Genomic DNA, 54,407 nt, shown 5'->3' with positions numbered 1-54,407 from the left:
GCGGCGACCCTGTTTTCTTTTCTACTCCGGAGTTTTCATGAAGCAACTGCATTTCCAGGAAAAATACCCCATCACCGTGGTGGACATCGCCAAGTCAGAGACAACCTACACCACCGTGGACGCCATCGCCGACTACTTCAAGGCCTGCATCGCCGCGACACCGCGCGTGAGCTACATCGCCACCTTCGATCACTTCGCGCACACGAAAGCCATCGGCGGTGACATCGCGCCCGCGATCCAGGCGGCGGTCAACGTGGTGTTCTGCTTCGGCCATGCGCTGCCCAACCCGCAGGTGCTGGCCGTGCGCCCGCGCTCCATCGGCATTGCCGACCTGGGCGACCATTTCGTGGTCAGCTTCATGGACGCACCCATGAAGCCCGCCAACGACGCCATGCAGGCCTGGACACTCGCGCTTCGTAACCATTGACCGGATACAGGAAACGAGATCATGTGGAAAGTCCTCAACTGGGCGCAGAAAAATCTGGTCTGGAGCATCCCGATCGCCATGCTCGCGGGTCTGCTGTTCGGGCAGGTGGCCGACCCGGCCTTCCTGCGCTGGGGCATCCTGCCGCTGACCTTCCTCATGGTCTATCCCATGATGGTCACGATGAACGTGCGCGACCTGCTCAAGCCCGGCGGCAACCGCCTGCAGGGCACCACGCTGGCCGTCAACTTCATCCTCATGCCTGCCATCGGCTACGGCATGGGCCTGCTGTTTTTTGCCGACCAGCCCATGGTGCGGCTGGCGCTGCTGCTGACCGCACTGCTGCCCACCTCGGGCATGACCATCTCCTGGACCGGCTTCGCCAAAGGCAATGTGCCGGCGGCGGTGAAGATGACCGTGGTCGGCCTGATCGCCGGTTCGCTGCTGGCGCCGGTCTACCTCAAGGCCCTGCTGGGCGCGGTGGTCGAGATCCCCGTGCTGCAGGTGTTCCTGCAGATCGCGCTGATCGTGTTCCTGCCGCTGGTGCTGGGCACGCTCACGCAGCGCTGGCTGGTAGACCGTCATGGTGAACCGCGCTTCAACGGCCACTACAAACCCAAGTTCCCACCGTTCTCCACCCTGGGCGTGCTGGGCATCGTCTTCGTGTCCATGGCGCTCAAGTCGCAGGACATCTTTGCGAAGCCCGCCCTGTTGCCCAGCCTGCTGCTGCCGTTGGTGCTGATCTATGCGCTGAACTTCGTTCTCAGCACCCTGATTGGCAAGTTCTTTTTCCAGCGCGGCGACGCCATCGCCCTGGTCTACGGCACCGTCATGCGCAACCTCTCGATCGCGCTGGCGATTGCCATGGGCGTGTTCGGCGAGCAGGGCGCAGATGCCGCCCTGCTGATCGCACTGGCCTACATCGTCCAGGTGCAGGCCGCTGCCTGGTACGTCAAGCTCACCGACCGGCTCTTTGGCGCACCGCCTGTGGCGCCACCCCCCGCGGCTTCCAAGGCCGCCTGAAATGGAACACCCCCGCCGCGCTTCGCGCGACCCCCTCAAGGGGGCGGCACTGGCCGTCCGGCAAAGCCGGCACGGCGGTGCCCTGGAAAACTGAAAGGAACCCCTATGCCCACAACCGCTAACCCTGTCACACCCTACGACGCCCTGGGCGGCGCCGAAGGCCTGCACCGCCTCGTCGACCGTTTCTACGAGCTGATGGACGAGCTGCCCGAGGCCTACGCCGCGCGCCGCATCCACCCCGAGAGCCTGGCCGGCGCCAATGAAGCTCTGTACGAATTTCTCTCGGGCTGGTTCGGCGGGCCGCCGCTCTACACCGAAAAGAAAGGCCACCCGCGCCTGCGCATGCGCCACGTGCCCTACGCCATCGGCCCGACCGAGCGTGACGAGTGGATGCTGTGCATGCGCACGGCGCTGACCGAGCAGGTGGCCGAGGAGAACCTGCGCGCCGGCCTGCTCAACGCCTTCACGCAGATGGCCGACCACATGGTCAACACCGGCGACCGCGCCGGTTGCGGCCACGGTCAGATGCAAGGCCAGTCGTGCGAGACCGCATGAAAAAGCAGCTCGTCGCCCTGGCGCTGGCCCTCGCGCTGCCCCTGTGCGCAGTCGCCGGCCCCATCGAACCCGGCCGGCCCCTGCCGGCGTTGCGCCTCAAGAACCAGCACGACCAGGACTGGCAGGTCCCGGCGGGCACGCGGCTGGTGGTGTTCGCCGCCGGTCGCAAGGCCTCGAACCTCGCGCTGACGGTGCTGGGCGCGCAGCACAAAGGCTTTCTGGAAAGCCGTCATGCGGTCTACCTGGCCGACATGAGCAAGATGCCCGGCCTCATCACCCGCACCTTTGCCTTGCCCGCGCTGCGTGAACAGCCTTTCGAGGTGGGTGTGTCGCTCGATGAAACCCTGTTGGCCGGCTGGCCGCGCCAGGACGACGCGGTGACCCTCATCGGCCTGGAGGCCGGCCGCGTGACCCACTTCCAGTACGCCAGCAGCGAGGCGCAGCTGCGCACCGCGCTCGGCCTGGCGCCCTGATCCCGTCACCACCACAACCAATACGCGAGGAGACACCCATGGACGCTATCGACGCCTTCCAGGACCACTACCCCGACAACGTGTCGCACTGCTACGGCTGCGGCAGCAAAAATCAACACGGTCACCAGATCAAGACCGTGTGGGACGGCGACGAAACCGTCACCCGTTTCACACCCGAGCCCTTCCACACCTCGGTGCCTGGCTACGCCTACGGCGGGCTGATCGCCTCGCTGATCGACTGCCACAGCACCGGCACCGCCGCGGCCGCCATGTACCGGCAGGCGGGGCGCGACATGGACTCGCTGCCCGCGTTCCGTTTCGTCACCGGATCGCTGCACGTGGACTTTCTGAAGCCCACGCCCCTGGCCGGCGAGCTGGTGATCCGCGGTCGCATCAAGGAAATCAAAGGCCGCAAGGTGGTGGTCGAGACCACGGTGTACGCGGGCGATGTGGCCACCGCGCGTGGCGAAGTCGTTGCCGTTCAGATGCCGGAAAGCTTTGGTGCCTGACAGGCAACACCCTCGCGGTGCATGGCGCGACTGAAATGAAAACGGCGCCCCGAGGTGAACTGACCCCAAGAAGTTGGACGGTTGGAAGCTAGGCACCCAAGGCCTGAGTTCGGTACTCCACCGGGCTCAGGCCTTTTAGTTTGAGCTTAATACGCTGGTGGTTGTAGTAGTGGATGTAGCGGCACAGTCCCTGTCGTAACTGCTGGACGTTGTCGAATTTGTTGAGACGGAAGAACTCCGATTTCAGCGTGCCGAAGAAGCTCTCCATCGCTGCGTTGTCCAGGCAGTTACCCCTGCGGGACATGCTTTGCGTCAGGCCTCGCTCGAGCAGCCGCTGTCGATAGGCCTCCATCTGGTACTGCCAGCCTTGGTCTGAGTGCATCATCGGAGCCTCCTGCGCAGTGAGCCGCGACAGAGCCTTCTTGAGCATGTTTCCCACCAGCGGGAAGAGCGGACGCTCGTTCATTTCATAAGCCACGATTTCTCCGTTGAACAGGTCCATCACGGGCGACAGGTACAGCTTCTCGCCGCGCACATTGAACTCGGTCACATCGGTCACCCATTTCTCGTTCGGACGCTCGGCCTCGAACCGACGATTGAGTAGGTTGGGCGTCGAGGCCATCTCGCCCCGATAGGAGCGATATCTCTTGGGTCGCACCAGCGACTTCAGGCCCAGGCTCTGCATCAGACGCTGCACCGTCTTGTGATTCACTATTTGGCCGCTGCGGCCGAGCTCGGCCGTGATGCGCCGGTAGCCATAACGCCCCTTGTGGCGTTCGTACACAGCTTGAATGCTGTCCTTCAATCCGGCGTATCGGTCGCCAGCCTGCAGCACCTTGGCTTGGTAGTAGAACGTGCTTCGCGACAGGCCTGCGGACTGCAGTAGTCGACGCAGCAGGAACTGTGGCCTCAGTTCGAGGACGGCTTGCGCTTTTTCAGCGCAGCTTGCCGATTGGCTCGAACCAAGGCCTCCAACTTTTTTAGGTAGGCCACCTCCGTACGTAGTTGCTCGTTCTCCTCGTGCAACTCTTGCAGCGAGCGCTTGTCGTCCGTCTGCGCGGGGGCGGCTGGCGCGGATTTGGGCTTGGGGGGCTTCATGGGAGGGCGGCCTCGGGGTTTGGGGTGGAGCGCTTGCAGGCCGCCCTCATCGTACTGGCGCCGCCACAAACCCACGATGCCTCCACCGCCACGCACATCAAAGAGCGTGGCCGCTTGCGTGTTCGACAACTCCCGAAGCTTGGCCTGGCGCAGTACGTTCAACTTGAACTCTGCGCTGTAGTAGCCCCCTGGCTTTCTGTGCAATCCTTTCAGACCATGGGCCATATAGCGGTCCACCCAGTTCGCGATGCTGTTTCGGCCTATCCCGTACTGCTTGGCCAAAGCCTTATGGCCCAGCGGCCCGGCCAGATACCTTTGAACAACTTCGAGCTTGAAGCTCTCACTGTGTTTCGTCATGAAAAACACCCCATCGATTGGATTGATGTCCAACCTTTGGGGTGCAGTTCAAGGGGCGCCGTTTCTTATGGGACGAAGCCGATCAGAAAGCCAGGCTGTTCACACCCGGCTTGAGCAGGTGGGCTGCCACGTCGGCTGGCTTGGCCGGAGTCACGCCGGGGATCAGGTCGGTGGGCTTGAGGCCGGTGTTGGGCAGGTACAGTGCACACACTTCCACCTTGGCACCGGCCTTGATCACGCCTTGCAGCATCTGCTGCGTGGTCACGTCGCGCGGCTTGAGCTTCGGGCCTTCCTTGCCCACGACGGCCATGTCGCCTGCAGCGTCGCACAGCAGCACGCGCACGCTGGCCTTCTGCTCCAGCGCCTGGCCGGCGAGCACCAGGCCCGCGCCCTGTGCCATGGCGCTGCCGCTGTGGATGTTGACGAACAGCTCTTCGGCGTGGACCGTGCCGGTGGCCAGCAGGGCGGCGGTGCCCAGGGCGATCAGGTGCTTCATGCAGGAACTCCTTGAAAATTCGGTTGGCATTCCACCGCGATTGCGGTGGTTGCCGCCATTCTTCCTATACTCATTGAGGTATCCATGAGAAAACGCAAGCTCCTGTGAATGCTGCGGATTCAAGAGCAACAAAATGAACGAACACCAAGCCGATCCCGATCAACTGCCGCTCGTGCGCGACGAACTCGATGTGCTGGACGACCTGGTGCCGCTGGCCGGACAGCGCATCATCGAGCTGGGCTGCGGCAATGCGCGGCTGGCGCGCGCGCTGCTGCTGCGCCATGCGGGCAGCCAGGTGGTGGGGCTGGAGGTGGACGCCGTGCAGCACACCAAGAACGTTTCGAGTCCGCAGGATCGGCTGCTGTTCGTGGCCGGCAGCGCCGAAGCCGTGCCGTTCCCCGATGCGGGCTTTGACGGCGCGATGATGCTCAAGAGCCTGCACCACGTGCCGCTCGACGGCATGGACGCGGCGCTCGCCGAGGTGGCGCGCGTGGTCAAACCCGGTGGCTGGTTCTACGTGAGCGAGCCGATATACGGCGGCGCGCTCAACGAGATCGTGCGCCTCTACAACGACGAGAACACCGTGCGTCGGGCCGCGCAGGCCGCACTGGACCGTGCGCTGACCATCGGTACCCAATGGGATGCAGCGGGCGAGCGGCGTTTTGCGCAGCCTGCGCACTTCAAGGACTGGGCTGAGTTCGAGCAGCGCATGCTCTACCCCAGCTTCGCCGACCACCACATCACGCCTGCGCTGGTTGCCCGAGTGCGCGACGCCTTCATGCCGCACATGGGTGCGGACGGTGCGCATTTCGTGCGGCCGATGCACGTGCGACTGCTGCGCCGCACGGGTTGAAGGGCCCGCCCTGTTCGGGCAGGTCCTTCAGCCGATCACAGCGACCTGGTCGAGTAGTACCAGTCGGTCGTCTTGTAGCCTTCGGCCAGACGCGCCTTGATGGCGTCGGGGCTCTTGGGCGGTGGCACGATCACGTCGCAGCCGGGCGTCCAGCCTTCGGGCGTGGCGACCTTGTTGGCGTCGCTGGTCTGCATGGCCTGCAGCAGGCGCACGAACTCGTCGATGCTGCGTCCGTTGCTCATCGGGTAATAGACCATGGCGCGCAGGATGCCGTCGGGATCGATGAAGAAGGTGGCGCGCACGGCCTGCGTGTCGGCGGCACCGGGGTGCACCATGCCGTAGGCCTTGGCGACATCCATCTTGATGTCTTCGATGATCGGGAAGCTGATCTCGACACCGAATTTTTCCTGGATGTTCTGCGTCCAGGCCAGGTGCGAATACAGGCTGTCGATGGACAGGCCGAGCAGCTCGCAGTTCATGCCTCGGAAGGTCTCGGCGTGTTTCTGGAAGCCGATGAACTCGGTGGTGCAGACGGGCGTGAAATCGGCCGGGTGCGAGAACAGGATCAGCCACTTGCCTTTGTAGTCGGCGAGCGTGCGGTCACCGTGGGTGGTCTTGGCGTTGAAGGCCGGGGCGGCTTCGTTGAGGCGGGGGAAGGTGGCAAGGTTTTCCATGAGGTACTCCATTCAGGTCGGGTTTCGGAAGAACCGGGAAAGCAGGATTGCTTGTCCGATGAATGAAGTCTATGGATGCGCACATGGCAATAGATTGCGTTTTGTCAAGCCGGCCATTGGCAGTTCCAACCGCGCCGATAGCCAGCCTTTTCCCCGTACCAAGCAAGGGCTTCGGCGGGTAGTCGCTCAGACGGGCGCGTTGGCCGCCTCGGTGTGGATCACACCGCCGCCCAGGCAGACCTCGCCGTCGTAGATCACGGCACTCTGGCCCGGCGTCACCGCCCATTGCGGTTCGGCAAAACGCAGGGTGATGCCGGTGGCGTCGGTCTGCAGGGTGCAGGGCGCGTCGGCCTGGCGGTAGCGCGTCTTGGCCGCGAGGTCGGTGACCTGCGGTGCCTCGCCCGCGACCCAGCTCAGGTCTTCGGCGCGCAGGCTGGGCGAGAGCAGCCAGGGGTGGTCATGGCCCTGCACCACCCAGAGGATGTTGTTGGCCATGTCCTTGCGCGCGACGAACCAGGGCTCGTGTTCGTTGCCGCCTTTCTGTGCGCCCTTTTCACGGATACCGCCGATGCCCAGGCCCTGGCGCTGGCCCAGCGTGTAGAAACTCAGGCCCACGTGGTTCCCGATGGTGCGGCCGTTCGGGTCCTTGATTGGTCCCGGCTCCTTGGCGATGTAGCGGTTGAGGAAATCGCGGAACGGCCGCTCGCCGATGAAGCAGATGCCGGTGCTGTCCTTCTTTTTCGCGTTGGGCAGGCCGATCTCGGCGGCGATGCGGCGCACCTCGGTCTTGGGCAGTTCGCCCACCGGGAACAGCGTCTTGCTCAGCTGCGCCTGGTTCAGGCGGTGCAGAAAGTAGCTCTGGTCCTTCAGCGGGTCCAGTCCCTTGAGCAGCTCGTGTTGGCCGGTCGCTTCGTTCAGGCGCACGCGGGCGTAGTGGCCGGTGGCGATCTTCTCGGCGCCCAGGCGCATCGCGTGGTCGAGGAAGGCCTTGAACTTGATCTCGGCGTTGCACAGGATGTCGGGGTTGGGCGTGCGCCCGGCCTGGTATTCACGCAGGAACTCGGCGAACACGCGGTCCTTGTACTCGGCCGCGAAGTTGACGTGTTCGATCTCGATGCCGATCACGTCGGCCACCGCGGCGGCGTCGACGAAGTCGATGTTGGACGAGCAGTACTCGCCGTTGTCATCGTCTTCCCAGTTCTTCATGAAGATGCCGATGACCTCGTAGCCCTGCTCCTTGAGCAGGTGCGCGCTCACCGCGGAGTCCACTCCACCGCTCAAACCGACCACCACACGCTGTTTCTTTGCCATGACGGGATTATCCCGCCGCCGGCGTGTCCTCCCGTTGCGTGGGGTTCAGCCGAGCATGGCCTTCCACATGCCGTTGCCCCAGCTGGTGGCGGCAGCGCCCGAGCGGGCGTTGTGTTCCGGGTCCACGGTGATTTTGAGTTTGGGGGCCTCGCCGGGCGCCACGCTCGACGCCACGTTGATGTTGATCGCGTCCTTGTGCGTCACGTTGGCCCAGCAGATGCCCAGCGGCAGGTCGACCGGACCTGCCGCTGGCGCAGGAGTCTTGCCGGCGATGCGGTCCGTGATGGCTTCGGCCACCTGCTGGCCACTGCCGAAGGCGATGTGACCGCTCTTGGGCAGGGGAGAGCCCTGCGAGTCGCCGATCACGTAGATGCGCTCGTCGGCCTGGCTCTGGAAGCTCGGCAGCTTCACCGCGGCCCAGCGCTCGCCCAGGCCAGCCTGGCGGATCAGCGCCGGTGCGCGCATCGGCAGGATCAGGTTGGCGTGCGCGAAAGGCACGTCGCCCGACGAGGTGGCGAGCTGGCGTTTGCCCATGTCCACTGAGGTGATGGCGGTGTCGGGCATGTATTCGATCTGGTTGGCGTACAGGCTCTTCATGCCGTTCAGGATGGGCTTGGCGATCGGCAAAGGCATCGGGTTGGGGTTGGCATCGATCAGGATGATCTTGCCCTTGGTGCCGCGCTGCTTCATCTGCTCGGCGATCAGGAAGGCGCGCTCGTAGGGCGCGGGCGGGCAGCGGTAGGGTGGCTTGGGCGCGCTGATGACGAAGTTGCCGCCCTTGGCGAGGAACTCGTCCACTTGCTGGCGCACCGCCATCTGCTCGAAGGCGCGAAAGCCCACCGGCAGCTGAGCGCGCGCTTCGGCGTAACCCTGGATGCCGTCCTCCATGTATTCGACGCCAGGCGACAGCACCAGGAAGTCGTAGGGCAGGCGCTGCGTGGCGGTCACCACCTCGCGCTTGGTGCGGTCGATCCCGGTCACACGTTCGCGCACGCGCCGCGCGCCCAGCTGGTCGATGCGCGCGTAGCTGCGCTGGAAATCGCTGGCGGGCTGGAAGCCGGCGATGAAGTGCGCGCTCAGCGGGCAGGACATGAAACCCTCGTTGGGCTCGACCAGGGTCACGTCGGCGCCACCCGCGGCCAGCAGGCCGCGCACCGCACCCAGCCCGCCCCAGCCGCCACCGACCACCACCACGCGTGGCTTGGCCCCCGTGCCGATGGCGGCACACCCGGTGGCGAGGGCCGCGACGCCGATGGCGGTGGCCTGAAGCATGTCGCGGCGACGGGGGGTGAATGGCATCGGCATAGGAGATCTCCAAGGTCAAATACTGAACGGGGTATGGTTAATGCTAGGAGGCTGGCAGCGGGGGAGACAGCGGACAAACCCGTAGATGCCCGGGGCATCGGTCAACCCGTTTCAACGCAGCGACCATTTCCATTGAACGGTGCGCGCCCCCCGACTCTCTACAGTGGAGGCGTGTGCAGCACACAGGTCTGCACCGCCACTGGAACCCCGCCATGACCCGCTTGCCCACACTCTTCATCTCCCACGGTGCACCCACGTTCGCCATCGAACCCGGCATCGCCGGCCCTGCGCTCACCGCCCTGGGCAAGTCGCTGCCGGTTCCGAAGGCCGTGCTGGTGGTGTCGCCGCACTGGATGACGCGCGAGCCGCGCGTGGCCACCAGCGCCGCGCCGAAGACCGTGCACGATTTCGGCGGTTTCCCGGCCGCGCTCTACGAGTTGCAGTACCCCGCGCCGGGTGCGCCCGAGGTGGCGCAGCGCGCCATCGAGGTGTTGCGCGCCGCGGGCTGGGCGGCCGAGGCGGACCCCCAGTGGGGGCTGGACCACGGCGCCTGGGTGCCGCTGATGCACCTGTTGCCGCAGGCCGATGTGCCGGTGTTCCAGGTCTCGCTGCCGGCGCGGCTCGACGGCGCGCGCGCCTACGCCTTCGGCCAGGCGCTGGCGCCGCTGGCCGAGGAGGGCGTGCTCATCGTCGGTTCGGGCAGCCTCACGCACAACCTATACGAGGTGCGTTTCGACGCGGCCGGCGCCGAGGGCGAGGACTACGCGCGCGAGTTCTCGGCCTGGATCACGCAGGCCGTGTTGACCCGCGACCACGCCCGCCTGCAGCAGACCATGGCCATCGCGCCGCACGCGCAGCGGGCCCACCCCACGCCCGAGCACCTGTGGCCGTTGATGGTGGCCGCGGGCGCAGCGGGCGCTGAAGTGCCGGCCACGCGCATCGAGGGGGGCATCACGCACGGCGTGCTGGCCATGGACTCGTACCTGTTCGGCACACTGCCGCTGCCAGCGTCGGTGGCGGCCGACGCGCTGGCCGCCTGAAGCCCCACCTGGACAGACACCATGCAAGGCGACCTCATCGTTCACCAGCCCTCCGTGCCCGCGCGCCAGCTGGTGCTGCTGTTCCACGGCGTCGGGGCATCGCCCGAAGGCCTGCTGCCACTGGGCCAGGCGCTGGCCCGGCCCGACCGCTGGGTGGTCAGCGTGCGCTCGCCGTTTCCGTCCGACATGGGCGGTGGCTGGCAGTGGTTTTCGGTGCGTGGCATCGACGAGGCCAACCGTGTGGATCGCATCGCGACGGTGATGCCACGTTTCTTGCAGACCGTTCAGGCCTGGCAGGCGCGCACCGGGCTGGATGCGTCGGCCACGGCGCTGGCGGGTTTTTCGCAAGGCGCCATCATGGCGCTGGAGTCCACACAGCAGGCGCCGCCCATCGCCGCGCGCGTGTTCGCCATGGCCGGGCGTTTCGCCCAGCCGCCGCGGCTGGCGCCGGACGGCACAGCGCTGCATTTCATCCACGGCGAGCAGGACCCGGTGATCGCGCCGGCCTTCAGCGTGGCCGCGGCCGAGCGCCTGCGCGCGCTGGGCGCCGCGCCGCGGGTGGACCTGCTGCCCGGCCTGGGCCATGGCATCGATGGCCGCGTATTGACGCTGCTGAGCGCGGCGCTCGACCCGGACGCCGAGAGCGCCTGAAAACCATGCCAGCGAACACCGCCCCGGCCACGCTGCATCTGCACATCGGCGCCCTGGAAACCGTGGCGTCGCTGAGGGCGCCAGAGGCTGAGGTCCAGCGCTTCGTGCTGCCGATCGGATGCAACACGCTCTGGTCCGCGCCTGGTCACCGTGGCGGGCCTTCGCCTCTGGAACTGGAGAACGCGATCCAGACCGTGGAAGACCAGATCGAAGGCCTGCACCACCCGGGCTTCGACGCCGTGCATCCCGACGCTTGATCGCTGGTGCAGCACGCGCATGTCACACGTCTTTCACAGCCTTGACTTATTCTGGCCTTTACCGGATTCTGCGTGTCTGCAAATCCGGCGGGCGCCCGCGTCTCGGCTTGCGGGCGCCTCTCTGTTCCGATCTGTCACACCCACTCTGAAAGCGAGCTTCTCCATGAAGAGCAAGTTGTCCCCTATCGTTCTGGCCACGCTGATGCTGGCTGCTGGCGTCGCACAGGCGCAAGACAAGACCCTGCGCCTGCTGACCTGGGGTGGTTACGCGCCCAAGGACGTGATCGAGCAGTTCACCAAGGAGACCGGCTTCAAGGTCGAGGTGACCACCTCCAACAACGAAGAGATGATCTCCAAGCTGCGCGCCACCGCGGGCGCCGGGTTTGACCTCGCCCAGCCCAGCCAGGACCGCATCGCCGGGCCGCAGACCGAGTTCAAGATCTACAAGCCGCTGGATCTTTCGAAGGTCAAGGCCGACCTTTTCATCCCGTCCATGCTCGACGCGACCAAGAAAAACACCACGGTCGGCGGCAAGGTCTACGGCCTGCCGCACATCTGGGGCACCGACGGCCTGGTGGTCAACACCAAGACCTCCAAGGCCACCGACTACGCCGACCTGTGCGCGGCTGAAAACGCCGGCAAGGTCAGCATGCGCCTGAAGCGCCCCACGCTGATCGCCATGGCCTTCGCCTCCGGCAAGGACCCGTTTGCGCTCTACGGCGACGCCAAAGCCTACAGCGCCCTGATGGACGACATGGGCAAGAAGCTCACCGAGTGCAAGAAAAACGTGAAGTTCTACTGGGACGGCAAGGACCAGCTGCTCGCCGGCATCCGCTCGGGTGAACTCACCACGGCCATGATGTGGGACACCGGTGGCTGGGAGCTGAACAAGGCCAACCCCGACGTGAAGTTCGTGGCACCGAAATCGGGCGCGCTGGGCTGGGTGGACACCTTCGCCATCCCCGCCAAGGGCAAGAACGACGCCGCCGCCTACGCCTGGATCAACTTCAACATGCGCCCCGAGATCGCCGCCAAGGTGGCTTCGTCGGCCGGCAACTTCACCGCCAGCCAGGGCGCTGACCAGATGATGGACCCGGTGCTCAAGAAGCAGTTCGCCGACAGCTTCCCCGAAGCCGCGCTGAAGAACATCAAGTGGTACCCGGCCGTGCCGGCCGGCATCGAAGACATCGAAGGCCGCGTGCTCGACCGCGTCAAGGCCGCCAAGTAAGCGGCGGGCTGGCGTTGTCGTCCGAGCAGGCCGCCAGCGGCCCCGGCACCCACGATCTCGACATCCAGTCCGTGCGCAAACGCTATGGCGCGTTTGCCGCGGTGGATGACCTGAGTTTCCAGGTGCGCCGGGGCTCGTTCTTTTCCATTCTCGGGCCCTCGGGCTGTGGCAAGACCACGCTGCTGCGCATGGTGGCGGGTTTCATCGAACCCGATGCGGGCGACATCGTGATCAAGGGCGCGTCGATGCGCGGCGTCGCGCCCAACAAGCGCCCGGTGAACATGGTGTTCCAGCACCTGGCGCTGTTCCCCATGATGAGCGTGGGCGAGAACATCGCCTACGGCCTGGAGCGCCGTGGCGTGAAGGGCGCTGCCGCCAGGGCCAAGGTGACCGACATGCTCAGGCGCGTGGGCCTGCCCGGCAGCGAGGACAAGCGCATTGATCAGCTCTCGGGCGGGCAGAAGCAGCGCGTGGCCATCGCGCGCTCGCTGGTGCTGGAGCCCGCGTTGCTGCTGCTCGACGAACCTTTGGGCGCGCTCGACCTCAAGCTGCGCGAGCACATGAAGGTGGAGTTGAAACAACTCCAGGCCGAGGTCGGTACCACCTTCGTCTACATCACGCACGACCAGTCGGAAGCGCTGGTCATGTCGGATCAGGTCGCGGTGATGAACCACGGCCGCTTCGAACAGCTGGGCACGCCGCAGCAGCTGTATTACCAGCCGCAGACCGCGTTCGTCGCGGGCTTCGTGGGCAACAACAACCGCTTTGAAGGCACCATCGAATCGCGCAACGGCGAGCAGGTTCTGTTGCGCACGACCAGTGGCATGGGGCTGTGGTCGCAGCGTGTGGGCACGCTGGACGTGGGCCAGTCGGCCACCCTGTTCATCCGTCCCGAGGCCATCGAGATCGGGCGCAGCCCGCGCGAGCTGCCCGCCGGTGAACCGGCCTGGAGCGCGAGCGTGCAGAGCGTGCTGTTCGATGGCGGCAACTCCACCGTGCTGGTGCTCGAAGACAAGAGCCAGACGCCGCTGCACATCGCGCTGCCACTCACCGGCCGCCTCGCCGATCTGAAGTCTGGCGAGACCGTGCACTTCGGCTACCAGCCCGCACAGGCCTGGTGTTTTTCGGCTTGAGGCCATGAACGACGCCACCGCGCACCGCCGCTGGATGCTGGGCCTGCTGCTGGCCCCGGCGCTGCTGTGGCTGGTGGGCCTGGTGATCCTGCCGCACGTGGAGTTGCTGCTGCTGTCGCTGCAGGCGCGCGTGGGACCGGGGGAGTACGCAGCCAGCCTCGACCAGTACCGCACCTTTGTCGACGAACCGCTGTACTGGAACACCTTTGTGCGCACGGCGGTCATCTCGACGCTGGCCACCGGGCTCACGCTGCTGCTGGCGTTTCCGGCCGCCTGGTACATCGCCAAGGTGGCGCGGGGTCGGCTCAAGATGGTGCTGCTGGTGCTGTGCCTGCTGCCGTTCTGGGTCAGCGAAATGGTGCGCACCCTGGGCTGGCTGATCCTGCTGCGCGAGACCGGCGTGGTTTCCAGCCTGCTGCAGGCCGTGGGCCTGGCTGACCAGCCGGTGGAGCTGCTGTACCACGACGCCACGATTCTGGTCGGCCTGGTTTATGCCTCGCTGCTGTTCATGGTGATCCCGCTCGTGAACAGCCTGGAGAGCCTGGACGACAGCCTGATCGAAGCGGCTTACGACCTCGGCGGCAGCACCGCCAACATCGTGCGCCGCATCGTCATCCCGCACGCCGCGCCCGGCATCGCCGCCGGCAGCATCGTCGTCTTCATGCTCTGCCTCGGCAACTACCTCACGCCCACGCTGCTGGGCGGCAAGAACTCGCTCTGGTTCACCGAGCAGATCTACACCCAGTTCATCACGCGGTTCAACTGGAACCAGGGTGCGGCCTTCGGCTTCCTCTTGTTGTTCCTTTCCAGCCTGCTTGTGTGGGCCGGTCTCAAACTCACTGGCCAGCGCTTCGGTGCCGTGATGAAGGCGAGCTGACATGATCCCGAGCCTGCCCCGCCCCCCGCTTCAGCGCTTCGGTCTCGGTGCCTTCGTCACCGGCTTTTTCGTGTTCCTGTTCGTGCCGCTGCTGGTGGTGGCGGTGTTCGCGTTCAACAACGCCGACTACCCGACCCCGCCCTGGATGGGCTTCACGTTCGACTGGTTCACCGCCAACAGCGATGCGCGCACGGGCCTGCTGGCCGACGGCGAGCTGCTGCGGAGCATGGGCGTGAGCGCCTGGGTGGCGCTCTGGGTCACGCTGCTGTCGGTCGGTGTGGGCACCTGCAACGCCTTCCTGCTGGAGCGTTTCGAGTTCCCGGGCAAGAGCGCGATTGCGCTGCTGGCCATGCTGCCGCTGGTGATTCCGGGCGTGATCCTGGGCATCTCCATCCTCGCCTTCGTCAGCCGCATCGCCAACTTCGCCGACGAGACATGGGGTCTGGAGCTGGACTTCCTGCGGCCCGGCCTGCCGCTGGTGATCCTTGGCCAGTTCTGCTACATCGTGACCATCGCCACGCTCACCATCTCGGCCAGCCTGCGCCGCTTCGACCGCACGCTCGAAGAAGCCGCCTACAACCTGGGCGCGAGCCGCCTCGCGGTGCTCTGGACCATCACCTTGCCCTACCTGCGCCCGAGCATGATCGGCGCCGCGGCCATGGCCTTCCTGATGTCGTTCGAGAACTTCAACACCACGCTGATGCTGGTGGGCTCGGACTCACCGCTCACCGTGCTGATGTACAGCCGCATGCGCGAGGGCGCCACGCCGGTGCTCAACGCGATCAGCCTCTTCCTCATGGTGGCCTCGGCCCTGCTGGCGCTGATGCTGCTGTGGCGCAAACCGCAGGCGCGGTGAAGTGCGCCTGCGGTTGCGGTGCGCGCGGGCCGGGATCAGGTGGCTTTGCGGCCCCAGAAAGCCATGACCAGCAGCAGCAGCGAAATCACACCCAAGGCGATCAGTGTGGTGTTGGGCACGTAGTAGGTGGTGTACACCTCCCAGCCCAGCAGGCGCAGCAGGTCAGACACCTCGGTGTAGATGCCCACGAGGTGGCCGCCCAGCGTGCCGGTGATGCCCAGCAGGGCGCTGCCGAGGAAGGCCAGAACGGCCATGACCCAGCGCGACAAGCCTTGCCACACGCTCTCGCCACGGCGCCAGCGCACGAACAGGATCACGGCCCAGTAGGCCACGGTCCAGCTGGCGAGCAGCACGTGGTTGCGGCCCAGGGCCGACGCGGAGATCGTTTCCCAGGGCCACACCATCAGGCCGATGGCAAACGCGATGATGCCGAACACCAGGCTGGCGCTGAGCAGCGGCACCAGCGCGTGGTCCACGGACCTGGCCAGCGGGCCGTCGGAAAACACGCGCAGGAAGATCGCCAGGGTGGCGGTCATCCACAGCGCGATGGGAAAGTGAACCATCAAGACGTGATAGGCATCCATGATCAAACTCCTGTATTGCGCTTGAGCAACTGGTTGAGGGCAACACCGAACGCGGCGATCAGCGCGAGACCGGCGAGCAGCGTCCAGCGCCACTGGTTGTAGATGTCGCTCGCGAACTCGGCTTCGATGCCGTAGTGCTTGAGCTGGCTCACGCTGTGGTGTGTGGTCACGGGCTGACCCTGTTTGATGAACTTCGCGCCCGCGTGCCGGGTGCTGTTGAGGTGCGGCCAGCTCACCTGGCCGGGGTAGAAGAGCTCCACCGTGGTCCACTGGTCTTTCCAGACGGGCGCGGCGCCGTCGAACTTCTGCGCCACGATGTGGGCGTCGCGGCCCAGGCCCAGCGTGGCCGGCAGTGACACGTAGTGCCAGCGCCCACCGGTGGCGTTGCGGTGGATGGCGAACGCCACCGCGTAGGCGCCCTGGTCTTTCAGGACCTTGTCGTCCAGCGGATGGCCGGTGTCGAGCTTGCGCGTGAGCGTCACGTCCCAGAAGCCATCGGCCCAGCGCCCTTTGCCTTGCACGGCGATGTCGGCCATCGATTCCTCGGGCGTGCGCAGGATGCGCCGGGGCAGGGTGTCGCCGTTCTGCCATCCGGCAGCAGGATCAAAAGGCACCGCCTCGCCGTCGCGCAGGAAGTAGGTGCTGTCCTGCGACAGCTTGCCGCCCGCCACATCGTCCCACTTCAGGGCCTTGTAGCCGGTGGTGGCGCTGTTGAACATCAGCTTGGGTTGCTTGAGTTCACCGTCCCAGTTGGACGCCGCGCTGCTCTTGCCGGCATCGCCCATCCGCGCTTCGGCGACCACCTGGTCGTCGGACATGTTGATCGGGTTGGAGCGATGACCGCGCCAGTGCCACAGGTCCAGGAAGTAGCCGGCGGCCCGTTGCGCCTTCAAGGTGTCTTCGGGCTGCACGCTGGCCCAGTCCGTGATGTCGGTTCGTGTCTGCGGCAGGTGCTTGCTGATCTCTTCCTGCTTGAGCTTTTTGCCCAGGTAAGGGTGTGCCTTCACGTCGTCGCCCGCCGCATGCTTTGAGAAGGTGGCGATGCCGGGGCCGATGGCCAGGTAGCCACCGTAGCGCGCGAACTCGGGCACGCTGCCGTCGTCCAGCATCATGGCCACGCGGTCCTCGTGCAGGCCATTGGGCTCAGAGCCGGGGACCGCCTTGCCTTTGGTGACCCACTTGCCGTCCTCGAACATGACGACGTCGTGAAAGATGCCCGGCTTCTCGGCGGGCCAGCGGTAGCGGAAGAACATGTCGCTGCCGTTGTAGGCGGCCTGCACCTGCAGGGGCACGGTCAACTGCTGGGGGATGCTGATGTTGCGCTTGGGGTCGTCGCGCACGACACCGGTGCCGTGGGTGATCCAGGAGAGCAGCAAGGCTCCGCCGAACAACGCCACGGCGACCAGCAGGCCGCTTTGCGCAGTGGTTTTTTTCATGGGTGGCTCCTGTGAAGATGAGCGCTCAGCCTAGGCCTCACCGGCAGGCCTCGGTTGATATTTGTCAATAAATGCCATGGGCGACCGCGAGCTGTCAGCCATAGGGCAACAGTCTTAAAAATAGGCCTTCGATTTAAGGCTCGCCTAACAATTGGTCGGGGAAAAGACGTGGACTTTTGCGGGATTGCGCAGGAGGTGCTTCAACACATCCGGGCAGATTCAATCCGTTGAAGGTCAGAACCTTGCCCGTCACGGCCTTTGCTGTGGGGGCTGAGGCCGGTTGGATGTTTGCAAACGTTCGTGTGCCCACACGGCCCAAAGCGCCCAAACCCGCCAGACCAACCCCCGGTTCTGAACCGCATCGTGTGGGAGCGCGCCTGCTGCGCCGATTTCTGTTCTGAACCGGCCTCCTGGTGGTCGGTGAAAAGGGCCGCACAACCGGTTACGGTGAACCACGCAAGCTCACGTTTGTTACCGGACCCCTTAAGCGAAGCTTCATCTTGAACTCTTTCAATACATCCACCAGCACTTGCTGGGTTGCTATTGAAAAAGGATCACTTTCATGAAATCGGTTGTTCTCTCTGCTGTTCTGTTGGCTGTTTCTGGTGTGGCGCTGGCAGGTCCTGCGTGCAATGCCCCGAAGGAAAAATGGATGCCCGAAGCCAGCTTCAAAAAGGGTCTGGAAGACCAGGGTTACCAGATCAAGACCTTCAAGGTCAGCAAGGGCCAGTGCTACGAGATCTATGGCTTTGACAAGACCGGCAAGAAGGTCGAGATCTATTTCGACCCGGTCACCGCGGCCGTTCTGGAAACCAAATAAGCCTGCGAGGCAGACCGTATGCATGCAACGATGAATCTCTCAGCATCGCCGGCCACGGCGCGCCCCGTGTGGGACCGCTTCGTGCGGGTCTTCCACTGGACGCTGGTGTCCTGCGTGCTGCTCAACAGCTTTGTGCTGGAAGACGGCGAAGACCTGCACCAGTGGGTGGGCTATCTGGCCAGCGCGCTGGTCGTGACCCGCATCGTCTGGGGCTTCATCGGTTCGAAGCACGCCCGGTTTGCCGACTTCTTTCCCACGCCGGCCCGCCTGATGCGGCACCTGCGCGGGATGTTCTCGGGCCAGCCCGAGAAACACTGGGGTCACAACCCGCTCGGCGCCGTGATGATGCTGGTGCTCATGGCGCTGGTGCTGGCGCTCGGGGTTACGGGCTGGATGCAGTCGCTCGACGCCTTCTGGGGCGAAGAATGGCTGCAGGATCTGCATGCGCTGGCCGGTGATCTCCTGCTGCTGTCGGCCGGCCTGCACGGTGCTGCCGCGATCGTGATGGGTCGACTGGAGCGCACGCGCCTGGTCAAGGCCATGGTCACCGGGATCAAAGAAACGTACTGAAATGTCCCCCTTGCGTCCCACGCCTTCACTGGCGTGGACCGGGGCTCCACCGCAGCGCGGGTCGCCGGGCGCATGGCACACTGCCGCCATGCCCGCCACCGTCAACCCCGCCGAAGTGGATTTCACCGCCATCCGCGCGCAAGGCGCGGGCGGGCAGAACGTCAACAAGGTGTCCAACGCGGTGCACCTGCGTTTCGCGGTGCACGCGTCGTCACTGCCTGAAGCCGTCAAGGAGCGCCTGCTGGCCCTGAGCGACCAGCGCATCACCACCGAGGGCGTGGTGGTGATCAAGGCGCAGACCAGCCGCAGCCTGGAACAGAACAAGGCCGAGGCGCTGGAGCGGCTGCAGGCGCTGGTGGACAGCGTGGCCACGCTGCCCAAGGCGCGCAAGCCAACCAAGCCCACTTTCGGTTCCAAACAGCGCCGGCTCGAAGGCAAGGCCACGCGCTCGCAGGTGAAGCAGCAGCGTGGACGGGTGCGCGGCGTCGATTGAACGCCCGGCGCGCCGTCTAGGGCAACGCTGAGCAAGTCCCTCGTGGCGCGGGCATCCTGCTCTCGGGCGGTCTGCGTCGTTGCAAAGCCTCGCCGGGCCGCCCGGCCCGTCTGCGTTTTGCGCCTTGCAGCCCATCCCGACAGCAGGCGCCCGCATCCACGGCGACTTGTTCGGCGTCGCCTTAAGCATTTTTTAGGAAGTTCTTAAGCGCTATTTAGCAGCGCGCCCGCGGCCGGATTTTTAGACTTTCTTCCATGGCAGGTGACGCATGGGGCGTCGCCGCCAGGCAGCAAACGCGGACCCGTTCCGCCCAAGGAAGTCTTCATGCAGTTCACCCAACAGGAAATGAACCAGCTGGCCGCGGCCAGCACCAGCAGCTCGCGCGAAAACCTCTACGCTGGCATCCACAAGGCGCTGCGCGCCATGATGACCGACACCCTGCTCGCGGTCGGTCGCGCCGACCCGTCGGACCCGCAGGACGTGGCCGACGCCAGCGGGCGCGTGATCGGTCTGATGGCGCAGTGCGAAGCGCACGTGCAGCACGAAAACAGCTTCGTGCACCCGGCGATCGAGGCCCGCACCCCGGGTGTCTGCGGCGAGGTGGCACAGGATCACGTCGAGCACCTGCACCACATTCAGCGACTGCGGGCGGCGGCGCAGCAACTGCCGACGTTGGGTGCGCAGCTGCAGGCGGGCGCCCTGCACGCGCTGTACCTGGAACTCTCGCTCTTCGTCGCCGACAACCTGCAGCACATGCACGTGGAAGAGACGCGGCACAACGCCGCACTCTGGAGCGCCTACACCGACACCGAGCTGCGCGCCATCCACGACGCGCTGGTGGCCACAATCGAGCCGGCCGACATGATGCAGGTGATGCGCTGGATGCTGCCGCAGATGCACGCGCTGGAGCGCCTGCAGGTGCTCGGTGGCATGCGCCAGGGCGCGCCGGCGCCGGTGTTCCAGGCCGTGCTCGATGTCGTGCAGCCGCACCTGAGCCCGCGCGACTGGGCCAAGCTCACGCAGGGCCTGGGACTGCCCGCGGTGCCGGGTCTGGCGGCGGCGGTGTAAGGTGCGGGCGCTCGGACTTCAGGCCACGGCCTGGAGTTCGACCGGCCCGCCCACGCACAGGCGGAAGCGCCCGCGGCCGGTCTTTTCAATGCAGAGCTTGGGGCACTGCTCCTGCAGGCGGCGCGAGAGCAGCAGCAGGCGCGCTTCGAGGTTGTCGGCCACGTCGGGCAGGCCCAGCGTGGTGTCGAGCCGCAGCTCGCGGTTGCTGAACTCGCTGCGGCCGCTGCGCTGGTGGTCCCGCAGCAGCTTCCACAAAATGGCGCCGGCCACGCCCTTGATGAGGTAGGCGTTGTCGATGAAGACGCTGTCGTTGGCCGGGTAATAGTGCACCTGCAGCGCCGGTCCCCGGGGCAGGGCGGCGAGCGTGGCTTCGCCGTCCCCGGTGGCTGCGGCGGCTTCCGGCTCTTCCTGCATCAGGTCGATCGCCGCGGCCAGCTGGCCGCCCAGCGTGACCAGCAGGTCTTCGTCCTCGAAACTGAAGCGCAGGTCCTGCGGACTCTCCACGAACAGCACGCCCAGCACGCGGCCGGCCGAGCGCAGCGGCACGGCGAGCTGGCTGTGCGGCTCGGGCAGGCCGGGGTAGGGGATCTCGGTGCAGGCCGGCGTGTCCAGCAGACCCCGGTCTTCCAGGCCGCTGCGCACCGCCTGGCTGTAGAGGTAGGCGCTGGTCATGTGCATGATGCGCACCGGTGTGCCCTCGCGCGCGGCCACGCCGATCACGCCGTCGCCCAGCGCGATTTCCGAGCCCACGCCCGAGGTGGCGTAACCGCGGCTGGCCACGGTGTAGAGCCGCTGCGTGGCGGGGTCGAGGATCAGCACCATGGCGTGCGGGATGTCCATGTCCTGTTCCAGTGTCTGCAGCGTGGCCTCCAGCGCGGCGGCGAGCGTGGTGGCCTGGGCCAGGCGCGAGCTGCCGCGGCGCAGTGCGCCCAGCAGGCTGCAGCGCGGTGCGGCTGCCGGCAGGGGTTGACCGTCCAGGCGCTCGATGCCGAGTACCTCGTACACGTCGGCGCCGCGCAGCACGAACACGCTGGCCATGCCGCTGTGCGAGGCGATGCCCGCGAGCTGGGCCTTCATGCTCTCGAACACCGGGCCCCCGGTCTCGGTGCGCAGGTAGCCCAGGTGCAGGCGGTAGAACTGCGCAGTCACCGGGTGCAGCAGCAACACGGTGGCGCGCGGGTGGGCCAGGATGTTCTGGCGCGTCTTGTTGAAGAACTGGAACGACAGCGCCACGTGCCGCTCGTCCACGTAGAAAACCTGCGAGATGTAGGCCACGTTGGGCGTGCCGTCGGCCGCGCAGGTGGCCATGATGGCCGGGATGGCGCCTTCCAGGCAGGGGCGCACTTCACCGAGGGTGACCGCGTTCATGGGTTCACCCCCAGCGGCTGGCCGGCGTTCGGGCCGGGCGTCTGGTCGAAGGCCTGCGACGGCGTGAACTCGATGGCGCTCAGGTCGTCGAAGCGGTGCGCCAGCATGGCGGCGGCAAAATCGGGCGTGAAGCCTATGCGGGCCAGTTCGCCCTGCATCGCCTGCAGGTAGCGCTGCAGGGCGGGCGCGTCGTCCGCTGTGACCTCGCGCAGGCGCGCCTGGCGCGACTTGAGCTGCACCGTGCGGTGGCTGTGCGGTTCGCTGAACACCACCGCCACGCGTCCGGTGCTGGCGACGTCGCGCAGCAACTGGGTGGACTGCTGGCGGTTGAGGAACACCGTGATGCGGTCACCCTGCGGGCTGATCTGGCTGCCCACTGCGCGCATCAGGCTGGGCGTGAGGTCGTGGCCGCAGGAGCTGACGATCACCGAGACCCCGCGCGCCATCATGGCGAGGTGATCCGGTGGCAGCAGCGGTGTGGCGGCGGGTGTTTCCACGGTGTGCGGGACCTCGTGTCGGACAAGCACCGCATGATAGCCAGCCGCCCGCTCGCAGCCAAGCGGTGCGAGCCCGTCAGGCTGGTGGCTGCAGCACCGAAGGATCGGTGAACACCAGGTCCACGGGGAAGCGTTGCCCCGCCAGGTGGTCTTCGATGCAGCGTTGCACCAGCGGGCTGCGGTGCCGTTCGGCGCTGGCGCGGATCTCGTCGGGCGTCATCCACAGGGTGCGCACGATGCCGGTGTCGAGCTCACGGTCGGGCTGTTGGGGGCCGACATCACCGGTGTAGGCGAAGCGCAGGTAGGTGATGTCCTCGCCGGTGGCGGGACGCTGGAAGCGCGAGAGGTAAACACCCACCAGCGCGGTCGGCGTGAATGCGTGGGCGGTTTCCTCCAGCGCCTCGCGCGCAACGCCCTGCAGCGGGCTCTCGCCCGGGTCCAGGTGGCCGGCCGGGTTGTTCAGGCGCAGACCTTCCGGGGTGTGTTCTTCGACCAGCAGGTAACGGCCGTCGCGCTCGATGATCGCGGCCACGGTGACGCTGGGTTTCCATCGGATGTTCATGGAAGCATTATCCCGGCCGACCGGTCGGGCGTTCCTTGAAACGGGAGGCCCTTCCATATCGTGAAATGTGCGCGAGGTCCAGTGGCCTGGCGTCGCCACCGCCGCGGGCACAAGTCCTTGTGCGACAAGGGTTTGCGCGCGCCGGGGCCGTGGGTGCCATCGGTTAAGCTGGCGCGCAATTCATCCACGAGTGAGCGAGGAATCCCATGACTTCTGGTGCAACGACCGACACCATCGCACCCACACCGCAGCGCATTGGCGTGCCGCGGGAAATTTTCCCGGGCGAAAAACGGGTCGCCACCGTGCCCGAGGCCGTGGTCAAACTGGTCAAACTGGGCTTCGCCGTGGTGGTGGAAAGCGGCGCGGGCGAGCTGGCCCAGCTCAGCGACGCCGACTACGTGGAAGCCGGCGCGACCATTGCGCCCACCGCCGCCGAGCTGTGGAGCGGCAGCGACATCGTCTTCAAGGTGCGCGCTCCGACGCCGGACGAAGTGGCGCTGATGCACGCAGGGCAGACGCTGATCGGCTTCATCTGGCCGGCCCAGAACCCGGAGCTGATGCAGTTGCTGGCGGCGCAGAAGGTCACCGTGCTGTCCATCGACGCGCTGCCGCGCACGCTGAGCCGGGCGCAGAAGATGGACGCGCTGACCTCGATGGCTGGCGTCAGCGGCTACCGCGCCGTGGTCGAGGCGGCCAACGCCTTCGGCCGTTTCTTCAACGGCCAGATCACGGCCGCGGGCAAGGTGCCGCCGGCCAAGGTGTTCATCGCCGGTGCCGGTGTGGCCGGCCTTGCGGCAATAGGCGCGGCCGCCAGCCTGGGCGCCATCGTGCGCGCCAACGACACGCGCGCCGAGGTGGCCGACCAGGTGGTGTCGCTGGGCGGGGAGTTCGTCAAGGTCGACTACGAAGAAGAAGGCTCGGGCGGTGGCGGTTACGCCAAGGTCATGAGCGAAGGTTTCCAGCAGGCCCAGCGCGAGATGTACGCCAAGCAGGCGCGCGAAGTCGACATCATCATCACCACCGCGCTGATCCCGGGCAAGCCGGCGCCCAAGCTGATCACGGCCGAGATGGTGAAGTCCATGAAGCCCGGCAGCGTGATCGTCGACATGGCGGCCGAGCAGGGCGGCAACTGCGAGCTGACCGTGCCCGGTGAAGCGGTGGTGCGCCACGGCGTGACCATCGTTGGCTACACCGACCTGGCCTCGCGCATGGCCCGCCAGTCGTCCACGCTGTACGCGACCAACCTGTTTCGCCTGAGCGAAGAGCTGTGCAAGACCAAGGACGGCGTCATCAACGTCAACATGGAAGACGACGCCATCCGCGGTCTGACCGTGATCAAGAACGGCGAGATCACCTGGCCGGCCCCGCCGCTGGTGGCGGCACCGAAGCCGGTGGCCAAGCCCGCTGCGGCTCCCGCTGCGAAGAAAGGCCACGGCCATGGCGAGGCCTCGGGGCCCATGCCCGCGGGCAAGCTGGCCATCGTGGCCGGCGTCACGGCGGTGTTGTTCGCGCTGGTGGGGGCCTACGCGCCGGCCGCGTTCCTGTCGCACTTCACGGTGTTCGTGCTGGCCTGCTTCGTCGGCTACATGGTGGTATGGAACGTCAAGCCCGCGCTGCACACGCCGCTGATGAGCGTGACCAACGCGATCAGCTCCATCATCGCCATCGGCGCGCTGGTGCAGATCTCGCCCATGGCCAGCGCGGCCGGGCGACCCAACACGCTGATCATGGCTTTGGCTGCACTGGCACTGGTGCTGACCGCCATCAACATGTTCGGCGGCTTTGCCGTCACCCAGCGCATGCTGGCGATGTTCCGCAAATAAAAGAGGAGACCCTGAATGTCTGCAAGTCTGGCCACGGTCTCCTACATCGGAGCGACCATTCTCTTCATCCTCAGCCTGGGCGGCCTGTCCAACCAGGAAACCTCGCGCCGCGGCAACCTGTACGGCATGGTCGGCATGGCACTGGCCGTGGCGGCCACGGTGTTCGGCCCGCAGGTCACCGCCGCCGGCATTCCCTGGATCATCGGGGCCATGGTGGTCGGCGGGGCCATCGGACTGTACGCCGCGCGCACCGTGCAGATGACCCAGATGCCCGAGCTGGTGGCGCTGATGCACAGCATGGTCGGCATGGCCGCGGTGCTGGTGGGCTACGCCACCTACGTCGACCCGGAAGCCTCCAAGAACCTCGACAGCGCCGCGCACACCATCCACGCGATGGAGATCTACATCGGCATCTTCATCGGCGCGGTCACCTTCTCGGGCTCGGTGATCGCCTTCGGCAAGCTGTCGGGCCGTATCGGTGGCAAGCCGATGCTGCTGCCCGGCCGCCACTGGATGAACCTGGCCGGTCTGATCGCGGTGATCTATTTCGGCCGCCTGTTCCTGCAGGCCGAGACGCTGCAGGACGGCATGCTCCCGCTGTTCGTCATGAGCGCCATCGCGCTGCTGTTCGGCATCCACATGGTGATGGCCATCGGCGGCGCCGACATGCCGGTGGTGGTGTCGATGCTCAACAGCTATTCGGGCTGGGCGGCCGCGGCCACCGGCTTCATGCTGAGCAACGACCTGCTGATCGTGACCGGTGCGCTGGTCGGGTCCAGTGGCGCCATCCTGTCCTACATCATGTGCAACGCGATGAACCGCAGCTTCATCAGCGTGATCGCCGGCGGCTTCGGCACCACCAGCGCCGCACCCAAGCCAGCAGGCGGTGCCGCCGAGCCCGTCGGTGAAGTCAACCCCATCCTCGCCGGCGAGACCGCCGAGATGCTGCGCGAAGCCAAGAACGTGATCATCGTGCCTGGCTACGGCATGGCGGTGGCGCAGGCGCAGCACACGGTGTTCGAGATCACCAGGCACCTGCGCGAGAAGGGCGTCAACGTGCGCTTCGGCATCCATCCGGTGGCCGGCCGCATGCCGGGCCACATGAACGTGCTGCTGGCCGAGGCCCGGGTGCCCTACGACATCGTGTTCGAGATGGACGAGCTCAACGACGACTTCCCCGACACCGATGTGGCCATCGTGATCGGCGCCAACGACATCGTGAACCCGGCGGCGCAGGAAGACCCGACGAGTCCCATCGCCGGCATGCCGGTGCTGGAGGTCTGGAAGGCGCGCACTTCCATCGTCATGAAGCGCAGCATGGCTTCGGGCTATGCGGGCGTGGACAACCCGCTCTTCTACAAGGACAACAACCGCATGCTGTTCGGCGATGCAAAGAAGATGCTCGACGAGGTCCTGGTCGCTTTGAAGACCTGACCGCGCATTGGCCCGGGCGATGGGCGGGTGGTGATCGATGCGCTTTGGCGATGCCGCACCAGAAAAAACAAGAGCCGGTGTCACCACAGGCTCTTTGTTTTTGTAGCACTGAGGCAAGGACACCACAGGTTTTAGAGTAGCCTGTCAGTCGTTCGTAAGGGAAAAACACGAGGCCGAAAGACCTCGGCCCGGACGACAATGCGCAGTTGCCGACAACCCACAAGAGATCTGGAGATACCGCATGACCGAACCGACGGCCGATCGTCCCTGGCTGGGCGCCTACCCCGCAGGTGTGCCCGCCGACATCGATGTGGCGCAGTACCCGTCGCTGGTGCATCTGATGGAGGAGAGCTTCCACAAAAACGCGGCCCGCACCGCCTACAGCTTCATGGGCAAGGAGCTCAGCTTCGCCCAGACCGACAGCCTGTCGCAGGCCTTCGCGGCCTACCTGCAGGGGCTGGGCCTGGTCAAGGGCGACCGCGTGGCGATCATGATGCCCAACGTGCCGCAGTACCCGGTGGCGGTGGCGGGCATCCTGCGCGCGGGCTTTGTGGTGGTCAACGTGAACCCGCTGTACACCCCGCGTGAGCTGGAGCACCAGCTCAAGGACTCGGGCGCCAAGGCCATCGTCATCATCGAGAACTTCGCCGGCACGCTGGAGCAGTGCATCGCGAGCACGCCGGTCAAGCACGTGGTGCTGGCCGCGATGGGCGACCTGCTGGGCCTGCTCAAGGGCGCCATCGTCAACTACGTGGTGCGCAACGTGAAGAAGATGGTGCCCACCTTCAGCCTGCCGCAGGCGGTGCGTTTCAACGATGCCGTTGCCAGGGGCACCCGCGGCACGCTCAAGCGGCCCGAGATCGGGCCGGAAGACGTGGCCGTGCTGCAGTACACCGGCGGTACCACCGGCGTGAGCAAGGGCGCGGTGCTGCTGCACCGCAACGTGATCGCCAACGTGATGCAGTCCGAGGCCTGGAACGACCCCGTGATGAAGCAGGTGCCGGCCAGCGAGCAGCCCACCAGTGTCTGCGCCCTGCCGCTGTACCACATCTTCGCCTTCACGGTGAACATGATGCTGGGCATGCGCACCGGCGGCAAAGTGATCCTCATCCCCAATCCGCGCGACCTGCCGGCGGTGCTCAAGGAGCTGAGCAAGCACACCTTCCACAGCTTCCCGGCCGTGAACACCCTGTTCAATGGCCTGGCCAACCACCCGGACTTCAACGCCGTCAACTGGAAGAACCTCAAAGTGTCCGTGGGCGGCGGCATGGCGGTGCAGGGTGCGGTGGCCAGGCTCTGGCTGGAGAAAACCGGCTGCCCGATCTGTGAAGGTTATGGCTTGTCCGAAACCAGCCCCTCGGCCAGCTGCAACCCGGTGACCAACACCGAGTTCACCGCGACCATTGGCGTACCTTTGTCCAACACGTTCATGAAGTGTCTCGATGACGAGGGCAACGAGGTGCCGCAGGGCCAGGCCGGCGAGATCGCCATCAAGGGCCCGCAGGTGATGGCGGGCTACTGGCAGCGGCCCGATGAAACCGCCAAGGTCATGACCGCCGACGGCTTCTTCAAGAGCGGCGACGTGGGCATCATGGACGAGCGCGGCTACTTCAAGATCGTCGATCGCAAGAAAGACATGGTGCTGGTCAGCGGCTTCAACGTCTACCCGAACGAGGTGGAAGACGTGGTGGCCCAGCTGCCGGGCGTGATGGAATGCGCTGTGGTCGGCGTACCCGACGACAAGTCGGGCGAGGCCGTCAAGCTGGTGATCGTGAAGAAGGACCCGGCACTGACCGAAGCGCAGGTGCGCGACTTCTGCAAGAGCAACCTCACCGGCTACAAGCAGCCCAAGGTGGTGGAGTTCCGCACCGAGCTGCCCAAGACCCCGGTGGGCAAGATCCTGCGCCGCGAACTCAGAGACAAGAAGTAATTTCGCGTGTCTGAAGAAGCGCCTATCAGCACCCACCGTGGAACCGGCTTTGCCGGGCCACCAGTGGGGTCCCCCCAGCCAGGGGGGAAGCCGCGAAGCGGCGCAGGGGGGGATCGTCCATGCATCGCCATCGTTTCTGCCCTGCACGACGAACTCGCGTCCGTGCTGGCGCAGATGCCTGACGAGCACAAGCAGATTGTGGCCGGGCGCGCGTTCTGGGTCGGCCATTTGCACGGGCAGGACGTGGTGGCAGTGCTCTGCGGCATCGGCAAGGTGGCGGCTGCGACAACTGCTGCGCTGTTGATCCAGCACTTTGGCGTGCGGCGCATCGTCTTCACCGGTGTGGCCGGCGGCCTGGGTGACGGCGTGAACGTGGGCGATGTGGTGCTGGCGCGCAGTTTCCTTCAGCACGACATGGATGCCTCGCCACTGTTCCCCCGCCACGAGGTGCCGGGTTACGGCCGCGCACGCTTCGAGGCCGATTCGGCGCTGACCGATGCACTGGAGCTGGCCTGCGACCGCATGTTGCACACGCTGCCGCAGCGGCTGGGTGCCGAGACAGTGGCCGCGTTCGGCCTGCACACACCGCGTCTTCACCAGGGCCTGCTCATCAGCGGCGACCGCTTTGTCGCCACCACCGCCGAAAGCCAGGCCTTGCAGCGTGAACTGCCGGACGCCTTGGCGGTGGACATGGAGGGTGCCGCCTTCGCGCAGGTGTGTCACGACTTCGCCGTGCCGCTGGCGGTGGTGCGCACCATCTCCGACCGCGCCGACGACGCCGCGCACGTGGACTTTCCGCGTTTTCTGCGGGAGGTGGCCAGCCGTTACAGCGGCGCGGTGGTCGAGGCGCTCTTCACTTGAGCCATCCTCTTTTGCGGAAGTAAAGCATGGGCCCCACGGCTGAGAGCACCATCAATCCCAGCGCAAACGGGTAACCCCATTTCTGGCTCAGTTCCGGCATGTATTCGAAGTTCATGCCGTAGAGGCTGGCGATCATGGTCGGGGGCAGCAGCGCCACGCTGGCCACCGAGAACAGTTTGATGATCTTGTTCTGGTTGATGTTGATGAAACCGACCGTCGCGTCCATCAGGAAGTTGATCTTGTCGAACAGGAAGGCGGTGTGGCTGTCGAGCGAGTCGAGGTCGCGCAGGATCTGTCGCGCGTCTTCGAACTGCTCGGCGCTCAGCATGCGCGTGCGCATCATGAAGCTGACGGCGCGGCGCGTGTCCATCACGTTGCGGCGGATGCGGCCCGACATGTCTTCGTGGCGCGCAATGGCCGAGAGCACCTGTCCGGCAGTGTCGTCCGTCACGGCACCCGCCAGCACCTGGCGACTGACTTTCTCCAGGTCGTCGTAGATGTTCTCCAGCGTGTCGGCGCAGTATTCGGCGTCGGCATCGAACAGCATCAGGAGCACATCCTTGGCGTTTTCGATCAGCCCCGGCATTCGGCGCGCGCGCATGCGCAGCAGGCGGAACACCGGCACGTCTTCGTCGTGGATGGAGAACAGCACGCCCTGGCTCTTGAGCGAGTCGTTGTGTTCGTTGAGGATGAAGGCCACGCGGATGGCGCGGGGGTCCTCGTCGTCATCGATCAGGAAGTCGCTGCGAACATGCAGCTCGCCGTTGTCTTCTTCGAAGAAGCGGGCCGACTCCTCGATGTCCTCGTCCATCGCGTCTTCAGGAATGGACAGGCCGAAATGCTGTTTGACCCAGCGGCGCTCTTCGGGCGTGGGGTCTTCCAGGTCGACCCAGATCGGCTTGAACTGGGCCAGCTCTTCGAGCGACTCGATTTCTTCCTGGAACAGGCGGCCATTGGCCAGGGTGAATACGTTGAGCATGGGTGCTCCCGGGCGGGGTGTCTGAGAGGCCGGTGCGTTCGGAGGCCGCAGCGGCGGGCGGGGCGGACGGCGCTTTCAGCCGTCCTGCCGCCTGGCCCTGGCCACCGCGCAGGGGGCGGCGCTCAGACGGGAGCGGGGATGGCTGAAAGCACACAACTGGGGGGTGTGCTTTCCATTGGGAACTCCATGAGGGAACTGCCGCCGATTATGGCATCGCCAGCGATGCGCCGACCGTTTGTGTCGCTCCAAAAAAGGCCAGCAATTCGTCTTTGCGGCGCCAGGCGTCGTGTTCGCCCAACTCGATCAGCGCATGGACAAAATCGGGTTCAAACAACAGGTAGCTGGCGAGCGCGGCAGCGCTGCCGGCGGAGCCCCGACCCGTGTCGAGCGCCCCCAGGCCGGTCAGGGTGTTGCGCGTGGTGGCGGGCAGGGAGCCGATGTGTTTCCTCGCCAGTTCGTCGAGTGAAAAGCTGGGTTGCAGCGCCAGCACTTCCAGCGGGGTGTAGGGAAGGGCCGTTGCGAGCTCGGGCGGCAGCCGGCTCAGGGTCTGGCTGACCCGCTGCGCCTGCTCCACGTCGGCCTGCAGCGTGTCGTGAAACACGCTGGCCATGGCGTGGCCGGCGATGGTGCCGGCCGTGGGTTCGCCGTTGCCGTTGCCACCCAGGCCGGAGCGCTGAGGCTGCCCGACGCCCATCACCAGGATGCGCCGGGCACCGAACTGGATGGCGGGCGACAGCGGCGAGAGCTGGCGCATGGAGCCGTCACCAAAATGTTCCTTGTGGCCCTCAACCCACAGCGGCACCGCCGGGAACAGGAACGGGATGGCGCTCGACGCCATCAGGTGTTCGATGGTGATGGGCTGGAAGGACGCGCGCCGTCCGGGGCGGCTCCAGGGTCGGGTGGACGGATCGGGCCGCGTCTGGCAGAAGGTCCAGTGTTCGCCGGTGGTGTAGCTGGAGGCCGTGACGCCCAGCACGTCAATGTCGTGCTGGAGCAGGGCGCGCTCAAGCCCGGGCAGGTCGATCGCACGGTGCAGGGTGTCGACCAGGGGCAGTGTGTCGAGCAGTGCGTGGTGTCGCTTGACCTGCCGGGCGAGCGTCCAGCCAGCGAACACCCGGTTGGCGCGCACCCAGCCCGGGGCCTCCAGCCGGTAGATGTGGCTCGATCTCAACTGGCTCCAGAACGCCGCCAGCTGGGGCAACGCCTGCAGGCCGAGCGAAGCCCGGCTGGCCAGGTAGCTGGCGTTGAGTGCGCCCGCCGAGGTGCCAAACAGCCACTTGAACGGGAACGCTGGCGCCGTGTTGTCCGCCGCGGGGCTGTTGGCTGCCAGCATGGCAGCGAGCGCCTTGAGCACGCCGGCCTGGTAGGCGGTGCGCGCACCGCCGCCCAGGAGCACCAGGGCGCAGGCATCGCCTGAACGATCGGGCACATCAGTGCCCAGCAGGTTCTGGGCGATCAGCGTATCGAGGGACACAGGATGAAAAAACCTTCCGGGCGGGCACCTGGTGTGTGCAGATACAGTGTGCCATTGCCCAAAATCATGACACATCCCCGACTCTCACCCCGCCGCGAGCTCTGGCTGCTGCTGACCATCGCCGGCATCCAGTTCACCCACATCCTCGACTTCATGATCATGATGCCCCTGGGGCCGCAGTTCACGCGGCTCTTTGGTATCACGGACGCACAGTTCGGCCTGCTGGTTTCGGCCTACACGCTCGCGGCCGGCGTGTCGGGTCTGGCAGCCGCCACCTACGTGGACCGCTTTGACCGCAAACGCCTGCTGCTGGTGCTGTATGTGCTGTTTGCGCTGGCCACGCTGGCTTGCGGGCTGGCTCAGGGCTACGGGTTTCTGATGCTCGCTCGGGTGGCCGCCGGTATGTTCGGCGGTGTGCTGTCGGCGCTGTCGCAGACCATCGTGGCCGACGTGATTCCGTTCGAACGGCGTGGGCGCGCCATGGGCATCGTGATGTCGTCGTTCTCGGTGTCCACGGTCGCGGGCGTGCCCCTGGGCCTGTTTCTCGCGAGCCACCTGAGCTGGCAGGCGCCCTTCATCGGCATTGCGCTGCTCAGCGGTGTGTTCGCTGCGGGGGCGGCGCTGACCTTGCCCACGCTGGATCACCACCTGCGCGCTGCGGACCGGCCGTCTGCCTGGCGTGGCATCGGCATGGTTCTGGCGGAGCCCAACCACCAGCTCGCCTTTGTCTTTTCGGCCTTGTTGATGTTCACCGGCTTTACCGTTTTGCCCTACCTCACCATCTACATGCAGACCAACGTGGGCGTGCTGGCCGAAGAGGTGCCTTACCTCTACCTGTGCGGCGGTATGGCCACCCTGTTCACGGCACGGCTGTTCGGCCGTCTGGCCGACCGGTGGGGCAAGCAGCGCACGTTCAACGCACTCGCGCTGACGGTGATCGGGCCCTTGCTGGCGACCACACTCATGCCGCAGTGGCCGCTGTGGGCCGTGCTCGTGGTGTCCACCAGCCTGTTCATATTCATGAGTGGCCGCATGATTCCCGGCATGGCGCTGGTCACCGGTGCGGCCAACCCGGCGTTGCGCGGCACCTTCATGGCGCTCAACGCGTCGGTGCAATCGGCGGCCATGGGCCTGGCTTCCTTTCTGGGCGGGCTCATCATCAGCCGCGACGCAGCGGGCCTGGTGCAGAACTACTGGATGTCGGGTCTGCTGGGCGCCTGCGCCAGTGTGGCGGCGATCCTGATGGCGCGCCGCCTGCGCATGCACGGCTCGGGCGGCGTGGTGCATGCCACTGCCGGAGATCTGGTGCAGCCCGGGTGAGTGACAAGGTTCGCTATTTCCCGCTTTCTTGCAGTGCAGGCTTGCGTCTCTGCGGTTTCATGGGCATAGTGGACTCAAGACATCCCCGTGGCCGCCGGGAGGTCTGCCCGTCCGGCGGCTTGTGTCAACCCGGAGCATAAGGAGGCTCTTCTATGAACCTTACGATCAGCGGTCACCATCTCGAAGTCACGCCCGCCTTGCGCGGTTACGTCACGACCAAACTCGAACGCATTTCCCGACATTTTGACCAGGTGGTCGATATCAAGGTGCTGCTGACAGTGGACAACCTGAAGGAGAAAGACTTGCGCCAGAAGGCCGAATGCAATATCCATGTGAAAGGCCGGGATTTGTTCGCCGAAAGCGCACACGCTGATTTGTACGCAGCCGTGGACGAGCTGGCAGACAAGCTCGACCGCCAGGTTCTGCGCTACAAAGACAAGAGCCAAGACCACCACCACGACTCGGCCAAGCGCCTGATGTGATGCGTGGAACCGGGCCGTGCCATGCAGCCCGGTAAACAATGTTGCAATGCAACAGGCCGCTTCAAAAGTCAAGCGGCTTTTTTGTGCCTGCAGTCTATCCAACGCCGCTCAACTCGGCATAATTTGCGGTCCAAGAGGCCCCCATGAATCGACTATCTGCCATATTGCCTGCTGCGCAAGTGCTCGTCAGCGTTGACGCGACCAGCAAGAAACGCGCGTTTGAAGAAGCGGGCTTGTTGTTCGAGACCCTGCATGGTCTCAACCGGGCCCTGATCACCGACAGCTTGTTCGCCCGCGAACGCCTGGGCTCCACGGGGCTGGGGCACGGCGTCGCCATTCCCCATGGTCGCATCAAGGGTTTGAAACAGCCGTTGGCGGCGGTGTTCCAACTGGCGAGTGCGATCGGTTTTGACGCGCCTGATGAGCAGCCGGTGCAGCTCATGATCTTTCTGCTGGTGCCCGAGGCGGCAACCCAGAAACACCTGGAAATCCTCTCGGAAATTGCCGAGTTGCTGAGTGACAGCGTTCTGCGCGAGCAGATGAAGACCTCGGTGGAGTCGGGCGCACTGCATCGCCTGATCACCGGGTGGCAGTCGGCCCATGCGGCTGCATGAAACCCACCGTCGTCAGCGCCGACGTCCTCTTTGAAGACCACCGTGATGCCCTGAAGTGGCAGTGGGTGGCCGGGCTGGGGGCTTCGGAGCGGCGGTTTGACGAGGTGGCCATCCGGGAGGCCCGTTCCGGGGCCGATCTGGTCGGTTATCTCAACTACATTCACCCCTATCGTGTACAGGTGTTTGGCGAGCGAGAGGTCGCTTACCTGACGAGCCCGAGCGAAGAAGACAACCGCCGCCGCGTGGCGCGCATCGTGACACTGGAGCCACCGGTGCTGGTGGTGGCCGATGGGCAGACCGCGCCCGATGCGCTCATGGCCATGTGCGAGCGGGCGCAGATCCCCATGTTTGCCACGCCCGAGCCGGCAGCTTTCGTGATCGATGTGCTGCGCGCCTACCTGTCGCGCCATTTTGCCGACCGTGCCTCGATGCACGGCGTGTTCATGGACATCCTGGGCATGGGGGTGATGATCACCGGTGAATCCGGCCTCGGCAAGAGTGAGCTGGGGCTGGAGCTGATTTCACGCGGCCACGGTCTGGTGGCCGACGATGCGGTGGATCTCTACCGCATCAACCAGACCAGCATCGAGGGCCGCTGCCCCGAGCTGCTGCAGAACCTGCTCGAAGTGCGAGGCATCGGTCTGCTCGACATCAAGGCCATCTTTGGCGAGACCGCGGTGCGGCGCAAGATGCGGTTGACCCTGATCGTGCACCTGGTGCGCAAGGAAACCATGGAGCGCGATTACGACCGCATGCCGCACGAGCCGCTGTACCAGGACGTGCTCGGTGTGCCGGTGCGCAAGGCGGTGATCCAGGTGGTGGCGGGTCGCAACATCGCCGTTCTGGTGGAGGCGGCGGTGCGCAATACGATTCTGCAGTTGCGCGGCATCGATACCTACCAGGAATTTGTTGCGCGCCACCGGGCGGCGATGTTGCACAGCGAGTGATCGTTGGTTGAGGGTGGTTGCCGTTTCAGCGCGGGTCCGGCACGCACAGTGGTCGCTTGGGTCAGCGGTGGCCCGGCTCGCTGCGGTGGGGGCAGTTCACCTTGTTGCAGTTCGCGTAAAGCGACAGGGCGTGTTCCTGCAGGATGAAGCCACGCGTCTTGGCGACCATCTGCTGGCGTTTTTCAATTTCCGGATCGAAAAATTCTTCCACCCGTCCGCAGTCCAGGCAGACCAGGTGGTCGTGGTGCTGCCCTTCGTTGAGCTCGTACACCGCTTTGCCCGACTCGAAGTTGCTGCGCGTGAGCAGGCTGGCCTGCTCGAACTGCATCAGCACGCGGTACACCGTGGCCAGTCCAATGTCGGAATGCTCTTCGAGCAACACACGGTAGACATCTTCGGCCGTCATGTGGCGCTGCTTGGCGTTCTGGAACACCTCTAGGATCTTCAGTCGCGGCAGCGTGGCTTTGAGTCCCGTGCTTTTCAGTTCATCGATGTTGGTCATGGGCGAGGCTGTTGGCATGGTATGGAACGGTGGGACCTCGGTCATGGTTGCCAATGCACGTGGTGCTCAGGCGGCACGGCAGGCCGGACCCCGGGGCTACAATGAAGTGATCATATCGCCAGCGTGTTGCCTGCTGCATGTCCCTGCGGCCCAAGGAGGTAACGCGTGCCTTACATGGGTTGCCTTCATGCACCAGTCAATTTCCCGTTTTTCTTTCTGCCTGGCCGCGAGTCCGCGTCGCGTGAGGCACGCTTTGAGTGCCCTGGTCGCAGTGGGCATGCTCTCTGCCTGTTCCGGATGGGGTGACAAATTGCCCGATGCGAGCACCCTCGGCGGACTGGTGACACCTTACAAAATCGATATTGTCCAGGGCAATGTGGTCACGCGCGAACAGGCCCAGGCCTTGCAGGTGGGCATGTCGCGCCAGCAGGTTCGCGAGCTGTTGGGTTCGCCCTTGTTGGCCAGCGTGTTCCACGCCGACCGCTGGGACTATGTGTTCACGTTCCGCCGCCAGGGGCAGGCGACCCAGCAACGCAAGTTGACCGTGTACTTCAAGGCCGAGGCACTGGAGCGATTTGAAGCCGACGAACTGCCCAGTGAAGAGGAGTTCGTGTCATCGCTGGATGTGAAGCGCAAGTCCGGCAAGGTGCCCTCGTTGCAAGCCTCGGACGAGCAGCTCAGGGCCTTCCAGGAGCGCAACGCCGCGCCTGCCAGCACACCAGCACCCGTGCCTGCCGCACCACCTGCATCCACCAGCTACCCACCCCTGGAAACCCCGGGAGCTGTCCGATGAGCGCCGTGCCCCAGCATCCACACCGTGTGTGTGTGGCCGGTGCCAGCGGCCGCATGGGGCAGATGCTGGTGGAGGCTGTGCGCACCAGCGGTGACTGCACGCTCACTGGCGCATTGGACATTCCGTCCAGCCCGGCCCTGGGGCAGGACGCAGGGGCCTTCGGTGGTCAGCCCACCGGTGTGACCATCACAGCCGATCTGGACCAGGGCCTTGCCGGCAGCCGGTTCCTGATCGACTTCACCCGGCCCGAGGGCACATTGGCCCACCTGCACGCGTGCGTGAAGCATGGCGTGAACGTGGTGATCGGCACCACCGGCTTCAGCGAGGCGCAGAAGGTCGACATCGCCGAAGCCTCGAAGTCCATCGCCATCATGATGGCACCCAACATGAGCGTGGGTGTGAATGTCACGCTGAAGCTGCTGGAAATGGCGGCCAGGGCGCTGTCCACCGGCTACGACATCGAGATCATCGAGGCGCATCATCGGCACAAGGTGGACGCGCCCAGCGGCACGGCGCTCAAGATGGGGGAAGTGGTTGCTCAGGCGCTGGGTCGCGACCTGAAGGACTGCGCGGTCTACGCCCGTGAAGGCGTGACCGGCGAGCGGGACCCGTCCAGCATCGGTTTCGCCACCATCCGCGGCGGGGATATCGTGGGCGACCACACCGTGTTGTTTGCCGGGACCGGCGAGCGCATCGAGATCACGCACAAGTCCAGCAGCCGCGTCACCTACGCGCAGGGCAGCCTGCGCGCCGTGCGTTTCCTGGCGAACAGGACGAGCGGCCTGTACGACATGTTCGACGTGCTCGGACTGCCGAAATGAAACACCCCCGCAGCGCTTCGCGCGCCTTGCAGGTCGCAGCATCGCCAGAGTCGATGCTTCTTCGGGCTGTCCGAGCCTGCGCAGGCAGGCTCAGAGCCGCAGCCCTCAGCCCCCTCAAGGGGGCGACACCAGCGGTCCGGCGAAGCCGGCCCGGCGGTGTCCACAGGGGGGGCGCGGTCGTACACCTCGGGCGGCGTTTCGCAAGCATGGAGAACTAAAATGGGTGTGTGGCAAACGGTGCTGCAGGGGGATGCGATCAGCCGCAGTGTGGCACTGCTGTTGCTCGTCATGTCGGTGGCCAGCTGGGTGGTGATTCTCTGGAAAAGCTGGATGCTCCGCAGGGCCGTGAAAGATGTGCAGCTGTCCACGGCGGCCTTCTGGCAGGCGGCACACCTGGACGATGCGCAGCAGCGCCTGCAGGCCTTTGACCCGCGACGGCTGGTGTTGCCCCTGCTGCAGGCGGCCCGCACCATTGAACAGGCTGCGCCTCAGACCCTGGCCGCCGCTGGCGACCGGTCCCAGCAGCTCACCCGTGTGCTGCGCGATGCGCTGCACCGGGTTCTGCACCGTCTGCAGTTTGGGCAGGTTCTGCTGGCCACGGTGGGGTCCACCGCACCGTTTGTGGGCCTGCTGGGCACGGTTTGGGGCATCTACCACGCCCTCACGGAAATCGGACTGGATGGCCAGTTCCGGATCGAACAGGTGTCCGGCCCGGTGGGTGAGGCGCTGGTCATGACCGCGGCGGGGCTGGCGGTCGCCATTCCGGCGGTGCTGGCCTACAACGTGCTCGGCCGCCAGGTGGCCCGTATCGAGGCCGACCTGGAGGGCTTCGCCCGCGACCTGCGCGAACTGCTGGCCTACAAGGAGTCCGCGGTATGAGCCAAAAAGCCCCCTCCGGGTCTGAGGTTCAGCCGCGCGGCGGAGCACGTCCGTCATGAGTTTTGGTCGTCTGGAAAAGCCCGCCGGGCACCAGCCCATGAGCGACATCAACGTCACCCCGCTGGTGGACGTGATGCTGGTGCTGCTGGTGATCTTCATCATCACGGCGCCCCTCATGGCCAGCCGTCTGGAGCTGGAACTGCCGCGGACTGCGAATCCGGCCGGGAGTCAGGCGTCTGAGCCTGAGGTCTTTGTTTCACTCGGTGTGGATGCCTCGGGCCAGATGTTCTGGGACGAGCAGCCGGTGGACATGGAGGTGCTGGGTGAGCGCCTGCGAGAAACAGCCCGTCGCGATCCGGCGACCGAGGTGCAACTTCGGTTGGACACGTCCGTGCCATACGGCCAGGTGGCTCGACTCATTGCCATGGCGCAGGCCGCTGGTTTGGCCCGTATCGGGTTTGTGACAGATGCGGATACCGCGAAAGCGCTCGGCTTGCCGGTATCCGGTGCACCCAGGTGATGCTTGAAATTCCACACGGGGCCTGCATGAGGTGTTGCGCCCCGTCGTCATGCCGCATGTCCTGATTGGTGTTGCTCCTGGCGATGCGGTAAGCTTTCGTTACGATTGTGGGTATCGGTGGCGCCACGCCCCCGGCCTCCGGATTGTCATGCGAATTTCACCAACTTGAGGAGTGCGTCAATGAAGCGGGGAGAACATCCATTGGGGCGGCGGGCTTTTGCAAAACTGGCGTTGACCGGTGTTGCGGGGCTCGTTCTGGTTGCCTGCGGTGGCAATGAAGATGGCGATGAGCCAGACAAACAAGGGGCTCGCAACCTGGAAAGCTCGTTCAACGCGATCGGCGCGGGTATGAGCAAAGCCCAGGTGATTGGCATCGTGGGGCAAGCTCCGCATCAAGAGACCAATGGCACTTTGCAGTGGTCCGACTATTCGTATGATTCATCGCAGGGGCTGACTGTGACATTTCAGGTCGTGGGGGGGCAGATCGTGACAGCCAATGTCTATTGGTTTATTCAAGCGGCGGGTACGGTGAGTCGGTCCTTGCGCAAGGATTTCTGATTCGCGTTCCGGGCATGGGCCTGCTGCAGGCCGCGACCGGCTGCGGTGGGGGCATGCAGGAGCGCCTCCATCCCATCCCCTCCCTTCTCTTGGGGCTGGGGATGTGCCTTTGTTGCGGCAAAGGATTCCTTGCTGTTTGCAAGCCCTAAAATCCTCCACTGATGTCGCACCTGTTCTGGTGCGTCGGCCGGGGCCACCGGATAGGGTTCCGCGCCAGCCACTCAAACCAGCCATCAGGCCCCCTGCCTCCCAGTTTCATGCAAGAAAAATACGCCCACAAGGATGTCGAGCGCGCCGCGCACGCCCATTGGAACGCCACCGACGCCTACCGCGTGAGCGAAGACGCAGGCAAGAAGAAGTTCTACGCCTGTTCCATGCTGCCCTACCCCAGCGGCAAGCTGCACATGGGCCATGTGCGCAACTACACCATCAACGACATGCTCACGCGTTACCTGCGCATGAACGGTCACAACGTGCTCATGCCCATGGGCTGGGACGCGTTCGGCCTGCCGGCCGAGAACGCGGCGCTGAAGAATGGCGTGCCGCCGGCGAAGTGGACGTACGAAAACATCGCCTACATGAAGCAGCAGATGCAGGCGATGGGGCTGGCCATCGACTGGTCGCGTGAGGTGGCCACGTGCGACCCCAGTTATTACAAGTGGAACCAGTGGCTGTTCCTGAAGATGCTGGAAAAAGGCATTGCTTACCGCAAGACCCAGATCGTCAACTGGGACCCGGTGGACCAGACCGTTCTGGCCAATGAGCAGGTGATCGACGGCAAGGGCTGGCGCACCGGTGCCACGGTGGAAAAGCGCGAAATCCCCGGCTACTACCTGAACATCACGGCGTACGCCGACGAGTTGCTCGACCATGTGCAGCTGGGCAACCCCAAGGCCACGCTCAACGGCTGGCCCGACAAGGTGCGGCTGATGCAGGAGAACTGGATCGGCAAGAGCGAGGGCGTTCGCTTCGCGTTCCCGCACACGATCAAGGGCATTGACGGCGCGCTGATCGGCGACGGCCGGATGTACGTGTTCACCACGCGGGCCGACACCATCATGGGCGTGACCTTCTGCGCCGTGGCAGCCGAGCACCCGCTGGCCCACCACGCTGCTTTGACCAACCCTGCGCTGGCCGTCTTCATCGAAGAATGCAAGTCCGGCGGCACCACCGAAGCCGAGCTCGCCACGCAGGAAAAGAAAGGCATGGCCACCGGCCTGTTCGTCACGCACCCGCTGACTGGCGCGCAGGTCGAGGTCTGGGTCGGCAACTACGTGCTCATGAGCTACGGTGACGGCGCCGTGATGGGCGTGCCGGCGCACGATGAGCGCGACTTCGCGTTTGCGCTGAAGTACCGGTTGCCGATCAAGCAGGTGATTGCGGTGGACGGTGAGACGTTCTCCAACGAAGTCTGGGCCGACAGCTACGCCGACAAGCAACGCGGCGTGTGCGTCAACTCCGGCGTGCTCGATGGCCTGTCCCAGAAGGCCTCCGTGGACAAGGTCGCCGAGCTGCTGGCCGCCCAGGGTTTGGGCGAGAAGAAGACCACCTTCCGCCTGCGCGACTGGGGTGTGAGTCGCCAGCGCTACTGGGGCACACCCATTCCCATCATCCACTGTGACGAACACGGCGCGGTGCCGGTGCCTGAGCAAGACCTGCCGGTGGTGCTGCCGCAGGACTGCATACCCGACGGCTCGGGCAACCCGCTGCACAAGCACGAAGGCTTCCACGCTGGCGTGGTCTGCCCGGTGTGCGGCAAAGCGGCGCGTCGCGAGACCGACACCATGGACACTTTCGTGGATTCGTCCTGGTACTTCATGCGCTATTGCGATCCCACCAACAGCGAGAAGATGGTCGCCGAAGGCGCCGACTACTGGATGCCGATGGACCAGTACATCGGCGGCATCGAACACGCCATCCTGCACCTGCTGTACGCGCGCTTCTGGACCAAGGTCATGCGCGACCTCGGCCTCGTGAAGATCGACGAGCCCTTCGGCAAGCTGCTCACGCAGGGCATGGTGCTCAACCACATCTACTCCCGGCGCACCGAAAAGGGTGGCAAGGACTACTTCTGGCCGCAGGACGTGGAACACGTGTTTGACGAGGCCGGCAAGGTCATCGGCGCCAAGCTGATCAAGGCCGTGGGCGACCTGCCTGTGGGCACGGCGATCGACTACGAGGGCGTGGGCACCATGTCCAAGTCCAAGAACAACGGTGTCGATCCGCAGGATCTGATCGAGAAGTACGGCGCCGACACCGCGCGCCTGTACACCATGTTCACCGCGCCGCCCGAGGCCACGCTGGAGTGGAACGACGCGGCGGTGGAAGGCAGCTACCGCTTCCTGCGTCGTGTCTGGGGCTTCGGCAACAAGCTCTCGGCCACGGCGGACCTGGGCGCGCTGGCCACCAGCGTGGGCAAGCAATCGCTCTCCAAGGCGGCCAAGGCGCTGCGCCTGGAAGTGCACACCGTGCTCAAGCAGGTGGACTACGACTACCAGCGCATGCAATACAACACCGTCGTCTCGGGTGCGATGAAGATGCTCAACGCGCTCGACGACTTCAAACCCGATGGCTCGGCCGGTGACAACGCCGCGCTGGCCGAAGGCTTCGGCATCCTGTTGCGCTGCATCTACCCCGCTACGCCGCACATCGCACACAGCCTCTGGACCGGACTCGGCTACGCCGCCGCTGCCGGTGATTTGCTTGACGCCCCTTGGCCGCAGGCCGATGAGGCTGCCCTGCAGCGCGACGAGATCGAACTGATGCTGCAGATCAACGGCAAGCTGCGTGGCAGCGTGACCGTGCCGGCCAGTGCCGACAAGGCCGCCATCGAAGCGGCAGCGTTGGCGAGCGACGCGTTCCAGAAACAAGCCAATGGCGCTGCCCCGAAAAAGGTGGTGGTGGTGCCGGGCCGGCTGGTCAACGTGGTGGTATAAAACCCTGCGCCATGAATCCTATTTCAAATACCTCTGTCATGAACCCTCGCCCTGCATCACGGTCACCCGATCTGCCTGCCGTTGTGCCCCGGCGTGCCGTGTGGACCGCATTGGCCGGGGCCGGACTCTTTGTGATGGCCGGGGGGCTGGGTGGCTGCGGTTTTGCGTTGCGCCAGGCGCCCAACTTCGCGTTTTCCTCGCTGCGGGTGGCCGTTTATGTGGGTACTCCGGTCTCCCGGGCCCTGCAGCGTGAGTTGGCTGCCTCTGGCATTCAGGTGGTGAACACGGCAGCGGTCGCCGGCCAGCCCCCGGTCCAGGTGGTGCTGGAGGTCTTGTTGGATCAGCGCGAGCGCGCGGTGGTGGGGCAGACCGCTTCGGGGCAGATCCGCGAACTGCAGTTGCGAACCCGGTTCCGCTACCGGTTGAGCACCCCGAGCGGCAAACGCCTGATCGAAGAAACCGAGATGCTGCTGGAGCGCGACATCAGCTTCACCGAAACCGGGGCTCTGGCCAAGGCGGCCGAAGAGCAGCTGATGTTCAACGACATGCAGGGGGATATCGTGCAGCAGGTCATGCGCCGCCTGGCGGCGGTGAAGTCGCTGTAAGGGCGCCATGCAGGTTCCTGCGACGCAGCTCGCCAGCCAGCTGCAGCGAGGGCTCAAGGGCCTGTACACCCTGCATGGCGACGAGCCGCTGCTGATACAGGAAGCGGCTGATGCGATCCGCGCTGCCGCACGTGAGCAGGGCTTCACCGAACGCACCGTGCACACGGTGGCCGGTGCGCACTTTGACTGGGGCGAGGTACTGGCCAGCGGCGGCTCCATGAGCCTGTTTGCCGACAGGCAGCTGATCGAAATCCGCGTGCCCTCGGGCAAGCCGGGCAAGGACGGTTCACAGGTGTTGCAGCAGATGGCCGAGGCCGCACGGGACAACGACAGCACGCTCACGCTGGTGAGCCTGCCCCGGCTGGATGCCGCCACCCTGAAAGGCGCCTGGTTTGCTGCGCTGGACAGTTTCGGCGTGACGGTCAAGGTGGACCCGGTCGAGCGCCAGGCGCTGCCAGCCTGGATCGCGCAGCGCCTGCAGCAGCAGGGTCAGCGCGTGGCCGCAGGGGAAGAGGGTCAGCGCACGCTGCAGTTTTTTGCTGACCGGGTCGAGGGCAACCTCTTGGCCGCGCACCAGGAAATCCAGAAGCTCGGCCTGCTGCATCCGGCCGGCGAGCTGTCGCTGGAGCAGGTCGAAAACGCGGTGCTCAACGTGGCGCGCTACACCCCGTTCAAACTCGCCGAGGCGGTGCTGGGCGGTCAGGTGCTGCGTGTGCAGCGCATGCTCGATGGGCTGCAGGCTGAGGGCGAGGCCGCGGTGCTGGTGCACTGGGCGTTGGCGGAAGACATCCGCACGCTCAACCGGGTCCGCGGCGCGATGGACGCGGGCCGCCCGTTGCCCATGGCCCTGCGTGAAAACCGTGTCTGGGGCGTGAAGGAAAAGCTGATGGAGCGCGTGCTGCCGCTGCTCAAACCGGCTACGTTGGCCCAGTGGCTGCAGGACGCGCACACGGTGGATGGCATTGTCAAGGGACTCAAGCAGTCCGACTGGCCCGCGGATCCCTGGGGGGCTTTGAACCGCATGGCCTTGCGGGTCGCGCAGGCCTGCGCGCTGAAATAGCCCTCCTTTCCCAGGGGACCACGCCTTTGGCTCGGCGAAGCCGTTTCCTCGTCGCTGGTTCGAACTCGGACAGTGGTGGGCACATGGTGTAGGGCATGGTGCGAAAATCGCACCATGAACGCGACCAACACCACCGAACTCATGAACACCCTGGGGCTGCAGGCCAAGGCGGCCTCGGCGCTCATGGCCAAGGCCAGTGCGGCGACCAAACTCAAGGCCCTTCGAGGCCTGGCCGCGCTGTTGCGGGCCAACGTGGCACTGCTGCAGGTGGAAAACGCGAAAGACCTGGATCGCGCCCGCGCCGCCGGCCTGGCCGAGCCGATGGTGGACCGTCTCAAGCTCACGCCCAAAGTCATCGAAACCTGTGCCGAAGGCTGTGAGCAGCTCGCGGCCATGGCCGACATCATCGGTGAAATCTCGGGCCTGAAACAGATGCCCAGTGGCATCCGCGTCGGCCAGATGCGGGTGCCGATCGGCGTGTTCGGCATGATCTATGAGAGCCGCCCGAACGTGACCATCGAGGCCGCCAGCCTGTCGATCAAGAGTGGCAACGCCTGCATCCTGCGTGGCGGCTCGGAAGCCATTGACTCCAACCGCGCCCTGGCTTCGCTGGTGCAGCAGGCGCTGGCCGCCGCCGGCCTGCCGACCGACGCGGTGCAGCTCGTGCCCACCACCGACCGCGCCGCCGTCGGCCAGCTCATCACCATGCCGCAGTACGTGGATGTGATCATCCCGCGCGGCGGCAAGGGCCTGATCGAGCGCATCAGCGCCGAGGCCAAGGTGCCGGTGATCAAGCACCTGGACGGCAACTGCCACACCTACGTGGACGACCCTTGCGACATCGTCATGGCGGTGACGGTGGCCGACAACGCCAAGACGCAGAAGTACAGCCCCTGCAACGCCACCGAGAGCCTGCTGGTGGCGCGCGCCGTGGCGGCAGATTTCCTGCCGAAGATCGGCGCCATCTACGCCGCCAAAGGGGTGGAGATGCGTGGCTGCGCCGAGTCGAAGGCGATCCTGGCTGCGGTCCCGGGTGCGACCGTGACGACTGCGTCCGAAGCCGACTGGTCCGAGGAATACCTCGCACCGGTGATCAGCATCAAGGTCGTCGAAGGGGTGGACGAAGCCATCGCGCACATCAACAAATACTCCAGCCACCACACCGACGCCATCCTCACCACCGACCACGTGCACGCCCAGCGCTTCCTGCGCGAGGTGGATTCAGCCAGCGTCATGGTGAATGCGAGCACCCGCTTCGCAGACGGATTCGAGTTCGGACTGGGAGCCGAAATCGGCATCAGCACCGACAAATTCCACGCCCGTGGTCCGGTGGGCGTCGAGGGCCTCACGTCCCTGAAATATGTGGTGCTCGGTGAGGGTGAAACAAGGAACTGATCTTCCACGCCGCCTTCGGCGCCTCCCCCTGTGAGGGAGCGACACCCGCCGTCCGGTCGATCCGGCCCGGCGGTGCTCCTGGACGGAACATCTCCTGGCGCGGCGTATTTGCGGTAATTCTGAATTTCGGTCGCACCTGCCTTGCAGGTGCACCGATTGCCCCCATTTCTGCCTTTCGACCGCAACTTCCGCTCCCTACAATGGGCTAGGAAGTTCCCACAAAAAGGCACCCATGGTCCCGCATCTTGTTACCGCCCTGACCGGCCCCATCAACGAACTCGAGCAGCGCATCCTCGAATCCACGCCGGTGATCGAGCGCTGGTTCCGGCTGGAGTGGATGGAGCACACGCCGCCGTTCTACAGCTCGGTGGATGTGCGCAACGCGGGCTTCAAGCTGGCGCCGGTGGACACCAACCTCTACCCCGGCGGCTGGAACCACCTCACGCCCGAGATGTTGCCGCTGGCGGTGCAGGCCGCCATGGCCGCCATCGAAAAGATCTGCCCCGAGGCCAAGAACCTGCTGCTGGTGCCCGAGAACAGCACCGACGTGTTTTACCTGAGCAACCTGCGGCAACTGCAGCGCATCTTTTACCAGGCCGGCCTCAATGTGCGTCTCGGTTCCTTGTCCAACGACATCACCGCCCCCACCACGATCGACCTGCCGGGTGGGGAGTCGGTCACGCTGGAGCCGCTCATCCGCAGCCGGCGCCGCCTGGGCCTCAAGCATTTCGACCCCTGCACCATCCTGCTCAACAACGACCTGAGCGCCGGTGTGCCCGGCATCCTGGAAGACCTGCACGAGCAGTACCTGCTGCCGCCGCTGCACGCGGGCTGGGGCACACGCCGCAAGAGCCACCACTTCAAGGCGTATGAAGAGGTGTCCAAGCGCTTCGGCAAGCTGCTGGGCATGGACCACTGGCTCATCAACCCGATGTTCAACCAGTGCGGCCAGGTCAATTTTGCCGAAGAGCACGGACTGGAATGCCTGCGCACCAACGCCGACGCGCTGCTCGGCAAGATCCGCCGCAAGTACAAGGAATACGGCATCAACGAAAAGCCGTTCGTCGTGATCAAGGCCGACAACGGAACCGGTGGCATGGGCATCCTCACCGTGCGCGATGCCAAGGACATCGATGCCCTGTCGGTGGGCACGCGCGAGCGCATGGCCACGGTCCAGGCCGGCCAGCCGGTTCACGAGGTCATCATCCAGGAAGGCGTGCTCACCAACGAGCGCATCAACGCGGCGGTGGCCGAACCCGTGGTCTACATGATGGACCGCTATGTGGTGGGTGGCTTCTACCGGGTGCATGCCCAGCGCGGGGTGGACGAGAACCTCAACGCACCGGGCTCCAGCTTCGTTCCGTTGGCCTTCGAGCAAAGCGCGCAGCTGCCGCAACCGGGTGTGAAGCCGGGTGCCAGCGTTCCCAACCGCTTCTACATGTACGGCGTGATCGGCCGCCTGGCCATGCTGGCCGCGAGTTACGAGCTGGAAGCCACCGACCCGAACGCTGAAATATACGAATGACCCCCGCGCCGCGCTTGCAGCGCGTGCCTTGCCGGCCGCGTCATCGTCGGAGCCGATGACCCTTCGTCCCGTCCCAGCCTGCGCAGGCAGGCTGGGAGCCGCGGTCCTCAGCCCCCTGAAAGGGGGCGATGCGAGTGGCCCGGCGAAGCCGGTTCCACCGCATCCTGGTGACAGGCACGCCGCTCCGACTGAAGCTGGGTTTTGCGATGTAGTGGGTGGGAACCTCGGTCGTCAACGAGGTTGCTGCATTGCAACATTCTTCACGCCTTGGCCATTTCAGCCAGATTCCCCTCTGGCGGCCTGCGGGCCCTGAGCGCAGAATCGCCCCCATCCTGACAGCCGAACCCGGGCCGACAAGTCCCGGGTATTTTTGTGTCCAGCAACAAATCTTCGCTCACCGCGCTCACCCTGGGGGCCATCGGTGTGGTGTATGGCGATATCGGCACCAGCGTGCTGTACGCCATCAAGGAAATCTTCGGGTCGGGCCACGTTCCTTTCACCCACGCAAACGTCTATGGCGTGCTGTCGATCGTCTTCTGGACCCTGACCGTCATCGTTTCGCTGAAGTACGTGGTGCTGGTGCTGCGGGCCGACAACGCGGGCGAGGGCGGCCTGATCGCCATGCTGGCGCTGGCGTCGCAGGCGGTGAAGGACAAACCGGAACTGCGCAAATGGCTGCTGGTCATCGGCATTTTCGGCACCTCGCTGTTTTATGGCGATGGCGTGATCACGCCCGCGATCTCGGTGCTCTCGGCGGTCGAGGGCCTGGAGGTGATTTCCCCGGCGTTCAAGCAGTATGTGGTGCCGATCACGCTGGTGGTGCTGTTCGGCCTGTTCTTCGTGCAAAAGCGCGGCACTGGTGGCATCGGCAAGTTCTTTGGGCCGATCACCGTGTTGTGGTTCGTGGCGATCGCGGTGCTGGGTGTGTCGCACATCGTCGGCCACCCCGAAATACTCGCGGCACTGAGCCCGCACCACGCACTGCGCTTCATGTGGCAGCAGCCGGGCACCACCTTCATCATCCTCGGCGCGGTGGTGCTGTGCGTGACCGGCGGCGAAGCGCTCTACGCCGACCTGGGGCATTTCGGCAAGAAGCCGATCCGCGTGGCCTGGTTCGCCATCGTCATGCCCTGCCTGACGCTGAACTACTTCGGCCAGGGCGCGCTGCTGCTGGCCGCTCCCGAAGCGGTGAAAAACCCGTTCTTCAACATGGCGCCCGACTGGGCGCTGCTGCCCCTGGTGGGGCTGGCCACCATGGCCACGGTGATCGCCTCCCAGGCGCTGATCTCCGGCGCCTTCAGCGTGACCAAGCAGGCGGTGCAGCTCGGTTACCTGCCGCGCCTGAACCTGCAGCACACCAGCGTGCACGACACCGGCCAGATCTACCTGCCCCTCGTCAACTGGGGCCTGTTTGCCGCCATCGTGCTGGCGGTGGTGATGTTCAAGTCCTCCACCAACCTGGCCGCGGCCTACGGCATCGCCGTGACGCTGGACATGCTGATCACCACCGTACTGACCTTCTTCGTGATCCGCTACGGCTGGAAATACCCGCTGTGGCTGTGCCTGATGGCCACCGGCTTCTTCTTCATGGTCGATCTGGCCTTCTTCAGCTCCAACCTGCTCAAGCTGTTCGCCGGCGGCTGGTTCCCGCTGCTGATTGGTGGTGTGGTGTTCGCACTCATGATGACCTGGAAGCAGGGCCGTGCCCTGATGGCGGCCAAGCAGCAGGCCGAATCGCTGGACCTCGACAGCTTTCTGGAAGCGGTGTTCATGGCCCCGCCGTTGCGGGTGGAAGGCACGGCCGTGTTCCTGACGGCCGATACCGGCACCGTGCCCAATGCGCTGCTGCACAACCTCAAGCACAACAAGGTGCTGCACGAGCAGAACCTGTTCGTCACCGTGCGCAGCCACGAGGTGCCCTGGATCGCTCTGGACAAGCGGCTGGAAGTCGAGCCGCTGGGGCACGACTGCTGGCAGGTGGTGATCCACTACGGTTTCAAGGACGACCCGGATGTGCCCAAGGCGCTGCGGCTCATGAGTGCCCGAGGCTGCGAGCTGGAGCCCATGACCACCAGCTATTTCCTCTCGCGCGACCTGGTTGTGCCCACGCTGGGCAGCGGCATGGCGCCCTGGCGCGAAAAGATCTTCGCCCAGATGCACCACAACGCGGGCGCTGCGGCCGAGTTCCTGAACCTGCCGAGCAACGCGGTGATCGAGCTCGGGTCCAAGATCGAGATCTGAACTCTGCGGTTTTAGGCCGCTGCATCGCGGGATCGCGGCGCCGGCATGCCCTGCGCCGCTCATGTCCCCCGAGGCCGCGTTGCGGCCTCTCCTCCTTGACTTCGCTTTGCAGGACATGCCGCCGCCCCGATCGGTCGGCGTGGTGGTGCGCCACCGGGCAAACGCCGTTGCACATCCCAGCGTCACAATTGCCGCATGTCGTTCTTCCGTGATCTCAACCTATCGGCCGCCACGGCCGGTTTCGTGGCGGTGCTGGTGGGTTTCACCGGTTCGGTGGCCACCGTTTTCCAGGCCGCACAGGCCTTTGGCGCCACGCCCGAACTCATCACTCGTGGATGTGGGCGCTCGGTCTGGGCCTGGGGCTGTGCTCGGCCATTCCCTCGCTCCTCTGGAAGCAGCCGGTGATGGTGGCCTGGAGCAAGCCCGGCGCGGCCGTGCTGGCCACAGCCGGGTTGGCGGGCGGCTTCACCATGCCGCAGGCTGTCGGCGCCTTCATGGCCTCCGCCGTGCTGATCGCGCTCGCGGGCGCCTCCGGCTGGTTCGAGCGCATCATGAACCGCATCCCCATGGCCCTCGCCTCGGCGCTGCCGCTGTTCATCGTCACCATGGCCTCGCAGAACCTGCCGGGCGTGGTGGCCATCCGCGCGGCGGGCTACGACATGCCGATCTCGAAGATCATCACCATGACCGGCGTGGTCACGCTGGTGCTCGCGCCCTTCGGTGCCTTTGCGCTCAACCTGAGCGCCATCACCGCCGCCGTCACCGGTCTGCTGATCGCGTTCCCGAAAGAGCTGGTGCTGGCGATCGCCGGTCTGGCGTTGCTGGGCAGCATCGGTGGCGGCCTGCACGCCGCGCTGCGCGAAGACAGCCACCGCGAAGCCGCGCTCATCACCTTCCTTGTCACCCTCAGCGGGGTGGTCATTGCCGGCATCGGCTCGGCCTTCTGGGGCGTGGTCGCCGGCGCGATCGCGCTGTTTGTGCAACAGTACAGGGCTCAGAAAACCGACACACCATGAACATCCTCTTCGTCGCCGATCCCATCGAGTCCTTCAAGATCTACAAGGACACCACCTTTGCCATGATGCGCGAGCTGCAAAAGCGCGGCCACCGGGTGGCCAGCACCGAACCGCGTTTCATGAGCTGGCGCAGCGGCCAGCCGGTGATCGCCCAGGTGCGCCACCTGCAGCTCACCAGCCACGCCGACGACTGGTACACCGTGACCAGCGAGGCGCTGGAGCCTGTGCACAGCTTTGATGCCGTGATCATGCGCAAGGACCCGCCGTTTGACAGCGAGTTCTTCTATGCCACGCATCTGCTGGAACAGGCCGAGCGCGAAGGCGCAAAGGTGTTCAACAGCCCGCGTGCGCTGCGCGATCACCCCGAAAAACTCGCCTTGATGGAGTTCGCGGCCTTCGCGCCGCCGACGCTGGTGACGCGCAACGCCAACGAGCTGCGGGCCTTCCACGCCGAGCACCGCGACATCATTCTGAAACCGCTCGATGGCATGGGTGGCGTGGGCATTTTCCGTGTCGGCGCCGATGGCATGAACCTGGGGTCGATTGTGGAAACCCTCAACGAGGGTGGGGCCACGAGTGTGATGGCGCAGGCCTACCTGCCCGAGATCGCGCTGGGCGACAAGCGCCTGCTGCTGATTGGCGGGCAGGTCGCGCCCTTCGTGCTGGCGCGCATTCCGCAGGGCAACGAGGTGCGCGGCAACCTCGCGGTTGGCGGCAAGGGTGTGGCCCAGCCGCTGTCGGACGAGGACCGTGCCGTGGCCGAAGCCATCGCGCCCGTGCTGGCCGCGCGCGGCCTGCTGCTGGTGGGGCTGGACATGATCGGCAACAAGGTGACCGAGATCAACGTCACCAGCCCGACCTGCTTCCAGGAAATCACCGACCAGACCGGCTTCGACGTGCCGGCGATGTTCGTCGATGCGCTGGAGGCGGCGCTGAGATGAGCCACCCCCGCAGCGCTTCGCGCTACCCCCTCAAGGGGGCGGCACTGGCCGTCCGGCAAAGCCGGCCCGGCGGTGCCCTGGGCGCCACCTTGGCATGCACAGGGATCGCGCTCCGGCGGTCCCAAAAATCGACATGAGCGACATCGAAAAACCCGCAGAGCCGACGAAACAGGCGCGCAACCCGCTGCACGGCCTGACGCTGGAGGCCATCGTCACCGCGCTGGCCGACCACTACGGCTGGGAAGAGCTGGGCCAGCGCATTCCGGTGCGCTGCTTCAACGTGGACCCGAGCGTGGGTTCCAGCCTGCGTTTTCTGCGCAAGACACCCTGGGCGCGCGAGAAGGTCGAGGGTCTGTACCTTTTCATGCTGCGCGAAGAGCGGCGCGCTGGCGGCGGCACGGGTCGCTCCAGAGGCGGTTGAACGCTGCCCCGGTTTGCATCGGGTTCGAAATCCATAGCTGCGCCCCTTGAGTGGGCGTGTGTCGTGGATGCACCACGGCAGGCCATGTTGGAGGGGGCTGGTGGTCCGAATTTGTCAGTCAAAAGAAGTGTTTCTGGTCGACCTCATGGCTTTCCCGCCTTGTTGTGCGCGAACGGGTGCAGTAAAAGCTTGTGTTCAGGGAGCCATACCCATACCGACACACCGCCCGTTCCATGCCCGAAACTTTTGATCTGACCACCGCTGTCTACACCAAGACCGCCGTTGGGCAACAGGAAATCCAGACCCGCTCGCTCGGTTTGTCACCCTTGGTGCGCCGTATCCTGGTGGTGATCGATGGCAAGCGCTCGGGCAGCGAACTCGCCGCCTTTCTGAGCGGCAGCGGCGACATCGAAGAGATCCTGGCCCAGCTGCTGACGCTGGATTGCGTCGAGGCGCAGGTGCGCGCCAAACCCATAGTCTCGCCAGCGCCGGCCGCTGCCGCCGCGGTGCCGACGAATGAGGTGACCGGGTCGTTGTCCAGCGAGATACCGGGCCTGCCGAGTGCCGACTCGCGCAGCGCCAAAGACAACGAGATGGCGCGCAACTTCATGATCAACTCGATCAACTCGATCATTGGTCAGAACATGCGCATTTCGCTGGTGCACGACATCTTTCATGCCGAGACCACCGAGCAGCTGCGCGTGGTCTACCACGCCTGGGCGAGCAGCATGTCCAACCACAGCATGGGTGCCAAGCGCTTGCCCGAGTTGCGGGAGAAGCTGTTCAAGGTGCTCTGAGCGCGCACCGTGGCGCGTACTTCAATGAGCGGCGGTTTTTGAAAAGACGTTGAGCACGGCCACGCCCGCGATGATCAGGCCCATGCCCAGCAGGCCAGCCAGGTCGATCTTCTGGCCATACACCACATAGGCCACCAGCGTGATGAGCACGATGCCCAGGCCCGACCAGATGGCATAGGTCACACCCACCGGTATGGTCCTGAGCACCAGCGAGAGGCAGTAGAACGCCACCGCATAGCCCGCCACCACGACCACCGATGGGCCGAGCCGCGTGAACCCTTCGCTGGCCTTGAGCGCGGTCGTGCCGATGACCTCGGCCACGATTGCGATCCCCAGGGTCAGCCAGGCGGTCAAGCGCTCTTCTCCAGCACGGGCAGGCCGTCCACGAACACCTTGAGCTCGTCGGGCTCGAAGGCGGTCCAGGTTTCGTTGTGGGTGAGGGGCGTGGTGACGATCACCGCTGCCCGGTCACCGGGGTGGTTGAGTTCGGCAAAGTTGACGGTCCAGTCGCGGTCCATCAGGGTGGCTGGCGCAAACGGGTGCTGGCGCACCAGCCAGTGCAGCCGGGTGCTGCAGTGCGCCCACAGCGCCTCGCCGTTGGAGAGCAGGAAATTGAAGCTGCCGAAGTGGCGCACCTGGGGCACGAGTTCACGCAGGGTGAGCGTGAGCTCTTCGGTGCTGGGCAGGCTGGCGTGGGATTTGGAGAGTTCCTGCATCAGCCAGCAGAACGCGCGTTCGCTGTCGGTGCTGCCGATGGGCTGGAAGTGGCTGTGCAGGTGGGGAAAGTAGTCTTTCAGGTCACCGTTGTGGGCAAACACCCAGTGGCGGCCCCAGAGTTCGCGCGAGAACGGGTGGGCGTTTTCCAGTGCCACCTCGCCGATGGTGGCCTTGCGCACGTGGGCGATGATGTTGCGGCTCTTGAGCGGGTAGTTTTGCAGGAACTCCGCCATCGGCGACCGGGCCGCGCTCTGGTGGTCCACAAACAGCCGAAGGCCGCGACCTTCAAAGAAAGCAATGCCCCAGCCGTCGGCGTGTTCACCGGTGTTGCCTCCGCGCTGGCAGAAGCCGGTGAAGCTGAACGAGGCGTCGGTGGGGGTGGCGCAGTTGAGTCCGAGCAGTTGGCACATTTGGAAGACCCCCCTGCGCCGCTGCGCGGCTTCCCCCCTGGTAGGGGGGACCACGCCCTGTGGCCCGGCAAAGCCGGTTCCACGGCGTGTGCTGGATTGGGGAACCCCCGCTCCGGCGCTGCGCCTCGGTCCGAGGCTTTTTGGTTGAGTGAAGCCTGTATTGTGCGGCGGTCTGCCTGCGGTGGGGCGGGGCCGCTTGCGTCGAGGCGCGCAGGTCCACCGAGTTTTCAGTGTTCAGTCTGCCGGCCGCTTCGCACGCAGCCGCCACGCGGCAACCAGGGCCAGGGCGCAGATCGCCGCCAGCAACCCGAAGGTCTCGTCAAACGCGGCCAGCCGCTCCGGACTGGGGTTGGCCGTGTCGAGCCGGAAGCCGTGGGCGGCGAAGCGCCATTCGAGCACGATGCCACACAGGCTGACGCCCGCGGCACCGCCCAGCATGCGCAGGAAGTTGATCACGCTAGACCCCTGCGGGATGTGGGTGCGCTCCAAACCGCGCATGGCGCCGATGTTGAGCGAGGGCAGGATGAAGCCCAGCCCGATGCGGCCCAGGATCGCCCAGGTCACCAGCAGCGGAATGATGTGGCTGGGGCGGCGCAGGTCGATCGTGAACATGAGGGCGAACGAGGCCGCCAGCAGCACCAGCCCGATGCTCACCAGCCGGTGCGTGGGCTGGCGGTCGGCCAGGCGCCCGACGATGGCGATGGTGATGGCCAGCACCAGGCCTGCCGGCAGCAGGATGCTGCCCACGTAGGACGGCGAAAGCCCCAGCCCCATCTGCATGTAGACCGGCAGCAGGTAGGTGGAGCCGAACAGCGCGATGCCGTAGATGAACGCCACGATGCTGCCCATGGCGAAGCGCCGGTCGGTGAACAGCGAGAGGTTCATCAGCGGGTCGGTGCCCTCGTCGTTCTTCCGTCGACGCTTGAGTGTGCGCCGCTGCAACCACACGAACAACAGCAGGGCCAGCGCCGCGCCGCCCAGCAGGGCGGCGCTGGCGGCCGTGCCACCCTGCAGCTCGACCAGGCCGTTGAGCAGGCACAGCGTGCCCACGGAGGCCAGCAGCAGACCGCGCCAGTCCAGCCCCGAGCCCTGCGGGTTGGCGGCCCCGCCGCCGGGCGCGGTGCCGGGCACGAAGCGCTGCGCGAGCCAGAGCGAAGCGATGCAGAACGGCACCACCATGAAAAAGATCGATCGCCAGCCAAAGCCGTCCACCAGCAGGCCGCCGATGCTGGGGCCGATGGCCGGCGCCAGCACCACGCCCATGCCGAAGACGCCGCTGGCGCGGCCCTGCTCGCTCGGTTCGAAGGCGCGCAGGATGATGATGGCCGGAATGGGCTGCACCACGCCCGCCGCCAGGCCTTCGGCCACGCGCGCGGCGAGCACCAGCGGAAAGTGATTGGCGAATCCTCCGGCCACGCCGCCCGCCAGCAGCAGCCACATGCAGCCCGAGTAGGTGCGCCGGTAGCCGTAGCGCGCCAGCAGCCAGGGAGTGGTCAGCATGGACACGGTCATGGCGGCCATGAAGCCCGAGGTGACCCACTGCGCGCGTTCCTGGCCGAGCGTGAAGTGCTGGCTCATGTCGGGAATCGCCACGTTGATGATGGTCGACGACATGATGGCCGCCATCGTGCCCACCATCACCGAGAGCAGCAGCAGCCAGCGGTAGCGCTCGCCATAGCGTTCGCGCAGCGCGGTGATGGAGTGGTCGGCTGGGGGGGCGCTCATGGGCGCGGCTTGCGGCGACGCTGGGCGTCACGCCACAGGCGCAGCGCCAGCAAGATCAGCGGCACGCTGTGCAAAGCCAGGTCGAAGAGGTCGAGCGGACGGGTGAGCGTGCCCTGCGACAGCATGCGCAGCTTTTCGATCAGGTGCGGCTCGGGCACCACCG

The 54,407-nt window shown here is 65.5% G+C and carries 56 protein-coding genes and 1 pseudogene (1 of these 57 cut by a window edge); 40 read left to right on the top strand and 17 right to left on the bottom strand.

Annotated features, from left to right (window positions below; all coding sequences use genetic code 11):
• The first annotated feature begins 37 nt into the window (after positions 1–37).
• From AC23D4_RS13190 to AC23D4_RS13170, 5 genes are all read left to right on the top strand, one after another.
• Positions 38–427, top strand: a complete 390-nt coding sequence (locus AC23D4_RS13190; protein WP_472890521.1) for a DUF6858 family protein — start codon at positions 38–40, stop codon at positions 425–427.
• A gap of 21 nt (positions 428–448) precedes the next feature.
• Positions 449–1,447 (top strand): arsenic resistance protein, encoded by a 999-nt coding sequence (locus AC23D4_RS13185; RefSeq protein ID WP_472890522.1) that lies wholly within the window; start codon positions 449–451, stop codon positions 1,445–1,447.
• 105 nt (positions 1,448–1,552) lie between these two features.
• Entirely contained in the window at positions 1,553–2,002 is a 450-nt protein-coding gene (locus tag AC23D4_RS13180) for a group II truncated hemoglobin (protein ID WP_472890523.1), read from the top strand.
• Positions 1,999–2,475: a hypothetical protein gene (locus tag AC23D4_RS13175; RefSeq protein ID WP_472890524.1), complete on the top strand. Its 477-nt coding sequence runs from the start codon at positions 1,999–2,001 to the stop codon at positions 2,473–2,475. The genes AC23D4_RS13180 and AC23D4_RS13175 overlap by 4 nt, the downstream gene beginning before the upstream one ends.
• A gap of 38 nt (positions 2,476–2,513) precedes the next feature.
• Positions 2,514–2,984 carry a PaaI family thioesterase gene (locus AC23D4_RS13170; protein WP_472890525.1) on the top strand — a complete coding sequence of 157 codons (471 nt, stop codon included), beginning with the start codon at positions 2,514–2,516 and terminating at the stop codon, positions 2,982–2,984.
• 88 nt (positions 2,985–3,072) lie between these two features.
• Here the strand turns inward: AC23D4_RS13170 and AC23D4_RS13165 are convergent.
• Both AC23D4_RS13165 and AC23D4_RS13160 read right to left on the bottom strand, forming a co-directional pair.
• A protein-coding gene (locus AC23D4_RS13165; RefSeq protein WP_472887530.1) for an IS3 family transposase occupies positions 3,073–4,439 on the bottom strand; the annotation gives its coding sequence in 2 pieces (ribosomal slippage) (positions 3,073–3,950 and positions 3,950–4,439; 1,368 coding nt in all).
• An 82-nt stretch (positions 4,440–4,521) separates the two neighbouring features.
• Positions 4,522–4,935, bottom strand: coding sequence for a DsrE family protein (locus AC23D4_RS13160; RefSeq protein WP_472889885.1), 414 nt, complete (start codon positions 4,933–4,935; stop codon positions 4,522–4,524).
• Between the two features lie 133 nt (positions 4,936–5,068).
• Here AC23D4_RS13160 and AC23D4_RS13155 point away from each other — a divergent pair, with 133 nt between their 5' ends.
• Entirely contained in the window at positions 5,069–5,788 is a 720-nt protein-coding gene (locus AC23D4_RS13155) for a class I SAM-dependent methyltransferase (protein ID WP_472889886.1), read from the top strand.
• 35 nt (positions 5,789–5,823) lie between these two features.
• On the opposite strand, the gene AC23D4_RS13150 is transcribed toward AC23D4_RS13155, so the two are convergent.
• From AC23D4_RS13150 to AC23D4_RS13140, 3 genes are all read right to left on the bottom strand, one after another.
• Complete coding sequence (locus AC23D4_RS13150; RefSeq protein ID WP_472889887.1) at positions 5,824–6,462, bottom strand: peroxiredoxin; 639 nt, start codon at positions 6,460–6,462, stop codon at positions 5,824–5,826.
• 186 nt (positions 6,463–6,648) lie between these two features.
• Entirely contained in the window at positions 6,649–7,773 is a 1,125-nt protein-coding gene (gene mnmA, locus AC23D4_RS13145) for a tRNA 2-thiouridine(34) synthase MnmA (RefSeq protein WP_472889888.1), read from the bottom strand.
• Between the two features lie 45 nt (positions 7,774–7,818).
• Entirely contained in the window at positions 7,819–9,072 is a 1,254-nt protein-coding gene (locus AC23D4_RS13140) for an FAD-dependent oxidoreductase (RefSeq protein ID WP_487623616.1), read from the bottom strand.
• Positions 9,073–9,290: 218 nt separating this feature from the next.
• Here AC23D4_RS13140 and AC23D4_RS13135 point away from each other — a divergent pair, with 218 nt between their 5' ends.
• From AC23D4_RS13135 to AC23D4_RS13105, 7 genes are all read left to right on the top strand, one after another.
• Positions 9,291–10,118 carry a dioxygenase family protein gene (locus AC23D4_RS13135; RefSeq protein ID WP_472889890.1) on the top strand — a complete coding sequence of 276 codons (828 nt, stop codon included), beginning with the start codon at positions 9,291–9,293 and terminating at the stop codon, positions 10,116–10,118.
• 21 nt (positions 10,119–10,139) lie between these two features.
• On the top strand, positions 10,140–10,769 hold the full coding sequence (gene ypfH, locus AC23D4_RS13130) for an esterase (RefSeq protein ID WP_472889891.1): 630 nt from the start codon (positions 10,140–10,142) through the stop codon (positions 10,767–10,769).
• 5 nt (positions 10,770–10,774) lie between these two features.
• Positions 10,775–11,026, top strand: a complete 252-nt coding sequence (locus AC23D4_RS13125; protein WP_472889892.1) for a hypothetical protein — start codon at positions 10,775–10,777, stop codon at positions 11,024–11,026.
• Positions 11,027–11,201: 175 nt separating this feature from the next.
• On the top strand, positions 11,202–12,254 hold the full coding sequence (locus tag AC23D4_RS13120) for an extracellular solute-binding protein (RefSeq protein WP_472889893.1): 1,053 nt from the start codon (positions 11,202–11,204) through the stop codon (positions 12,252–12,254).
• A 14-nt stretch (positions 12,255–12,268) separates the two neighbouring features.
• A complete protein-coding gene (locus AC23D4_RS13115) occupies positions 12,269–13,387 on the top strand; it encodes an ABC transporter ATP-binding protein (protein ID WP_472889894.1) in 1,119 nt (372 codons plus the stop codon).
• Between the two features lie 4 nt (positions 13,388–13,391).
• On the top strand, positions 13,392–14,264 hold the full coding sequence (locus AC23D4_RS13110) for an ABC transporter permease (protein WP_472889895.1): 873 nt from the start codon (positions 13,392–13,394) through the stop codon (positions 14,262–14,264).
• A 1-nt stretch (position 14,265) separates the two neighbouring features.
• Positions 14,266–15,120, top strand: coding sequence for an ABC transporter permease (locus tag AC23D4_RS13105; RefSeq protein ID WP_472889896.1), 855 nt, complete (start codon positions 14,266–14,268; stop codon positions 15,118–15,120).
• Between the two features lie 35 nt (positions 15,121–15,155).
• Here the strand turns inward: AC23D4_RS13105 and AC23D4_RS13100 are convergent, their stop codons facing one another.
• Both AC23D4_RS13100 and AC23D4_RS13095 read right to left on the bottom strand, forming a co-directional pair.
• Positions 15,156–15,704 carry a DUF2231 domain-containing protein gene (locus tag AC23D4_RS13100; protein ID WP_472889897.1) on the bottom strand — a complete coding sequence of 183 codons (549 nt, stop codon included), beginning with the start codon at positions 15,702–15,704 and terminating at the stop codon, positions 15,156–15,158.
• A 2-nt stretch (positions 15,705–15,706) separates the two neighbouring features.
• Positions 15,707–17,140, bottom strand: a complete 1,434-nt coding sequence (locus AC23D4_RS13095) for an ethylbenzene dehydrogenase-related protein (protein ID WP_472889898.1) — start codon at positions 17,138–17,140, stop codon at positions 15,707–15,709.
• A gap of 562 nt (positions 17,141–17,702) precedes the next feature.
• Between AC23D4_RS13095 and AC23D4_RS13090 the strand changes: the two genes are divergently transcribed.
• From AC23D4_RS13090 to AC23D4_RS13075, 4 genes are all read left to right on the top strand, one after another.
• Positions 17,703–17,960: a PepSY domain-containing protein gene (locus AC23D4_RS13090; RefSeq protein WP_177132712.1), complete on the top strand. Its 258-nt coding sequence runs from the start codon at positions 17,703–17,705 to the stop codon at positions 17,958–17,960.
• Between the two features lie 30 nt (positions 17,961–17,990).
• The gene (locus AC23D4_RS13085; protein WP_472889899.1) at positions 17,991–18,530 is read left to right on the top strand and encodes a cytochrome b/b6 domain-containing protein; all 540 of its coding nucleotides are present in this window, start codon (positions 17,991–17,993) and stop codon (positions 18,528–18,530) included.
• Between the two features lie 88 nt (positions 18,531–18,618).
• Positions 18,619–19,023, top strand: coding sequence for an alternative ribosome rescue aminoacyl-tRNA hydrolase ArfB (arfB, locus tag AC23D4_RS13080; RefSeq protein WP_472889900.1), 405 nt, complete (start codon positions 18,619–18,621; stop codon positions 19,021–19,023).
• Between the two features lie 324 nt (positions 19,024–19,347).
• Positions 19,348–20,091 carry a hemerythrin domain-containing protein gene (locus AC23D4_RS13075; protein WP_472889901.1) on the top strand — a complete coding sequence of 248 codons (744 nt, stop codon included), beginning with the start codon at positions 19,348–19,350 and terminating at the stop codon, positions 20,089–20,091.
• Positions 20,092–20,109: 18 nt separating this feature from the next.
• Here the strand turns inward: AC23D4_RS13075 and AC23D4_RS13070 are convergent, their stop codons facing one another.
• From AC23D4_RS13070 to AC23D4_RS13060, 3 genes are all read right to left on the bottom strand, one after another.
• A complete protein-coding gene (locus AC23D4_RS13070) occupies positions 20,110–21,459 on the bottom strand; it encodes a GAF domain-containing protein (protein ID WP_472889902.1) in 1,350 nt (449 codons plus the stop codon).
• Positions 21,456–21,956, bottom strand: a complete 501-nt coding sequence (locus AC23D4_RS13065) for a pyridoxamine 5'-phosphate oxidase family protein (protein WP_472889903.1) — start codon at positions 21,954–21,956, stop codon at positions 21,456–21,458. The genes AC23D4_RS13070 and AC23D4_RS13065 overlap by 4 nt, the downstream gene beginning before the upstream one ends.
• Before the next feature lie 76 nt (positions 21,957–22,032).
• Positions 22,033–22,518, bottom strand: coding sequence for an NUDIX hydrolase (locus AC23D4_RS13060; RefSeq protein WP_472889904.1), 486 nt, complete (start codon positions 22,516–22,518; stop codon positions 22,033–22,035).
• A 206-nt stretch (positions 22,519–22,724) separates the two neighbouring features.
• On the opposite strand from AC23D4_RS13060, the gene AC23D4_RS13055 reads away from it, so the two are divergent.
• The 4 genes from AC23D4_RS13055 (at position 22,725) to AC23D4_RS13040 (ending at position 28,566) form a co-directional block, all read left to right on the top strand.
• Positions 22,725–24,341: a Re/Si-specific NAD(P)(+) transhydrogenase subunit alpha gene (locus tag AC23D4_RS13055; protein ID WP_472889905.1), complete on the top strand. Its 1,617-nt coding sequence runs from the start codon at positions 22,725–22,727 to the stop codon at positions 24,339–24,341.
• Between the two features lie 15 nt (positions 24,342–24,356).
• Positions 24,357–25,775, top strand: coding sequence for a Re/Si-specific NAD(P)(+) transhydrogenase subunit beta (pntB, locus tag AC23D4_RS13050; protein ID WP_472889906.1), 1,419 nt, complete (start codon positions 24,357–24,359; stop codon positions 25,773–25,775).
• A gap of 241 nt (positions 25,776–26,016) precedes the next feature.
• Positions 26,017–27,705 carry a long-chain-fatty-acid--CoA ligase gene (locus AC23D4_RS13045; RefSeq protein ID WP_472889907.1) on the top strand — a complete coding sequence of 563 codons (1,689 nt, stop codon included), beginning with the start codon at positions 26,017–26,019 and terminating at the stop codon, positions 27,703–27,705.
• A 174-nt stretch (positions 27,706–27,879) separates the two neighbouring features.
• Entirely contained in the window at positions 27,880–28,566 is a 687-nt protein-coding gene (locus AC23D4_RS13040; protein WP_472889908.1) for a 5'-methylthioadenosine/adenosylhomocysteine nucleosidase, read from the top strand.
• Here AC23D4_RS13040 and corA read toward each other — a convergent pair.
• Both corA and AC23D4_RS13030 read right to left on the bottom strand, forming a co-directional pair.
• Positions 28,559–29,545, bottom strand: a complete 987-nt coding sequence (gene corA / locus AC23D4_RS13035; RefSeq protein ID WP_472889909.1) for a magnesium/cobalt transporter CorA — start codon at positions 29,543–29,545, stop codon at positions 28,559–28,561. The two genes, AC23D4_RS13040 and corA, sit on opposite strands and share 8 nt — an antisense overlap.
• Positions 29,546–29,750: 205 nt before the next feature.
• Complete coding sequence (locus tag AC23D4_RS13030; RefSeq protein ID WP_472889910.1) at positions 29,751–31,019, bottom strand: patatin-like phospholipase family protein; 1,269 nt, start codon at positions 31,017–31,019, stop codon at positions 29,751–29,753.
• A 66-nt stretch (positions 31,020–31,085) separates the two neighbouring features.
• Here AC23D4_RS13030 and AC23D4_RS13025 point away from each other — a divergent pair, with 66 nt between their 5' ends.
• From AC23D4_RS13025 to hprK, 4 genes are all read left to right on the top strand, one after another.
• Entirely contained in the window at positions 31,086–32,339 is a 1,254-nt protein-coding gene (locus tag AC23D4_RS13025) for an MFS transporter (RefSeq protein ID WP_472889911.1), read from the top strand.
• Between the two features lie 152 nt (positions 32,340–32,491).
• The gene (gene hpf / locus AC23D4_RS13020) at positions 32,492–32,821 is read left to right on the top strand and encodes a ribosome hibernation-promoting factor, HPF/YfiA family (RefSeq protein ID WP_177132680.1); all 330 of its coding nucleotides are present in this window, start codon (positions 32,492–32,494) and stop codon (positions 32,819–32,821) included.
• Between the two features lie 143 nt (positions 32,822–32,964).
• Entirely contained in the window at positions 32,965–33,435 is a 471-nt protein-coding gene (locus AC23D4_RS13015; RefSeq protein ID WP_472889912.1) for a PTS sugar transporter subunit IIA, read from the top strand.
• Positions 33,432–34,382, top strand: a complete 951-nt coding sequence (gene hprK, locus AC23D4_RS13010) for an HPr(Ser) kinase/phosphatase (protein ID WP_226463849.1) — start codon at positions 33,432–33,434, stop codon at positions 34,380–34,382. Before AC23D4_RS13015 ends, hprK begins: the two co-directional genes overlap by 4 nt.
• 61 nt (positions 34,383–34,443) lie before the next feature.
• Here the strand turns inward: hprK and fur are convergent, their stop codons facing one another.
• Positions 34,444–34,884 carry a ferric iron uptake transcriptional regulator gene (fur, locus tag AC23D4_RS13005; protein ID WP_472889913.1) on the bottom strand — a complete coding sequence of 147 codons (441 nt, stop codon included), beginning with the start codon at positions 34,882–34,884 and terminating at the stop codon, positions 34,444–34,446.
• A 340-nt stretch (positions 34,885–35,224) separates the two neighbouring features.
• Between fur and AC23D4_RS13000 the strand changes: the two genes are divergently transcribed.
• The 15 genes and pseudogenes from AC23D4_RS13000 to AC23D4_RS12930 all read left to right on the top strand — a co-directional run bounded on the left by AC23D4_RS13000 (position 35,225) and on the right by AC23D4_RS12930 (position 51,392).
• On the top strand, positions 35,225–35,677 hold the full coding sequence (locus tag AC23D4_RS13000) for an outer membrane protein assembly factor BamE (RefSeq protein ID WP_472889914.1): 453 nt from the start codon (positions 35,225–35,227) through the stop codon (positions 35,675–35,677).
• Positions 35,674–36,498, top strand: coding sequence for a 4-hydroxy-tetrahydrodipicolinate reductase (dapB, locus tag AC23D4_RS12995; protein WP_472889915.1), 825 nt, complete (start codon positions 35,674–35,676; stop codon positions 36,496–36,498). The genes AC23D4_RS13000 and dapB overlap by 4 nt, the downstream gene beginning before the upstream one ends.
• A gap of 219 nt (positions 36,499–36,717) precedes the next feature.
• Entirely contained in the window at positions 36,718–37,377 is a 660-nt protein-coding gene (locus tag AC23D4_RS12990; RefSeq protein WP_472889916.1) for a MotA/TolQ/ExbB proton channel family protein, read from the top strand.
• Between the two features lie 55 nt (positions 37,378–37,432).
• The gene (locus AC23D4_RS12985) at positions 37,433–37,897 is read left to right on the top strand and encodes an ExbD/TolR family protein (protein WP_472889917.1); all 465 of its coding nucleotides are present in this window, start codon (positions 37,433–37,435) and stop codon (positions 37,895–37,897) included.
• A gap of 180 nt (positions 37,898–38,077) precedes the next feature.
• The gene (locus AC23D4_RS12980; protein ID WP_472889918.1) at positions 38,078–38,455 is read left to right on the top strand and encodes a hypothetical protein; all 378 of its coding nucleotides are present in this window, start codon (positions 38,078–38,080) and stop codon (positions 38,453–38,455) included.
• A 257-nt stretch (positions 38,456–38,712) separates the two neighbouring features.
• On the top strand, positions 38,713–41,391 hold the full coding sequence (gene leuS / locus AC23D4_RS12975; protein ID WP_472889919.1) for a leucine--tRNA ligase: 2,679 nt from the start codon (positions 38,713–38,715) through the stop codon (positions 41,389–41,391).
• Positions 41,392–41,429: 38 nt separating this feature from the next.
• Positions 41,430–41,996 carry an LPS-assembly lipoprotein LptE gene (locus AC23D4_RS12970; RefSeq protein WP_472889920.1) on the top strand — a complete coding sequence of 189 codons (567 nt, stop codon included), beginning with the start codon at positions 41,430–41,432 and terminating at the stop codon, positions 41,994–41,996.
• 7 nt (positions 41,997–42,003) lie between these two features.
• Positions 42,004–43,056: a DNA polymerase III subunit delta gene (holA, locus tag AC23D4_RS12965; RefSeq protein WP_472889921.1), complete on the top strand. Its 1,053-nt coding sequence runs from the start codon at positions 42,004–42,006 to the stop codon at positions 43,054–43,056.
• A gap of 114 nt (positions 43,057–43,170) precedes the next feature.
• Positions 43,171–44,451: a glutamate-5-semialdehyde dehydrogenase gene (locus tag AC23D4_RS12960; RefSeq protein ID WP_472889922.1), complete on the top strand. Its 1,281-nt coding sequence runs from the start codon at positions 43,171–43,173 to the stop codon at positions 44,449–44,451.
• 232 nt (positions 44,452–44,683) lie between these two features.
• Complete coding sequence (gshA, locus tag AC23D4_RS12955) at positions 44,684–45,976, top strand: glutamate--cysteine ligase (RefSeq protein WP_472889923.1); 1,293 nt, start codon at positions 44,684–44,686, stop codon at positions 45,974–45,976.
• A gap of 372 nt (positions 45,977–46,348) precedes the next feature.
• The gene (locus AC23D4_RS12950; protein WP_472889924.1) at positions 46,349–48,217 is read left to right on the top strand and encodes a potassium transporter Kup; all 1,869 of its coding nucleotides are present in this window, start codon (positions 46,349–46,351) and stop codon (positions 48,215–48,217) included.
• 195 nt (positions 48,218–48,412) lie between these two features.
• Positions 48,413–49,233 (top strand): annotated as a pseudogene (locus AC23D4_RS12945) (benzoate/H(+) symporter BenE family transporter).
• Positions 49,230–50,174 (top strand): glutathione synthase, encoded by a 945-nt coding sequence (gshB, locus tag AC23D4_RS12940; RefSeq protein ID WP_472889925.1) that lies wholly within the window; start codon positions 49,230–49,232, stop codon positions 50,172–50,174. Before AC23D4_RS12945 ends, gshB begins: the two are co-directional and overlap by 4 nt.
• Positions 50,175–50,307: 133 nt before the next feature.
• On the top strand, positions 50,308–50,595 hold the full coding sequence (locus tag AC23D4_RS12935) for a VF530 family protein (RefSeq protein ID WP_472889926.1): 288 nt from the start codon (positions 50,308–50,310) through the stop codon (positions 50,593–50,595).
• 233 nt (positions 50,596–50,828) lie between these two features.
• Entirely contained in the window at positions 50,829–51,392 is a 564-nt protein-coding gene (locus AC23D4_RS12930; protein ID WP_472889927.1) for a hypothetical protein, read from the top strand.
• A gap of 21 nt (positions 51,393–51,413) precedes the next feature.
• Here the strand turns inward: AC23D4_RS12930 and AC23D4_RS12925 are convergent, their stop codons facing one another.
• The 4 genes from AC23D4_RS12925 to AC23D4_RS12910 all read right to left on the bottom strand — a co-directional run.
• The gene (locus tag AC23D4_RS12925; RefSeq protein ID WP_472889928.1) at positions 51,414–51,746 is read right to left on the bottom strand and encodes a DMT family transporter; all 333 of its coding nucleotides are present in this window, start codon (positions 51,744–51,746) and stop codon (positions 51,414–51,416) included.
• Positions 51,743–52,519: a class II glutamine amidotransferase gene (locus tag AC23D4_RS12920; protein WP_472889929.1), complete on the bottom strand. Its 777-nt coding sequence runs from the start codon at positions 52,517–52,519 to the stop codon at positions 51,743–51,745. The genes AC23D4_RS12925 and AC23D4_RS12920 overlap by 4 nt, the downstream gene beginning before the upstream one ends.
• Before the next feature lie 234 nt (positions 52,520–52,753).
• Complete coding sequence (locus AC23D4_RS12915; protein WP_472889930.1) at positions 52,754–54,244, bottom strand: DHA2 family efflux MFS transporter permease subunit; 1,491 nt, start codon at positions 54,242–54,244, stop codon at positions 52,754–52,756.
• Positions 54,241–54,407, bottom strand: partial view of a hypothetical protein gene (locus AC23D4_RS12910; protein ID WP_472889931.1) — the 3' portion only. 67 nt of this gene lie beyond the right edge of the window; the window shows 167 of its 234 coding nt (coding positions 68–234); its start codon lies beyond the right edge, outside the window — the gene reads right to left on this strand; its stop codon occupies positions 54,241–54,243. Before AC23D4_RS12910 ends, AC23D4_RS12915 begins: the two co-directional genes overlap by 4 nt.

It is taken from the genome of Hydrogenophaga sp. L76 (assembly GCF_057654755.1).
This window is presented reverse-complemented; position numbering and strand designations above follow the sequence as displayed.

Excerpts from the sequence above, each read along its gene's own strand:
- AC23D4_RS13100 (WP_472889897.1), bottom strand. The coding sequence starts at position 15,704 with ATGGATGCCTATCACGTCTTGATGGTTCACTTTCCCATCGCGCTGTGG.
- AC23D4_RS13085 (WP_472889899.1), top strand. The coding sequence starts at position 17,991 with ATGAATCTCTCAGCATCGCCGGCCACGGCGCGCCCCGTGTGGGACCGC.
- AC23D4_RS12970 (WP_472889920.1), top strand. The coding sequence starts at position 41,430 with ATGAACCCTCGCCCTGCATCACGGTCACCCGATCTGCCTGCCGTTGTG.
- AC23D4_RS13170 (WP_472890525.1), top strand. The coding sequence starts at position 2,514 with ATGGACGCTATCGACGCCTTCCAGGACCACTACCCCGACAACGTGTCG.
- AC23D4_RS13160 (WP_472889885.1), bottom strand. The coding sequence starts at position 4,935 with ATGAAGCACCTGATCGCCCTGGGCACCGCCGCCCTGCTGGCCACCGGC.
- AC23D4_RS13055 (WP_472889905.1), top strand. The coding sequence starts at position 22,725 with ATGACTTCTGGTGCAACGACCGACACCATCGCACCCACACCGCAGCGC.
- AC23D4_RS13060 (WP_472889904.1), bottom strand. The coding sequence starts at position 22,518 with ATGAACATCCGATGGAAACCCAGCGTCACCGTGGCCGCGATCATCGAG.
- AC23D4_RS13155 (WP_472889886.1), top strand. The coding sequence starts at position 5,069 with ATGAACGAACACCAAGCCGATCCCGATCAACTGCCGCTCGTGCGCGAC.
- AC23D4_RS13180 (WP_472890523.1), top strand. The coding sequence starts at position 1,553 with ATGCCCACAACCGCTAACCCTGTCACACCCTACGACGCCCTGGGCGGC.
- AC23D4_RS13090 (WP_177132712.1), top strand. The coding sequence starts at position 17,703 with ATGAAATCGGTTGTTCTCTCTGCTGTTCTGTTGGCTGTTTCTGGTGTG.
- AC23D4_RS13185 (WP_472890522.1), top strand. The coding sequence starts at position 449 with ATGTGGAAAGTCCTCAACTGGGCGCAGAAAAATCTGGTCTGGAGCATC.
- AC23D4_RS13175 (WP_472890524.1), top strand. The coding sequence starts at position 1,999 with ATGAAAAAGCAGCTCGTCGCCCTGGCGCTGGCCCTCGCGCTGCCCCTG.
- fur (WP_472889913.1), bottom strand. The coding sequence starts at position 34,884 with ATGACCAACATCGATGAACTGAAAAGCACGGGACTCAAAGCCACGCTG.
- AC23D4_RS12980 (WP_472889918.1), top strand. The coding sequence starts at position 38,078 with ATGAAGCGGGGAGAACATCCATTGGGGCGGCGGGCTTTTGCAAAACTG.
- arfB (WP_472889900.1), top strand. The coding sequence starts at position 18,619 with ATGCCCGCCACCGTCAACCCCGCCGAAGTGGATTTCACCGCCATCCGC.
- AC23D4_RS13045 (WP_472889907.1), top strand. The coding sequence starts at position 26,017 with ATGACCGAACCGACGGCCGATCGTCCCTGGCTGGGCGCCTACCCCGCA.
- holA (WP_472889921.1), top strand. The coding sequence starts at position 42,004 with ATGCAGGTTCCTGCGACGCAGCTCGCCAGCCAGCTGCAGCGAGGGCTC.
- AC23D4_RS13015 (WP_472889912.1), top strand. The coding sequence starts at position 32,965 with ATGAATCGACTATCTGCCATATTGCCTGCTGCGCAAGTGCTCGTCAGC.
- AC23D4_RS13110 (WP_472889895.1), top strand. The coding sequence starts at position 13,392 with ATGAACGACGCCACCGCGCACCGCCGCTGGATGCTGGGCCTGCTGCTG.
- gshA (WP_472889923.1), top strand. The coding sequence starts at position 44,684 with ATGGTCCCGCATCTTGTTACCGCCCTGACCGGCCCCATCAACGAACTC.
- AC23D4_RS13135 (WP_472889890.1), top strand. The coding sequence starts at position 9,291 with ATGACCCGCTTGCCCACACTCTTCATCTCCCACGGTGCACCCACGTTC.
- AC23D4_RS12915 (WP_472889930.1), bottom strand. The coding sequence starts at position 54,244 with ATGAGCGCCCCCCCAGCCGACCACTCCATCACCGCGCTGCGCGAACGC.
- AC23D4_RS12935 (WP_472889926.1), top strand. The coding sequence starts at position 50,308 with ATGAGCGACATCGAAAAACCCGCAGAGCCGACGAAACAGGCGCGCAAC.
- mnmA (WP_472889888.1), bottom strand. The coding sequence starts at position 7,773 with ATGGCAAAGAAACAGCGTGTGGTGGTCGGTTTGAGCGGTGGAGTGGAC.
- AC23D4_RS13140 (WP_487623616.1), bottom strand. The coding sequence starts at position 9,072 with ATGCCATTCACCCCCCGTCGCCGCGACATGCTTCAGGCCACCGCCATC.
- leuS (WP_472889919.1), top strand. The coding sequence starts at position 38,713 with ATGCAAGAAAAATACGCCCACAAGGATGTCGAGCGCGCCGCGCACGCC.
- AC23D4_RS13105 (WP_472889896.1), top strand. The coding sequence starts at position 14,266 with ATGATCCCGAGCCTGCCCCGCCCCCCGCTTCAGCGCTTCGGTCTCGGT.
- dapB (WP_472889915.1), top strand. The coding sequence starts at position 35,674 with ATGAGCGCCGTGCCCCAGCATCCACACCGTGTGTGTGTGGCCGGTGCC.
- AC23D4_RS12990 (WP_472889916.1), top strand. The coding sequence starts at position 36,718 with ATGGGTGTGTGGCAAACGGTGCTGCAGGGGGATGCGATCAGCCGCAGT.
- AC23D4_RS13095 (WP_472889898.1), bottom strand. The coding sequence starts at position 17,140 with ATGAAAAAAACCACTGCGCAAAGCGGCCTGCTGGTCGCCGTGGCGTTG.
- hprK (WP_226463849.1), top strand. The coding sequence starts at position 33,432 with ATGAAACCCACCGTCGTCAGCGCCGACGTCCTCTTTGAAGACCACCGT.
- AC23D4_RS13150 (WP_472889887.1), bottom strand. The coding sequence starts at position 6,462 with ATGGAAAACCTTGCCACCTTCCCCCGCCTCAACGAAGCCGCCCCGGCC.
- AC23D4_RS13125 (WP_472889892.1), top strand. The coding sequence starts at position 10,775 with ATGCCAGCGAACACCGCCCCGGCCACGCTGCATCTGCACATCGGCGCC.
- AC23D4_RS12930 (WP_472889927.1), top strand. The coding sequence starts at position 50,829 with ATGCCCGAAACTTTTGATCTGACCACCGCTGTCTACACCAAGACCGCC.
- AC23D4_RS12985 (WP_472889917.1), top strand. The coding sequence starts at position 37,433 with ATGAGTTTTGGTCGTCTGGAAAAGCCCGCCGGGCACCAGCCCATGAGC.
- AC23D4_RS13070 (WP_472889902.1), bottom strand. The coding sequence starts at position 21,459 with ATGAACGCGGTCACCCTCGGTGAAGTGCGCCCCTGCCTGGAAGGCGCC.
- AC23D4_RS12920 (WP_472889929.1), bottom strand. The coding sequence starts at position 52,519 with ATGTGCCAACTGCTCGGACTCAACTGCGCCACCCCCACCGACGCCTCG.
- pntB (WP_472889906.1), top strand. The coding sequence starts at position 24,357 with ATGTCTGCAAGTCTGGCCACGGTCTCCTACATCGGAGCGACCATTCTC.
- gshB (WP_472889925.1), top strand. The coding sequence starts at position 49,230 with ATGAACATCCTCTTCGTCGCCGATCCCATCGAGTCCTTCAAGATCTAC.
- AC23D4_RS13075 (WP_472889901.1), top strand. The coding sequence starts at position 19,348 with ATGCAGTTCACCCAACAGGAAATGAACCAGCTGGCCGCGGCCAGCACC.
- AC23D4_RS12960 (WP_472889922.1), top strand. The coding sequence starts at position 43,171 with ATGAACGCGACCAACACCACCGAACTCATGAACACCCTGGGGCTGCAG.
- ypfH (WP_472889891.1), top strand. The coding sequence starts at position 10,140 with ATGCAAGGCGACCTCATCGTTCACCAGCCCTCCGTGCCCGCGCGCCAG.
- hpf (WP_177132680.1), top strand. The coding sequence starts at position 32,492 with ATGAACCTTACGATCAGCGGTCACCATCTCGAAGTCACGCCCGCCTTG.
- AC23D4_RS13025 (WP_472889911.1), top strand. The coding sequence starts at position 31,086 with ATGACACATCCCCGACTCTCACCCCGCCGCGAGCTCTGGCTGCTGCTG.
- AC23D4_RS13040 (WP_472889908.1), top strand. The coding sequence starts at position 27,880 with ATGCCTGACGAGCACAAGCAGATTGTGGCCGGGCGCGCGTTCTGGGTC.
- AC23D4_RS13190 (WP_472890521.1), top strand. The coding sequence starts at position 38 with ATGAAGCAACTGCATTTCCAGGAAAAATACCCCATCACCGTGGTGGAC.
- corA (WP_472889909.1), bottom strand. The coding sequence starts at position 29,545 with ATGCTCAACGTATTCACCCTGGCCAATGGCCGCCTGTTCCAGGAAGAA.